The 54524-nt window shown below is 60.1% G+C and carries 61 protein-coding genes and 6 pseudogenes (2 of these 67 only partly in view); 15 read left to right on the top strand and 52 right to left on the bottom strand.

Annotated elements, in window-relative coordinates; all coding sequences use genetic code 11:
- On the top strand, positions 1 to 343 hold the 3' portion of the coding sequence (locus N7E02_RS24195) for a DUF1206 domain-containing protein (protein WP_286580134.1). It extends 479 nt beyond the left edge of the window; 343 of the gene's 822 nt are visible here — the last part of the coding sequence; its start codon lies beyond the left edge, outside the window; it ends in the stop codon at positions 341 to 343.
- A 75-nt stretch (positions 344 to 418) separates the two neighbouring features.
- On the opposite strand, the gene N7E02_RS24190 is transcribed toward N7E02_RS24195, so the two are convergent.
- Together N7E02_RS24190 and N7E02_RS24185 are read right to left on the bottom strand one after the other, a co-directional pair.
- Positions 419 to 625, bottom strand: coding sequence for a CsbD family protein (locus N7E02_RS24190; RefSeq protein ID WP_093000528.1), 207 nt, complete (start codon positions 623 to 625; stop codon positions 419 to 421).
- A 79-nt stretch (positions 626 to 704) separates the two neighbouring features.
- On the bottom strand, positions 705 to 1190 hold the full coding sequence (locus tag N7E02_RS24185; protein WP_286580131.1) for a hypothetical protein: 486 nt from the start codon (positions 1188 to 1190) through the stop codon (positions 705 to 707).
- Positions 1191 to 1412: 222 nt separating this feature from the next.
- Here N7E02_RS24185 and N7E02_RS24180 point away from each other — a divergent pair, with 222 nt between their 5' ends.
- Both N7E02_RS24180 and N7E02_RS24175 read left to right on the top strand, forming a co-directional pair.
- The gene (locus N7E02_RS24180; protein WP_286580129.1) at positions 1413 to 2594 is read left to right on the top strand and encodes a peptidoglycan L,D-endopeptidase MepK; all 1182 of its coding nucleotides are present in this window, start codon (positions 1413 to 1415) and stop codon (positions 2592 to 2594) included.
- Positions 2564 to 2848: a hypothetical protein gene (locus N7E02_RS24175; RefSeq protein ID WP_286580127.1), complete on the top strand. Its 285-nt coding sequence runs from the start codon at positions 2564 to 2566 to the stop codon at positions 2846 to 2848. The genes N7E02_RS24180 and N7E02_RS24175 overlap by 31 nt, the downstream gene beginning before the upstream one ends.
- A 1002-nt stretch (positions 2849 to 3850) precedes the next feature.
- Here N7E02_RS24175 and N7E02_RS24170 read toward each other — a convergent pair.
- Positions 3851 to 4489, bottom strand: coding sequence for an outer membrane protein (locus tag N7E02_RS24170; protein WP_286580125.1), 639 nt, complete (start codon positions 4487 to 4489; stop codon positions 3851 to 3853).
- A gap of 489 nt (positions 4490 to 4978) precedes the next feature.
- On the opposite strand from N7E02_RS24170, the gene N7E02_RS24165 reads away from it, so the two are divergent.
- The 4 genes and pseudogenes from N7E02_RS24165 to N7E02_RS24150 all read left to right on the top strand — a co-directional run bounded on the left by N7E02_RS24165 (position 4979) and on the right by N7E02_RS24150 (position 7983).
- Complete coding sequence (locus N7E02_RS24165) at positions 4979 to 6010, top strand: acyltransferase family protein (protein WP_286584009.1); 1032 nt, start codon at positions 4979 to 4981, stop codon at positions 6008 to 6010.
- An 86-nt stretch (positions 6011 to 6096) separates the two neighbouring features.
- On the top strand, positions 6097 to 6312 hold the full coding sequence (locus tag N7E02_RS24160; protein WP_286580123.1) for a hypothetical protein: 216 nt from the start codon (positions 6097 to 6099) through the stop codon (positions 6310 to 6312).
- Positions 6313 to 6405: 93 nt separating this feature from the next.
- A pseudogene (locus N7E02_RS24155) lies at positions 6406 to 7409 on the top strand (ketopantoate reductase family protein).
- 259 nt (positions 7410 to 7668) lie between these two features.
- The gene (locus tag N7E02_RS24150) at positions 7669 to 7983 is read left to right on the top strand and encodes a DUF1883 domain-containing protein (protein WP_286580120.1); all 315 of its coding nucleotides are present in this window, start codon (positions 7669 to 7671) and stop codon (positions 7981 to 7983) included.
- A gap of 3 nt (positions 7984 to 7986) precedes the next feature.
- On the opposite strand, the pseudogene N7E02_RS24145 reads toward N7E02_RS24150, so the two are convergent.
- Together N7E02_RS24145 and N7E02_RS24140 are read right to left on the bottom strand one after the other, a co-directional pair.
- Positions 7987 to 9299 (bottom strand): annotated as a pseudogene (locus N7E02_RS24145) (replication-associated recombination protein A).
- Positions 9296 to 10699, bottom strand: coding sequence for a DegQ family serine endoprotease (locus tag N7E02_RS24140; RefSeq protein WP_286580119.1), 1404 nt, complete (start codon positions 10697 to 10699; stop codon positions 9296 to 9298). The pseudogene N7E02_RS24145 and the gene N7E02_RS24140 overlap by 4 nt, the downstream one beginning before the upstream one ends.
- Positions 10700 to 10827: 128 nt before the next feature.
- Here N7E02_RS24140 and N7E02_RS24135 point away from each other — a divergent pair, with 128 nt between their 5' ends.
- Complete coding sequence (locus tag N7E02_RS24135; protein WP_286584007.1) at positions 10828 to 11202, top strand: YkvA family protein; 375 nt, start codon at positions 10828 to 10830, stop codon at positions 11200 to 11202.
- Positions 11203 to 11246: 44 nt separating this feature from the next.
- Complete coding sequence (locus tag N7E02_RS24130) at positions 11247 to 11612, top strand: lysozyme inhibitor LprI family protein (protein WP_286580117.1); 366 nt, start codon at positions 11247 to 11249, stop codon at positions 11610 to 11612.
- Positions 11613 to 11642: 30 nt separating this feature from the next.
- On the opposite strand, the gene N7E02_RS24125 is transcribed toward N7E02_RS24130, so the two are convergent.
- The 3 genes from N7E02_RS24125 to ilvD all read right to left on the bottom strand — a co-directional run bounded on the left by N7E02_RS24125 (position 11643) and on the right by ilvD (position 14125).
- On the bottom strand, positions 11643 to 11975 hold the full coding sequence (locus N7E02_RS24125; protein WP_286580116.1) for a DUF5615 family PIN-like protein: 333 nt from the start codon (positions 11973 to 11975) through the stop codon (positions 11643 to 11645).
- Positions 11972 to 12196 (bottom strand): DUF433 domain-containing protein, encoded by a 225-nt coding sequence (locus tag N7E02_RS24120; RefSeq protein WP_286580114.1) that lies wholly within the window; start codon positions 12194 to 12196, stop codon positions 11972 to 11974. Before N7E02_RS24120 ends, N7E02_RS24125 begins: the two co-directional genes overlap by 4 nt.
- A 93-nt stretch (positions 12197 to 12289) precedes the next feature.
- Positions 12290 to 14125, bottom strand: coding sequence for a dihydroxy-acid dehydratase (ilvD, locus tag N7E02_RS24115; RefSeq protein ID WP_286580112.1), 1836 nt, complete (start codon positions 14123 to 14125; stop codon positions 12290 to 12292).
- On the opposite strand from ilvD, the gene N7E02_RS24110 reads away from it, so the two are divergent.
- Both N7E02_RS24110 and N7E02_RS24105 read left to right on the top strand, forming a co-directional pair.
- Complete coding sequence (locus N7E02_RS24110; protein WP_286580111.1) at positions 14124 to 14597, top strand: DUF1902 domain-containing protein; 474 nt, start codon at positions 14124 to 14126, stop codon at positions 14595 to 14597. The two genes, ilvD and N7E02_RS24110, sit on opposite strands and share 2 nt — an antisense overlap.
- Before the next feature lie 2 nt (positions 14598 to 14599).
- Positions 14600 to 14794 carry a type II toxin-antitoxin system HicA family toxin gene (locus N7E02_RS24105; RefSeq protein ID WP_286580109.1) on the top strand — a complete coding sequence of 65 codons (195 nt, stop codon included), beginning with the start codon at positions 14600 to 14602 and terminating at the stop codon, positions 14792 to 14794.
- Positions 14795 to 14796: 2 nt separating this feature from the next.
- Here the strand turns inward: N7E02_RS24105 and N7E02_RS24100 are convergent, their stop codons facing one another.
- The gene (locus N7E02_RS24100; RefSeq protein WP_286580108.1) at positions 14797 to 15219 is read right to left on the bottom strand and encodes a DUF4112 domain-containing protein; all 423 of its coding nucleotides are present in this window, start codon (positions 15217 to 15219) and stop codon (positions 14797 to 14799) included.
- Positions 15220 to 15430: 211 nt separating this feature from the next.
- Here N7E02_RS24100 and msrP point away from each other — a divergent pair, with 211 nt between their 5' ends.
- The gene (msrP, locus tag N7E02_RS24095; protein ID WP_286580106.1) at positions 15431 to 16375 is read left to right on the top strand and encodes a protein-methionine-sulfoxide reductase catalytic subunit MsrP; all 945 of its coding nucleotides are present in this window, start codon (positions 15431 to 15433) and stop codon (positions 16373 to 16375) included.
- A 2-nt stretch (positions 16376 to 16377) separates the two neighbouring features.
- A complete protein-coding gene (gene msrQ, locus N7E02_RS24090) occupies positions 16378 to 17025 on the top strand; it encodes a protein-methionine-sulfoxide reductase heme-binding subunit MsrQ (protein ID WP_286580105.1) in 648 nt (215 codons plus the stop codon).
- A gap of 4 nt (positions 17026 to 17029) precedes the next feature.
- Here the strand turns inward: msrQ and N7E02_RS24085 are convergent, their stop codons facing one another.
- The 5 genes from N7E02_RS24085 to N7E02_RS24065 all read right to left on the bottom strand — a co-directional run bounded on the left by N7E02_RS24085 (position 17030) and on the right by N7E02_RS24065 (position 21395).
- Entirely contained in the window at positions 17030 to 17410 is a 381-nt protein-coding gene (locus N7E02_RS24085; protein WP_286580104.1) for a DUF779 domain-containing protein, read from the bottom strand.
- Between the two features lie 297 nt (positions 17411 to 17707).
- Positions 17708 to 19216, bottom strand: coding sequence for an aldehyde dehydrogenase (gene adh / locus N7E02_RS24080; protein ID WP_286580103.1), 1509 nt, complete (start codon positions 19214 to 19216; stop codon positions 17708 to 17710).
- A 129-nt stretch (positions 19217 to 19345) separates the two neighbouring features.
- Positions 19346 to 20290, bottom strand: coding sequence for a helix-turn-helix domain-containing protein (locus N7E02_RS24075; RefSeq protein WP_286580101.1), 945 nt, complete (start codon positions 20288 to 20290; stop codon positions 19346 to 19348).
- A gap of 246 nt (positions 20291 to 20536) precedes the next feature.
- Entirely contained in the window at positions 20537 to 21013 is a 477-nt protein-coding gene (locus N7E02_RS24070) for a DUF1801 domain-containing protein (RefSeq protein WP_353622846.1), read from the bottom strand.
- Entirely contained in the window at positions 20964 to 21395 is a 432-nt protein-coding gene (locus N7E02_RS24065; RefSeq protein WP_286580100.1) for a DUF1801 domain-containing protein, read from the bottom strand. Before N7E02_RS24065 ends, N7E02_RS24070 begins: the two co-directional genes overlap by 50 nt.
- Positions 21396 to 21542: 147 nt before the next feature.
- On the opposite strand from N7E02_RS24065, the gene N7E02_RS24060 reads away from it, so the two are divergent.
- Positions 21543 to 22415, top strand: a complete 873-nt coding sequence (locus N7E02_RS24060) for a DUF817 domain-containing protein (protein WP_286580099.1) — start codon at positions 21543 to 21545, stop codon at positions 22413 to 22415.
- On the opposite strand, the gene N7E02_RS24055 is transcribed toward N7E02_RS24060, so the two are convergent.
- From N7E02_RS24055 to rpsL, 32 genes and pseudogenes are all read right to left on the bottom strand, one after another.
- The gene (locus N7E02_RS24055; protein WP_286580098.1) at positions 22387 to 22806 is read right to left on the bottom strand and encodes a ribosomal maturation YjgA family protein; all 420 of its coding nucleotides are present in this window, start codon (positions 22804 to 22806) and stop codon (positions 22387 to 22389) included. The genes N7E02_RS24060 and N7E02_RS24055 overlap by 29 nt on opposite strands.
- Before the next feature lie 74 nt (positions 22807 to 22880).
- Complete coding sequence (gene rplQ / locus N7E02_RS24050; RefSeq protein ID WP_286580097.1) at positions 22881 to 23306, bottom strand: 50S ribosomal protein L17; 426 nt, start codon at positions 23304 to 23306, stop codon at positions 22881 to 22883.
- 46 nt (positions 23307 to 23352) lie between these two features.
- Positions 23353 to 24363, bottom strand: a complete 1011-nt coding sequence (locus N7E02_RS24045; RefSeq protein WP_286580096.1) for a DNA-directed RNA polymerase subunit alpha — start codon at positions 24361 to 24363, stop codon at positions 23353 to 23355.
- Between the two features lie 175 nt (positions 24364 to 24538).
- A complete protein-coding gene (gene rpsK / locus N7E02_RS24040; RefSeq protein WP_007766864.1) occupies positions 24539 to 24928 on the bottom strand; it encodes a 30S ribosomal protein S11 in 390 nt (129 codons plus the stop codon).
- A 112-nt stretch (positions 24929 to 25040) separates the two neighbouring features.
- Positions 25041 to 25409, bottom strand: a complete 369-nt coding sequence (gene rpsM, locus N7E02_RS24035) for a 30S ribosomal protein S13 (RefSeq protein ID WP_093000503.1) — start codon at positions 25407 to 25409, stop codon at positions 25041 to 25043.
- A 274-nt stretch (positions 25410 to 25683) separates the two neighbouring features.
- Positions 25684 to 26268, bottom strand: a complete 585-nt coding sequence (locus N7E02_RS24030) for an adenylate kinase (protein ID WP_286580093.1) — start codon at positions 26266 to 26268, stop codon at positions 25684 to 25686.
- Entirely contained in the window at positions 26265 to 27605 is a 1341-nt protein-coding gene (gene secY / locus N7E02_RS24025) for a preprotein translocase subunit SecY (protein ID WP_286580091.1), read from the bottom strand. Before secY ends, N7E02_RS24030 begins: the two co-directional genes overlap by 4 nt.
- 238 nt (positions 27606 to 27843) lie before the next feature.
- Positions 27844 to 28323 carry a 50S ribosomal protein L15 gene (gene rplO, locus N7E02_RS24020; RefSeq protein WP_286580089.1) on the bottom strand — a complete coding sequence of 160 codons (480 nt, stop codon included), beginning with the start codon at positions 28321 to 28323 and terminating at the stop codon, positions 27844 to 27846.
- Between the two features lie 16 nt (positions 28324 to 28339).
- Positions 28340 to 28549 carry a 50S ribosomal protein L30 gene (rpmD, locus tag N7E02_RS24015; protein WP_093000499.1) on the bottom strand — a complete coding sequence of 70 codons (210 nt, stop codon included), beginning with the start codon at positions 28547 to 28549 and terminating at the stop codon, positions 28340 to 28342.
- Positions 28550 to 28563: 14 nt separating this feature from the next.
- Positions 28564 to 29131: pseudogene (gene rpsE / locus N7E02_RS24010) on the bottom strand (30S ribosomal protein S5).
- Between the two features lie 128 nt (positions 29132 to 29259).
- Entirely contained in the window at positions 29260 to 29622 is a 363-nt protein-coding gene (rplR, locus tag N7E02_RS24005) for a 50S ribosomal protein L18 (protein ID WP_286580086.1), read from the bottom strand.
- A 12-nt stretch (positions 29623 to 29634) separates the two neighbouring features.
- Positions 29635 to 30168 carry a 50S ribosomal protein L6 gene (rplF, locus tag N7E02_RS24000; RefSeq protein WP_286580084.1) on the bottom strand — a complete coding sequence of 178 codons (534 nt, stop codon included), beginning with the start codon at positions 30166 to 30168 and terminating at the stop codon, positions 29635 to 29637.
- A 42-nt stretch (positions 30169 to 30210) separates the two neighbouring features.
- Complete coding sequence (rpsH, locus tag N7E02_RS23995; protein ID WP_286580082.1) at positions 30211 to 30609, bottom strand: 30S ribosomal protein S8; 399 nt, start codon at positions 30607 to 30609, stop codon at positions 30211 to 30213.
- 12 nt (positions 30610 to 30621) lie between these two features.
- The gene (rpsN, locus tag N7E02_RS23990) at positions 30622 to 30927 is read right to left on the bottom strand and encodes a 30S ribosomal protein S14 (protein WP_093000494.1); all 306 of its coding nucleotides are present in this window, start codon (positions 30925 to 30927) and stop codon (positions 30622 to 30624) included.
- A 33-nt stretch (positions 30928 to 30960) separates the two neighbouring features.
- On the bottom strand, positions 30961 to 31518 hold the full coding sequence (rplE, locus tag N7E02_RS23985) for a 50S ribosomal protein L5 (protein ID WP_286580081.1): 558 nt from the start codon (positions 31516 to 31518) through the stop codon (positions 30961 to 30963).
- Entirely contained in the window at positions 31511 to 31819 is a 309-nt protein-coding gene (rplX, locus tag N7E02_RS23980) for a 50S ribosomal protein L24 (RefSeq protein WP_286580079.1), read from the bottom strand. Before rplX ends, rplE begins: the two co-directional genes overlap by 8 nt.
- 12 nt (positions 31820 to 31831) lie before the next feature.
- A complete protein-coding gene (gene rplN / locus N7E02_RS23975) occupies positions 31832 to 32200 on the bottom strand; it encodes a 50S ribosomal protein L14 (protein WP_003495199.1) in 369 nt (122 codons plus the stop codon).
- Positions 32201 to 32444: 244 nt separating this feature from the next.
- Positions 32445 to 32681: a 30S ribosomal protein S17 gene (gene rpsQ, locus N7E02_RS23970; protein ID WP_093000491.1), complete on the bottom strand. Its 237-nt coding sequence runs from the start codon at positions 32679 to 32681 to the stop codon at positions 32445 to 32447.
- Between the two features lie 11 nt (positions 32682 to 32692).
- Positions 32693 to 32893, bottom strand: a complete 201-nt coding sequence (gene rpmC / locus N7E02_RS23965) for a 50S ribosomal protein L29 (protein WP_093000490.1) — start codon at positions 32891 to 32893, stop codon at positions 32693 to 32695.
- Between the two features lie 12 nt (positions 32894 to 32905).
- On the bottom strand, positions 32906 to 33319 hold the full coding sequence (rplP, locus tag N7E02_RS23960) for a 50S ribosomal protein L16 (RefSeq protein WP_093000489.1): 414 nt from the start codon (positions 33317 to 33319) through the stop codon (positions 32906 to 32908).
- 38 nt (positions 33320 to 33357) lie between these two features.
- Positions 33358 to 34092: a 30S ribosomal protein S3 gene (gene rpsC / locus N7E02_RS23955; RefSeq protein WP_286580076.1), complete on the bottom strand. Its 735-nt coding sequence runs from the start codon at positions 34090 to 34092 to the stop codon at positions 33358 to 33360.
- A pseudogene (rplV, locus tag N7E02_RS23950) lies at positions 34076 to 34481 on the bottom strand (50S ribosomal protein L22). Before rplV ends, rpsC begins: the two are co-directional and overlap by 17 nt.
- 2 nt (positions 34482 to 34483) lie before the next feature.
- Complete coding sequence (gene rpsS, locus N7E02_RS23945) at positions 34484 to 34762, bottom strand: 30S ribosomal protein S19 (protein WP_286580075.1); 279 nt, start codon at positions 34760 to 34762, stop codon at positions 34484 to 34486.
- Positions 34763 to 34778: 16 nt separating this feature from the next.
- Positions 34779 to 35612, bottom strand: a complete 834-nt coding sequence (gene rplB / locus N7E02_RS23940; protein WP_286580074.1) for a 50S ribosomal protein L2 — start codon at positions 35610 to 35612, stop codon at positions 34779 to 34781.
- A gap of 11 nt (positions 35613 to 35623) precedes the next feature.
- A complete protein-coding gene (locus N7E02_RS23935) occupies positions 35624 to 35917 on the bottom strand; it encodes a 50S ribosomal protein L23 (protein WP_046792692.1) in 294 nt (97 codons plus the stop codon).
- A complete protein-coding gene (rplD, locus tag N7E02_RS23930; protein WP_093000484.1) occupies positions 35914 to 36534 on the bottom strand; it encodes a 50S ribosomal protein L4 in 621 nt (206 codons plus the stop codon). The genes N7E02_RS23935 and rplD overlap by 4 nt, the downstream gene beginning before the upstream one ends.
- Positions 36535 to 36547: 13 nt before the next feature.
- Positions 36548 to 37189, bottom strand: a complete 642-nt coding sequence (gene rplC, locus N7E02_RS23925) for a 50S ribosomal protein L3 (protein ID WP_093000483.1) — start codon at positions 37187 to 37189, stop codon at positions 36548 to 36550.
- A 49-nt stretch (positions 37190 to 37238) separates the two neighbouring features.
- Complete coding sequence (rpsJ, locus tag N7E02_RS23920; RefSeq protein WP_003547547.1) at positions 37239 to 37547, bottom strand: 30S ribosomal protein S10; 309 nt, start codon at positions 37545 to 37547, stop codon at positions 37239 to 37241.
- Between the two features lie 418 nt (positions 37548 to 37965).
- Positions 37966 to 39142 (bottom strand): annotated as a pseudogene (tuf, locus tag N7E02_RS23915) (elongation factor Tu).
- Between the two features lie 92 nt (positions 39143 to 39234).
- Positions 39235 to 41334 carry an elongation factor G gene (fusA, locus tag N7E02_RS23910; RefSeq protein WP_286580072.1) on the bottom strand — a complete coding sequence of 700 codons (2100 nt, stop codon included), beginning with the start codon at positions 41332 to 41334 and terminating at the stop codon, positions 39235 to 39237.
- A gap of 33 nt (positions 41335 to 41367) precedes the next feature.
- Positions 41368 to 41838, bottom strand: a complete 471-nt coding sequence (gene rpsG / locus N7E02_RS23905) for a 30S ribosomal protein S7 (RefSeq protein ID WP_093004515.1) — start codon at positions 41836 to 41838, stop codon at positions 41368 to 41370.
- Positions 41839 to 41927: 89 nt separating this feature from the next.
- A complete protein-coding gene (rpsL, locus tag N7E02_RS23900) occupies positions 41928 to 42299 on the bottom strand; it encodes a 30S ribosomal protein S12 (RefSeq protein ID WP_003507760.1) in 372 nt (123 codons plus the stop codon).
- A 487-nt stretch (positions 42300 to 42786) separates the two neighbouring features.
- Between rpsL and N7E02_RS23895 the strand changes: the two genes are divergently transcribed.
- Positions 42787 to 43080 (top strand): transcriptional regulator, encoded by a 294-nt coding sequence (locus tag N7E02_RS23895; protein WP_093004517.1) that lies wholly within the window; start codon positions 42787 to 42789, stop codon positions 43078 to 43080.
- A gap of 52 nt (positions 43081 to 43132) precedes the next feature.
- Here the strand turns inward: N7E02_RS23895 and N7E02_RS23890 are convergent, their stop codons facing one another.
- The 6 genes and pseudogenes from N7E02_RS23890 to rplA form a co-directional block, all read right to left on the bottom strand.
- Positions 43133 to 44194: a cytochrome-c peroxidase gene (locus tag N7E02_RS23890; RefSeq protein WP_286580066.1), complete on the bottom strand. Its 1062-nt coding sequence runs from the start codon at positions 44192 to 44194 to the stop codon at positions 43133 to 43135.
- 163 nt (positions 44195 to 44357) lie between these two features.
- A complete protein-coding gene (rpoC, locus tag N7E02_RS23885; protein WP_286580065.1) occupies positions 44358 to 48566 on the bottom strand; it encodes a DNA-directed RNA polymerase subunit beta' in 4209 nt (1402 codons plus the stop codon).
- 188 nt (positions 48567 to 48754) lie between these two features.
- Positions 48755 to 52895: pseudogene (gene rpoB / locus N7E02_RS23880) on the bottom strand (DNA-directed RNA polymerase subunit beta).
- 248 nt (positions 52896 to 53143) lie between these two features.
- On the bottom strand, positions 53144 to 53521 hold the full coding sequence (gene rplL / locus N7E02_RS23875) for a 50S ribosomal protein L7/L12 (RefSeq protein WP_286580063.1): 378 nt from the start codon (positions 53519 to 53521) through the stop codon (positions 53144 to 53146).
- Positions 53522 to 53590: 69 nt separating this feature from the next.
- A complete protein-coding gene (gene rplJ / locus N7E02_RS23870; protein WP_286580060.1) occupies positions 53591 to 54109 on the bottom strand; it encodes a 50S ribosomal protein L10 in 519 nt (172 codons plus the stop codon).
- Between the two features lie 364 nt (positions 54110 to 54473).
- On the bottom strand, positions 54474 to 54524 hold the 3' portion of the coding sequence (gene rplA, locus N7E02_RS23865) for a 50S ribosomal protein L1 (protein ID WP_286580059.1). It continues 645 nt past the right edge of the window; only the last 51 of its 696 coding nucleotides appear in the window; the start codon falls outside the window, past its right edge; the stop codon is at positions 54474 to 54476.

Raw genomic sequence — 54524 nt, 5'->3', positions numbered from 1 at the left:
AGGCATTATGCGGACGTTCGAAAAATACATTCGCGTGCCGGATCGCAAAGGCATCCTGACCATGATCTGCATTTACGGTCTTGTGGCGCGAGGGGTGGTGTTTGCCGTGACGGGCATCCTGTTCGCCTATGCCGGCTTCAAGGTCGATCCGCAGCAGGCCGGCAGCATGTCCGACGCACTCGACTGGCTGCGGCAGCTTCCATTCGGTTCTATCCTCTATGTCATCATCGCGGTGGGACTGGCAGCATTCGGCGTCTATAATCTCATCGAAGCCAGGTATCGCGTCGTCCGCGGCCCGAGCATTCAAGACGTGAAACAGGCGATGCCTCTGCGCGGCAGATAATGACGCCTGATCGATCCGAATAGAATCAAAAAAGAACCCCGCCTAAAGCGGGGTTCCTAATGCTAAGCGATTGTCTCAATGGAAGCGCTGGCGGTCGTACCAGTCGTCAATATCCTTGCTGGTCTGGTCCTTGGCATAGCCGTAGCGTTCCTGGATCTTTCCTTCCAGCTGGTCGCGCTTGCCGTTGATGACATCAAGGTCGTCATCAGTGAGTTTGCCCCACTGCTCCTTGACCTTGCCCTTCATCTGCTTCCAGTTTCCTTCAACCCTGTTCCAGTCCATGGTCTGTTTCCTCCAACTTTGTTGTTGCAGTTACCAAACCATCGGCTCCGGACTTCGTTCCTGAATGCGTGCGCAGGTCCTACAGGATGCGGCGGTTTACTTCGGCGGCGATCAAGGGCACGGCCACGGCGGCAGCAGCGGGCACTCTCAGAGCCTGCATCAGCTTGCCGAGAACGAATGTCACGCCAACGGTGGCAGCGATCTTCAGCCAGGGGTGAGCCTCCTCCCCCGCGCCCCTATTGCCAATGGTCGCGCCAGCCCGATGATCAATCCTTGCCACCTGCGCCTTCAGCCTTTCGACCTCCCGCCGCAGGCTGTCGATTTCCTTGCGGTAGTCCGCAGCACCGGCTGTGCGATTTCGGGTGGCGGCCTTTGCGGTCGAGGCTGTCTTCGTTGGTGTCGCGGTCCTCTCGCTGACGGACGCCTTGGCCGCTCTGGCGGACTTGGTCGCTGCAGTCGCCTCGGCTGGTGTCGCTGATTTTTTCGTCTTGACCGTCGCAGGGCCTGTCCTGGTGGTTCTTGTCGCCTTGCCGGACGCGCCTGCCCTGGATTTCGGTTCTTTCATGTGCTGAGGGTCCTCGATTTCGTGAATTCCATCAATGAACGCGGAGGTCGCCGAAAGGATGCGCCGGATCGACGCTCCGGCAGAAACAGACACGGCGATAGGAGGTCAGAATCCGCAGCTTGGGTCACGAAACCGTGTCGTCCCGGCACATGCAACCTTTCGTCAACCTCTCATTAGCACTTCATTGACCATAATGGGCGCTTGAGCCGGGCAGAACTCACGTTGAGCGCCCGAATTTTGGTCTATGCGTTGAGCGGGTTTGTCGTGTCCGAGTATCAGTCGAGTGGGTCTCTGCCGGGTGCATCGAGCACCATTGCAGGCTTCGTCGCGGATGCGGCGCTTTCCGTCATCAGAACGATTGCAGCGAGATCGGCCAAAGCCACGCGGGCGCTCGCCTTTGCGCTCGCCGCACTGGTCGGCTCCACGGCTGCGGCCGAAGCCGAGAACCGGTCGCTGAAGCTTCTCTTCACCCATACGGGCGAGAGAGCGGAGATCACCTACAAGCGCAATGGCCGTTTCGACCCGAAGGGACTTGCCCAGGCAAACCGCATCCTGCGTGATTTCCGCCGCAAGGAATCGACGAAGATGGATCCGCGGCTTCTCGATCTCGTCTGGGAAGTCTACCAGCGCAGCGGCGCCACCGGCTATATCCATGTCGTCTCCGCCTATCGCTCACCGGCCACCAACAGCATGCTGCGCGGCCGCTCGCGCAAGTCGGGCGTTGCCAAGAAGAGCCAGCATACGCTCGGCAAGGCGATGGATTTCTTCATTCCCGGCGTCAAGATCTCGGAATTGCGCAAGCTCGCCATGCAGATGCAGATCGGCGGCGTCGGCTACTACCCGACCTCCGGCTCGCCCTTCGTGCATCTCGATGTCGGCAATGTCCGCGCCTGGCCACGCATGTCGCGCAAGGAACTGGCGCGCATCTTCCCGAACGGCAAGACCATGCATCTGCCTGCCGACGGTCGCCCCCTTCCCGGCTACGCGGAAGCCGTTGCCGACTACAAGCGCCGTGTCGGATCTCGCTCGATCGAGATCGCCAGCACAGCACCAGATGATGATGACGACGATACGCGGTCGGCAAAACGCGGCGGCAGCGGCCTGTTGACGGCCATGCTACCGACGCCGAAGAGCCGCGCGGCAGAAGCACTCGCCGAACAGACCAGCCCAAGGGCGGCAGCGGCCGCCCAGGCAGCCGAAAAGCCCGCGCCGGAATTTGTCGATCTCGCTTCCCTGTCGGTGCCATCGCCGAGCTTCCGCCCTGCCGTCACCGCCAAGCTCGATCCGATCCAGACGGCAGCGCTTTCGCCTGCGGCCGTCCTCGCACCGATCCCGACGCCCGCACCAGCCCCTCGCCCGCCGCCGCTCCGGCAATGGCATTGCCGGGCCCGGGCCGCACGCTGAAGACACCGACCGGCGCCATCGGCCTTTTGCCGATCACGCCGGAATTCGTCGACGAGGAAGACGAGTTCGATTCCGAGGATACGCTGCTCTCCTGGGCGCTCTCCGCCCCCGGTACCAATGGCGGCATGACCGCGCCGCTTCTCGTCCGCCGCGCGATCAGCAGCGTCGAAGCCGGCACCCCTGCCGCACCAGCGCCGCTTCCGGTCGCCGTCTCGCAGGAATTCGACAGCGATCGTTTCTGGTCGGGCGGCTGATTTCGAGTATTCCGAGAAATCCCTCACCAACAAAATCCAAGACTTAGCCTTTGGCTAAAATCTTGATTTTGTAACCTCTCCCTCGAGGGGAGAGGTAGGCCTCGCGGGTGCCGCGCCCGTATCTCTCCTCTTGCGGGAGAGAACGCGATTTCAAGATCTTAGCATTAGCTAAGTCTTAGAAATCGCAAGAGAGGGCTCAATGCCGGGGGACGATCTTGCCCCTCTCCTGAAAAATCTAGCACTTAGCTTGTCAGCTAAGATGCTGATTTTTCTTCCTCTCCCGCAGGGGAGAGGCAGGCCCGCACAAAATCTCACCCCACTTCATCCACGCTCCTTTTCCCCATGCCTACAATCTCCCTGTCCCGTCGCGGATACACCGGAAGGCGTTCCGGCGAGGCGGGGCCGGCATCGGTGATGAAGGGACGACGTGAACCTTCCTCATCGGGGTCCGTGAGAAAATGGTTGCCCTCCGACGACCGGGAGGCGCGGGATGAAAGTCGGACCGACATCCCGCATCACTTCCCTGATGGCGCGTCGGGCGTGCCTGTGAGGCATTAGAGGGTGGCGGGACGGCGCCATGGGGCGTTCGCGAACATTCTCGGATGTTCGGAAACCATCGCGCAGGTGGATGACGTGACCCAAGGTCGTCATGGCCCGGGTCGGGTTCCGTAAAAGGGCGTGCATGACACTCGCAAATGAGACACGCCCCCATGCCCACTGTCCCGCTCACCGCAGAGCAACCGGAGTTCACGGATAAAAACTGCCGAACGGGGCGCTGAGAGGTGTCACTTATAAACTAAACTTGCGAGGCAGCTTTCAGCGCCCCGGCCGACTTCGGGTTTAACCCGAGGATCGAAAATGCCTCGTCCTCTTCGGGAGAGCGAAGCGAAAACCGAGGATCGCCAAGGGGGTACTATGTCCAATTTCCGGCAACCAGCCGAAACGCAAAACGGCGCGGTGCCCAAGCACCGCGCCGCATTGATGAGGCGATCGAAAAGCGACTTAGAACTTGTAGTTCACGCCGGCCTTGATCGTGTGGTCGCTGAGATTGCTCTCGTTGGTCGAGGTCCCGTTGAAGCTGCGGACATCGCCGGTGCGGGTGTAGTTGTATTCCACGCGACCGGAGAGCTTGTCGTTGAACTTCTGCTCGACGCCGGCACCGACCAGCCAGCCCGGCTTCCAGCCGTCCGGACCTTCGGCGCTCGACGTGTCGCGCAGGCTCGTCATGGCAACGCCGGCGGTGCCGTAGATCAGCGTGCTGCCGAGCGGCGCACCGACCTTGCCCTTGGCGGCCAGGCGATAACGTTCCTTCAGGTCGCCGCCCGGAACGCTGACTTCCGCGTCGCCCAGGTGCGAGAATTCTGCTTCACCGCCAACGACGACGCCGTTGATCTCGGTGTTGTAGCCGCCATGGATACCGCCCATGAATTCGGAATCACCCGAGAAGGGCTTTAGGTCGTCGGATGCCGTCCCGGCATGCAGACCAACGTAAGGGCCGGTCCAATCCGACGACGGGCCAACCGGCTCGTTGTAGGACGGCGCCTCGTAGGAGCTGGTGAGGTCGGCAGCCGATGCTGCGGAAGACAGGGCGGATCCGGCGATAAGGGCGGCAAAAGCCACCGCGAAGGGCTTCATGGTCATGATACTGTTACTCCATACACAGCCTGCATGTGGCGGAAGGCAGGCGATACAACCGGCTTGACGAGCCGCGGAACCACAATGCGACCCGCCCTATTCCCTCGGCCGCATCGGTGATCCCGCACCGATACCGCATCTATTTTCATGAATTTATAAACACTCCATTAACTGCCGAGAGGCTCCCGCCGGAATCATGCGGCAAGGCGTTCACGACCTCGCGAGCCCGCGGGAAGAGCCTCAATGGACAACGCCTTGGCCTGCTGCAAATTCTCGTGAAACCCGGCAAAAGAGAGTGCCGGTCCCCAGTCCCGCTCTGGCCAGTGCGGCGATCAATGCTATCTTTCGGCGACACCGCCAGCGCCGTCCGTCAGGCATCCAGCCCCAAGGACCCCATGACCAGCGCCCCATGCCAGGGACCCATGACCGAGGACCTATGACTGACACCAGGAGCCAGCCCGGCGAACGCTTCGTCCTTCTCGACGGACTGAGGGGATTGCCGCGGTCTTCATCATCCAGCGTCATGCCGAAGATCTGCTCGGCGATGCGCTGCCCTCCAGCTATCTCGGCGTCGACCTGTTCTTCGCGCTCTCCGGCTTCGTGCTCGCCCATGCCTATGGCGCGGCGCTCTCCGAAGGCCGCATCTCGCCGATGCGCTTCATGAAGGCACGGTTCCTGCGTCTCTATCCGCTCTACGGCATCGCGCTGGCACTCGGCACCGCCTACTACATCCACATGTATTTCGTCGGCCGCCCCGTCATGGCAGACGAATATGTGGTGCCGGAAGAGCTTGTGCTTGCCTTCTTCACCGGCCTTCTCTTCCTGCCATCACCCGTGACGATCTCGTTCAACGCCGCGCTTTTCATCGTCCACCCTGCCTGGTCGCTGTTCAACGAACTGGTGGCGAATGTCGCCTATGCGTGGCGTGGCGCCCGGGCCACGGTGAGGCAGATCGGCGCGGTGCTTGCCATCAGCGCCGTCCTGCTCCTCGTCGCCGCATGGCAATTCGAACGCCTGCATGCCGGTTTCCGCTGGCACGAAATGTATGCCGGCATGGCCCGCGTCTTCTTCTCCTTCTTCGTCGGCGTGCTGATCTACCGCTACCGCCGCAAGGTGCCGCTGGTTCGCCCCTGGCAATCGCTCGCCTGCCTTGTGTTGCTCGGCATCATTCTCGCCTTCCCGACACCGCGCGACCTGCGCTGGCTCTTCGACCTCACGGTCGTCTTTCTCGTCTGGCCGGCCCTTCTCTATTGGGCCAGCGCCATCGTTCCCGGTCCGCGAACCTCTGCCGTCGCGAGCTTTCTCGGCACGGCATCCTATGCCGTCTACGTGCTGCACACGCCCCTGCTCGACTGGGCGCACGTTATATGGCCGGGCGTGACCAATCCGGCGATAGCCCCTTACGCCGGCATCGGTCTTGTCATTCTCGTCGTCCTGATTTCGTGGTACCTTACCATCCGCATTGATCAGCCCCTGCAGAAGCGGTTGAAACGGAGAGTGCTGAAGCGCGCTCCAATAACGCCCTAAACAATTTTTGATGAGCACCGGAACCTTTTGGTTCGCACGGAAATTAACAAGGATCTGACCACAGAAAAGAGAGGAGAACTGAATCCATGCCGAACGCTGTACGACAGGCCCTGACATCGCCAGAAGAACACGTTCTCACGGTACAGGAGGCTCTGGAACCACTCTTTCTTGCGCTTGAGGAAGAAGCAGAGGTCAAGATGATCGCTGCGGCCATGAAGGCAGGCTGGCCGCTGGAGGAAGCGGTCGCCGCAATCGACGAATTGCGTCGTAACGAATTGCTGCCACTGGGCCGCCCGCACTAGGGCGGACAATAATTTCCCTCAAAACCTACTCGCCTCATCGTCCCCGCTGCCTTAGCTTGCCGCATTCTGGCATTTGATGGAGCAGTACGGACGATGAGCATCAGGACGGTTTGTGTATATGGCGCGGGCGCGCTGGGCGGGGCATTTGCGACGAAGATCGCGCATGCGCTTTCCGACGAGGTTCAGGTATCGGTCATCGCCCGAGGCGCACAGCTTGCCGCAATCCGCGAAAACGGGCTGAGCGTCGTCTATGACGGCGACAGCCATCCCGGTCTTTCCGCCCAGATTACGGCAACCGACGACCCATCGACATTGCCGCCACAGGATCTCGTCATCACCGGCATGAAGGGACATCAGCTTTCCTCGGCCGCGGAAGGCATTGCGCGTCTCTGCAAGGACGACACGCGCGTCATGATGATCCTGAACGGCGTACCGTGGTGGTATTTTCACGCGGACACGGAAAGCAGCTTTGCCGAACAGCAGTTGCCCGAACTCGATCCCGACGGCAAGCTCTGGCGGCTCGTCGAGCCTCAGCGCGTGATCGGCTGCGTCGCCTATCAGGGCGCGGAAGTGATCGAGCCCGGCCGCACCAAGCTCAACGGCAAGGGGCGCGCTTTTTCCTCGGGGAGCCGAATGGAACGCTATCCGATGATCTCAACTCAATCGCCGAACTGCTTGGCCGGGCTGATCTCGACATCCGTCCGACGCAACGTATCCGCGACGAGATCTGGGCGAAGCTGCGCGGCAATGCCGCGTTCAATCCGATCAGCGCTCTCACCCGCACCCTGATGGTCGACATGATGGCCAATCCAGCCCTCGCACAGATGGTCCGCACGATCATGAACGAGGTGCAGGCCGTCGGTACGGAGCTCGGTTGCCGTTTCGAGAGTTCCGCCGACGAACAGTTCGCCAGCGCCCACGGCTTTGGCCCGGTGAAGACGTCGATGCTGCAGGACCTGCTCGCCGGCAAAGCGCTGGAAATCGTACCGCTCAACGGCATGGTGTCGGCGCTCGGCAAGCTCGCAGGGGTGCCCGCACCAATCTGCGACACCATTCTGGCGCTCACTCAACAACTCGACATCGAAAATCGTCGATAAACGCCGTAGTTCGAAAACCGGCAAAGAAAAACCTCGCCGAGGGGATGACGGCGAGGTTCAAGTCTGGAGGTCAAAAATTATCGTTATTTCGGCGGCACAGGGGACAGACACCGCCTCTTTATCTCTCGTGACTTCGGCAGTGTGGCTCCTGCCTTGTCATCTGCCAATACAACCCCTCGGGCGCCGATAGGTTCCACCAATCCTTAACGGACGATGCGCTATGGTTGCAGCACAAACGCCCAACACGAACGGGACAGACATGTCAGGTCCGAACTTCCGCTTCACGCATTATGATCTCAAGCCGCAGCGCGCAGGGACGACCATCGAGGTGACGCTGAGCGCGGTCAACAACGTGCGGCTGATGAATGCGGCCAACTACCAGCGGTTCACGGAACGGCTCGACTTCAAATATGTCGGCGGTGTCGCGCGCAAGTCTCCGATCCGACTGGTCATTCCCGAAAACGGCCACTGGCACGTCATCGTCGACACGGAAGGTCACCACGGCCTGGCGGAATCGTCCATCAAGATGGTCGCCGTTCCAACCGCTCGCCCGGCTCAGAAGCAAGCCTCCTGAAGACTAACTATTGCGCTCCTTGCGCAGCTTCGACCACCAGTCCAGCCGCTTCCTGATCTCCCGCTCGAAACCGCGTTCCGGCGGATCATAGAAGGTCTGGCGTCCCATCTTCTCGGGGAAATAGTCCTGGCCGGAAAACGCGTCGGGCTCGTCGTGGTCGTAGCGATAGCCGTCGCCATACCCCTCGCCCTTCATCAGCTTGGTCGGCGCATTGAGAATGCGCTTGGGCGGCAGAAGCGAGCCGTTTTCCTTGGCGGCGCGGGTCGCTGCCTTGAAGGCGGTATAAACGGCATTGGATTTCGGCGCGGTGGCGAGATAGACGCAGGCATTGGCCAGCGCCAATTCTCCCTCAGGTGAGCCGAGATAATCATAGGCATCCTTTGCGGCGTTGCAGACGACGAGCGCCTGCGGGTCGGCAAGGCCGATATCCTCGACCGCCATGCGCACCAGCCGCCGCCCGAGATAGAGCGGATCCTCGCCGGCATCGAACATACGAGCGAGATAATAGAGCGCCGCATCCGGGTCCGATCCCCGCACCGACTTATGCAGTGCCGAGATGAGATTGTAATGGCCGTCCTGCGCCTTGTCATAGACTGGAGCACGGCGCTGTACGATCTCGGTGAGACCCGTCGTATCGAAGACTTCACCTTCCCTCGCCGCACGCCAGACTTCTTCGGCGAGCGTCAGCACGGCACGACCGTCGCCATCCGCCATGCGAATTAAAGCGGCCCTTGCGTCCCCGTCGAGCGGCAGCGGCTTATCCTCGACCTGTTCGGCGCGTTTGAGGAGCTCTTCCAGGCTTTCCTCGTCATGCGACCGGAAGGTCAGGACACGGGCGCGGGAGAGGAGAGCCGCATTGAGTTCGAAACTGGGGTTTTCCGTCGTGGCACCGACGAGGATGATCGTGCCATCCTCCATGACCGGCAGGAAACTGTCCTGCTGGGCACGGTTGAAGCGATGGATCTCGTCGACGAAGAGCAGCGTCTGGCGCCCGCCCATGCGGCGCAGTTTCGCTGCCTCGAAAACCTTTTGAGATCCGCGACGCCGGAAAAGATCGCCGAAATCTGTTCGAAGGCGAGGCCCGTCTCACCGGACAAGAGCCGCGCCACTGTCGTCTTGCCGGTCCCGGGCGGGCCCCAAAAGATCATCGAGCCGAGCGTGCCCGATGCGATCATGCGGCGAAGCGCTCCATCCTCCCCGGTCAGATGCGGCTGGCCGGAGACTTCGCCAAGCGAGGTCGGCCGAAGCCGATCCGCCAGAGGTCTCCGGCTGGCGACATTGTCAGGGACGCGGGGAGAAAAGAGATCGCTGCTCATCGGAAGAATTGCCGGATACGTTGACCGTTGCGTTCGATTTCCACGCGCCAGAAGCCCGGGTCCTCGTCCATCATGCCTTCCATCGTCTTGGTCGTATTCACCGGGCTGCCATTGATGGCGACGATAATGTCATTGGGCTGGAAACCGAGACGGGCCGATGGCGAACCGCGCGAGACATCGGTGACAATGACGCCACTCTTTTCAGCCGGCACGCGCAGTTCGGTTGCAAGCTTCGGGGAGAGATTGGCGACACGAAGGCCGGCGAAGGGATTGCGGCCCTCGATCAGCCGCTCGTCGCGCGGCGTTGTTTCGGGCGCGGTGTTGAGCGCCAAGGTGAGCTCGCGGGCGCCATCGGCGGTCTGGACCGTCAGGTCCGCCTGCTTGCCGAGGCCGGCCGTGGTCAGGCGGTAACCGAGGGCGTCGGGATGTTCGACGGGAATGCCGTTGACTGCCGTGATGACCTCGCCGGGCTTGAGGCCCGCCTTGTCGGCCGGGCCGCCCTCGACGGTACGCACGACCAGCGCGCCACGGGCGGCCTTCAGGCCGAGCGCCTCGGCGACATCGGAGGTGACGGGCTCGAAGGTCGCTCCGACGAAGGGACGCTCGAACGTGGTCTTGCCTTCGGCAGCGGCGGCCAGGAAGACCTTGACGAGGTTCGCCGGGATGGCGAAGCCGACGCCATTCGATCCGCCGCCGCGGGAAAAGATCGCGGTGTTGATGCCGATCAGCTCGCCATTCATGTTCATCAGCGCGCCACCGGAATTGCCGGGATTGATCGACGCATCGGTCTGGATGAAGAAGCCGAAGTCGCCGCTATTGACCTGGTTGCGGGCGAGCGCCGAGACGATGCCGCTCGTCACCGTCTGGCCGACGCCGAAGGGGTTGCCGATGGCAAGCACGAGGTCGCCCACCTCGGTGCGGTCGGAATCGCCGATCGCCAGAACCGGAAAATCCTCCTTGCTCTTGATGCGCAGGACGGCGAGATCGACCGTCTCGTCCTTCAGCACCAGTTCGCAGGGGAATTCGCGGCCATCGGCCAGCGCGATCTTGATGTCGTCGGCGCCGTTGATGACATGGTTGTTGGTGACGACGAGGCCCTCATGAGAGAGGATCACGCCGGACCCGAGGGACGACTGCTTTTCCGAACGGTTCGGCATGCGCTGGCCGAAGAACTGGTCGAAGAAGGGGTCGCCGGTGAACATGCTCGGCCGCTGCACGACGCGTTCGGCATAGACGTTGACCACGGCACCGGCGGTCTGCTTGACCAGCGGCGAGAAGGAGAGCTGCATTTCCTGGCGGCTCTGTGGGACCGTCTTGGTATCCTGGGCATAGGTGGTAGCGGGACAAATCACCGCCAGAGCAAAAAGACCGACCGACACGTGTCTGAGCAGGCTGAACATTCGATTCCTCATGATAGAATTCCAAATGGCGTTTTAGCGCCGCAGGCTGGAAAATAAAGATGGCCGAAACCAGACGAATAGGCCTCCCGCTCGTCTATATGGGCATCAGACACGGGTTGGGAAAGAATATGCTCGAAAAGGCAAAGAGATGGGCGAAATCGCTGAAGCGGGATATCGTGGCGTTGTGGATCGCGGCCAGAGATCCGCGCGTGCCGCTCACCGCCAAGATCGCGGCGGGCGCCGTTGCCGCCTATGCCCTGTCGCCCGTCGATCTCATTCCCGACTTCATCCCGATCCTCGGCTATCTCGATGACCTCCTGCTCGTACCGCTCGGCATCATGTTGGCGATCAAGCTCGTGCCCGGTCCGCTGATGGCCGAGTTTCGGATCGCGGCCGAACAGCGTTCCGGTCGCCCCGTCAGCCGGGCCGGTCTCGCCGTGATCCTTGCCATCTGGCTCGTCTGCATCATCTTCGTCATCTGGAGCCTTGAGGACACGTCCTAACCACGTTCTCCCCGGCTCCTTGCAAGGCATCAGGAGTACAGGCCATGACATCGAAACGCGCCGCCATTCTGCTTCTCGCAGGCTTAACCCCCGCCCTTCTCTCGACCGCAATCGTGACGCCCGCGGCAGCGGCGAGCTTCGATTGCGAGCGCACCGACCTGGCGCCCGACGAGAAGGTGATCTGCGACACGCGGGTTCTCAACGATGCCGATGTGAAGATGGTCACCACGTTCGACATCCTGACCAGCCTGCTCGCCATGGGCAATCGCGACAAGCTGCGCGAGGAACAGAGCGCCTGGCTGAAGAAACGCCAGGCCTGCGGCGGCGATGCGGCGTGCCTGACGGGGGCGTATGAGGAGCGGATGAAGCAGCTCAACGAGGCATATGAGGGGCTGAGCCGGCCATTGTAAGATCGGCAGCCGTGCACATATGCCATCCCTTCAGATGACCTCGACGATCGTCTCGCCGCGTTCCAACGCGGCGACGATATCGTCGAGAGCTTTCTCGAACCACTGCAAGAGGTCGCTTCGGCGGGAATTCGGTAGGCGCACCCAAACGATCGTTGGGCCGTCTTTCGTCAAGGCTCTTCGCTGGGCGAAATCCTCATCCTTGGTGATGATAACCGCGTCCCTTTGGACCGCGAAGTCCCATATCTCGCGATCAGCCGCAGATTGAAGATTGAAATCGACGACATGGCCGGCTTCATGGCCCTGATCGACCAGCCAGCGGGCAAGAGCAGGTGGCAATTGTGCGTCCACCAGGAAGCGCATCATGCCACGCGCAGAACGGTATGGTCGCTCTGGCGTGCTGCATATTCAAGCGCCGCGCGGATATCAGCCGGTTCGAGTGTCGGATAATCCTCCAGGATTTCCTCATGGCTTGCACCAGCGGCCAAAAGCTCCAGAATGTCCTTCACGCGGATACGCATGCCGCGGATCGTCGGACGACCGGAAGAGACATGCGGATCGAATGTGATGCGATGAAGCTCGGACATGGTCATCCTCGGAGATGCTGCTGGCGTAGAATAACACAAAGCCCCGCCAGGGGAACCGGGCGAGGCTTTGATAGAGTTCGATGATGGCAAGCCTTACTCCGGCAAGATCCGAACCGCGCCCTTGTCGGCAGACGCCGCGAACGCGGCATAGGCCTTGAGTGCCGTCGTGACGTTGCGCTTGCGGGGCGCGGCCGGCTTCCAGCCGAGGGCCTCCTGCTCGTGGCGGCGGGCGGCGAGTTCCGAGTCGGTCACCTTGAGGTGGATCGTGCGGTTCGGGATATCGATCTCGATCAGGTCGCCTTCCTGGACGAGACCGATGGCGCCGCCCTGGGCTGCTTCCGGCGAGGCGTGGCCAATCGACAGGCCCGAAGTGCCGCCCGAGAAGCGGCCGTCGGTGATGAGCGCGCAGGCCTTTCCGAGGCCCTTGGACTTCAGGTAGCTGGTCGGATAGAGCATTTCCTGCATGCCCGGGCCGCCCTTCGGACCCTCATAACGGATGACGACGACGTCGCCGGCCTTCACCTCGTTGGAAAGGATCGCTTTGACCGAAGCGTCCTGGCTTTCGAAGACGCGGGCGGGACCCGTGAATTTGAGGATCGATTCATCGACGCCGGCGGTCTTCACGATGCAGCCGTCGAGCGCGATGTTGCCGTAGAGCACAGCCAGACCGCCATCCTTGGAGAAGGGCTTTTCGACCGAGCGGATGACGCCCTTTTCCGAATCCGTATCGAGCTCTTCCCAGCGCGAGGACTGCGAAAACGCAACCTGCGTTGGTACGCCACCGGGAGCGGCCTTGAAGAAGGTGCGGACGGTTTCGGAATTGGTGCGGGTGATATCCCAGCGGTCGATGGCATCGCCGAGCGTCGCTTCATGAACGGTATAGCAATCGCGGTTGATCAGGCCGCCGCGATCGAGTTCGCCAAGGATGCGCATGATGCCGCCGGCGCGGTGGACGTCTTCCATATGGACGTCCTGCTTGGCGGGCGCGACCTTGGACAGGCAGGGAACCTTGCGCGACAGTGCGTCGATGTCTTCCATCGAGAAATCGACGCCGCCTTCATAGGCAGCGGCCAGGATGTGCAAGACCGTGTTGGTGGAGCCGCCCATGGCGATATCGAGCGACATGGCGTTTTCGAAGGCCTGCTTGGTCGCGATGTTGCGCGGGAGAACTGTCATGTCTTCCTGCTCGTAATGACGACGAGCCAGATCGACGATCAGGTGGCCGGCCTCGACGAACAGGCGCTTGCGATCCGAATGGGTGGCAAGCGTCGAGCCGTTGCCCGGCAGCGACAGGCCGAGCGCCTCGGTCAGGCAGTTCATCGAATTGGCGGTGAACATGCCGGAGCAGGAGCCGCAGGTGGGACAGGCTGAACGCTCGATCGTCTCGACTTCCTCGTCCGTGTAGCTTTCGTCGGCAGCGGCAACCATGGCGTCGACCAGGTCGAGCGCGACCTTCTTGCCGTGGACGGTTGCCTTGCCGGCTTCCATCGGGCCGCCGGACACGAAGACGGCCGGAATGTTGAGGCGCATCGCTGCGTTAAGCATCCCAGGGGTGATCTTGTCACAGTTGGAGATGCAGACCATGGCATCGGCGCAGTGCGCGTTGACCATGTATTCGACCGAGTCGGCGATGATCTCACGCGACGGCAGCGAATAGAGCATGCCGTCATGGCCCATGGCGATGCCATCATCGACCGCGATCGTGTTGAATTCCTTGGCGACGCCGCCGGCCGCCTCGATCTCGCGGGCGACGAGCTGGCCGAGATCCTTCAGGTGGACGTGGCCGGGCACGAACTGGGTGAAGGAGTTGACCACCGCGATGATCGGCTTGCCGAAATCGCCGTCCTTCATGCCGGTGGCGCGCCAAAGGCCGCGCGCGCCGGCCATGTTACGGCCGTGGGTCGTGGTTCTCGAACGATAGACGGGCATGGGTATTTCCTCGCACACATATCAGGCCGGCATTCTATCTCTTTCAAGACAGAGGCGCAAAAAGCCTATTTTTGGAACTGTCCTAAACCAAGTGCCGAATGCTGTCACTGCCGGTTCCCGCAAAAACAGTACGGTACGGTACGGTTCGCATCAAGCCAATACCGACAAATTGTCTGATCACGTTGATCTGGATATAGTCAGGCAGGCTCACAAGGAGAACCGCATGGCACCGGTACTGTCGATAGTCGTCCATGCCACATGGGATGACGAAGCTTCCGTATGGGTGGCGATCAGCAACGATATTGATGGCCTAACCGTAGAAGCAGAAACGATGGAATCGCTGGAGCCCAAGGTAAAAGCTGCATTGGGTGACCTGATCGAGTTGAATGGCATTACCTCGCCTCTTCCGGAAATCCCCTTTTACATCGTATCCGAACAACTTTCCCGCGTTCCAAATCCCCATGCTGCCTGACGATGGCGAGCTATCTGCGGCAGCTAAAGGAAATTCCGGAAGACGCCGGCTGCTCGTTTCATCGCCCGGGCAAGGGTGACCATGAGATCTGGTACAGCCCGATCACCCAGCGACATTTCACCGTCGAACACGGCATCAAATCGCGGCATACCGCGAATGCGACCCTGAAGCAGGCCGGCCTTCCGAAAGCCTTCTGAAGTCAGCGTGCCTGCCTCAACTCCTCAGCCCTCACATCGAAATGCTGGAGGATGATGTCGAGGTTGCGGCGGTGGGACTTGAAGAACAGGTCGAAGAGGTCGCCGGCCACCGGAATGCTGCCGACCACACCATCGGCTGCGATATTGCCGAGCATCTGGACGAGCTTGTTTGCCGGCACGCCCATGCGGCGGGCTTCGTTGACGATGTAGAGGCCGACCAGCGCGCCGCCGGCATCGCCGACGACCGGGATCAGGCCGAAGATCGAGTCCGCGCCGAAGCGGAGGCCGGTGCCGGGAATGCGGATGGCGGTATCCATCAGGCGAGCGATGCCGTGCAGACGGCGCAGGCGCCTAAGCTTCTCGATATGATCGAGGTCATCCTTGATGAAACGTTCGCTGGCGGCATCCCATGTTTTCGTCGCCATTTCGATCTCCCATGCGGCCAGTTCGTCAATGAAGGCCGTGCATGCGATAAATGAGAATTGAAGCCGCGCGTTCCAAGAGGCGGATGCAAAAACCGTTCGGCACGTTTCACGCAAACGTGGCTTTCGACAATATTTGCATGGCTGTGAAACCGCAGGCTTTGGGATTACGTATAAGCATATGCAAAGGCACGTCGCCTGAGGAGAGCTCGTCATGCCCGCTTACCGTCCGCCGCATATCGCGACCTCGGAAATCACGCCCAGGAACATCTATCTGTCGCGCCGCAACTTCATCGGCGCCGCGGCCGCCGCTGGCCTCGGCCTCACCTTCGGCAGCGATGCGCTGGCGGCTCCTTTGGCCGCGGTGCCGGGCCCCTACAAGCTGAACGAGAAGCTGACGCCGAAAGAAGCGATCACGACCTACAACAATTTCTACGAATTCGGTGTCGGCAAGGAAGATCCGTCGCAGAATTCCGGCGCCTTCAAGCCGACGCCATGGTCGGTGAAGGTTGAAGGGCTGGTCGGCAAGCCGAAGGAATTCGGTCTCGACGAGATCATGAAGATGAAGCTCGAGGAGCGCACCTACCGGATGCGCTGCGTCGAGGGCTGGTCGATGGTGATCCCGTGGATCGGCTTCCCGTTGTCGGCCATTCTCGATCAGGTCGATCCGCTGGGCAGCGCCAAATATGTGGCCTTCGAGACGGTCGTGCGGCCGGAGGAAATGCCGGGTCAAGGCGGCCTCTTCCAGGCCCTGCCCTGGCCCTATGTCGAAGGCCTTCGTATGGACGAGGCGCGGCATCCGCTGACCATCCTCGTCGTCGGGCTCTACGGCGAAACGCTGCCGAACCAGAACGGCGCGCCGATCCGCCTCGTCGTTCCCTGGAAATACGGGTTCAAGGGCATCAAGTCGATCGTCAAGATCAAGCTGGTAGAAGAACAGCCGCAGACGACCTGGAAGAATTCCAACGCGCGGGAATACGGCTTCTATTCCAACGTCAACCCGGCGGTCGACCACCCGCGCTGGAGCCAGGCAACCGAGCAGCGGATCGGCGAAGGCGGGTTCTTCGGCACCAAGCGCGTCGATACGCTGCCGTTCAACGGCTATGCGGACGAGGTGGCGAGCCTTTATGCCGGCATGGATCTGAAGAAGAACTATTGAGCATGGCGCTTCTCCCCACCCTGCCCCGCAAATATCACGCGGCCAGCATCTGGGCTCTCTATGTCGTCGGCCTCTGTCCGGCGGCCTGGTATTTCTATCAGGCCGCAACCGGCGGGCTCGGCTTCAATCCGGTCAAGACATTCGAGCATCTTCTGGGAATCTGGGCGCTGCGGCTGATCATCGCGACGCTGGCGATCACGCCGCTGCGCGATCTCTTCGGCATCAACTGGGTGCGATACCGGCGGGCGCTCGGTCTGCTCGCATTCTATTATGTGGCGATGCATTTTTCGGTCTATCTACTGCTAGACCTGCAACTCAACTTCGGCGCGGTCGGCGGCGACATCGCTCGCAGGCCGTATATCACCATCGGCTTTGCGGCCCTTCTCTGCCTTATTCCCCTTGCGGTGACATCCAACAACTGGTCGATCCGCAAGCTAGGTCAGGGATGGGTGAAGCTGCACAAGCTCATCTACCTGATCGCGGTCGCCGGCGCGTTCCATTACGTGCTCGCCGTCAAGTCGGTAACGGCAGGACCGTTTATCCATGTCGCTCTGATCGCGGTTCTCGTCGCCTATCGCTTCGTGCGCCGGCCGATCCTGAACTGGAAGCGGTCGCGCAACGGGCAGCCGATTCGGGCTGCCGGCCGATAGGCTGTCAGGCGGCGCCCGGTATGGCGCAGGCCTCGCCGCCGCCGAAGAGGCGCGAACGCGTGAGGAAGCGTTTTTCCCGCCCGTTGTCGAGCGAGAACATGCCGCCCCTGCCCGGCACGACATCGATGATGAGCTGGGTGTGTTTCCAGGCCTCGAACTGGCTGCCGCTGATATAGACCGGCACGCCGCCGATTTCGCCGAGCCTGACATCCTGGTCGCCGACGATGAAGTCATCCGCCGGATAGCACATCGGCGACGAGCCGTCGCAACAGCCGCCGGACTGGTGGAACAGGATTTCGGGATAGTCCTGCCTGATTTCGGCGATGAGTTCGAGCGCGGCATCGGTAGCGGTGACGCGCGGTTCGCCGTTGATGGTGAGGTCCATGGTGTTCCTTTCTGGATGACGAGAGCAAGGAGGTTGCCCCTCATCCGGCTGCCGCCACCTTCTCCCCGTTCTGACGGGGAGAAGGAACCGTGTCGTGAGGTTGCCGTCCCTCACCAGCGTCAAAGCGAGATAGTCCTCTCGTTTCGCGCGCGGTTGCCGGCGATCGAGCCCGGAATTCGTCCTGCCGTGGCGAAAATGGTGACTTCGAGAACCGGAGCGGAGTGGACTTGACGTCCATGAGCACCGGAAGCGCAGAAGGCGCCATTGCAGCCCGGCAGGGCGAATTCAGGCCGATCGTCAGAAGAAGCCGAGCTTCTTCGGGCTGTAGCTGACCAGCATGTTCTTGGTCTGCTGGTAGTGGTCGAGCATCATCTTGTGCGTCTCGCGGCCGATGCCGGACTGCTTGTAGCCGCCGAAGGCCGCATGGGCCGGATAGGCATGGTAGCAATTGGTCCAGACGCGGCCGGCCTGGATTTCGCGGCCGAAGCGATAGGCACGGTTGCCGTCGCGGGTCCAGACACCGGCGCCGAGGCCGTAGAGCGTGTCGTTGGCGATCGACAGCGCTTCGTCCTCGTCCTTGAAGGTCGTGACCGAGACGACAGGCCCGAAGATCTCTTCCTGGAACACACGCATCTTGTTGTGGCCCTTGAAGATCGTCGGCTGGATGTAATAGCCCTCGGAAAGCTCGCCGCCGAGATCGTTGCGGGCGCCACCGGTCAGCACTTCCGCGCCTTCCTGCTTGCCGATATCGAGGTAGGCGAGGATCTTTTCCATCTGCTCGGTGGAGGCCTGGGCGCCGATCATCGTTTCGGCATCGAGCGGATTGCCCTGCTTGATGGCCTTCACGCGCTTGACGGCGCGCTCCATGAAGCGGTCATAGATCGATTCATGCACCAGCGCGCGGCTCGGGCATGTGCAGACCTCGCCCTGGTTCAGCGCGAACATGGCGAAGCCTTCGAGTGCCTTGTCGAAGAAGTCGTCGTCTTCATTGGCGACGTCGGCGAAGAAGATGTTGGGCGACTTGCCGCCGAGTTCCAGTGTAACCGGAATGAGGTTCTGGCTGGCATATTGCATAATCAGCCGGCCGGTCGTCGTCTCACCGGTAAAGGCGATCTTGGCGATGCGGTTCGAAGAGGCGAGCGGCTTGCCGGCTTCGAGGCCGAAACCGTTGACGATGTTCAGGACGCCCGGCGGCAGAAGGTCGCCGATGATCTCGGCCCAGACGAGCAGCGATGCAGGTGTCTGTTCGGCCGGCTTGATGACGACGCAATTGCCGGCGGCGAGTGCCGGGGCAAGCTTCCAGGCGGCCATCAGGATCGGGAAGTTCCAGGGAATGATCTGACCGACGACACCGAGCGGTTCATGGAAGTGATAGGCGACCGTATCGTTGTCGATCTCGCCGATCGACCCTTCCTGGGCGCGGATGCAGGAGGCGAAGTAGCGGAAATGGTCGATGGCCAAGGGAATGTCGGCAGCCATCGTCTCGCGGATCGGCTTGCCGTTGTCCCAGGTTTCGGCCTGGGCGAGCACTTCCAGCTTGTCCTCCATGCGCTGGGCGATCTTCATCAGGATGTTGGAGCGCTCGGCGGGTGCGGTGCGGCCCCATTTGTCCTTGGCGGCATGTGCGGCATCGAGCGCGGCGTTGATATCTTTTTCATCCGAGCGCGGAATTTCGCAGATCTTGCCGCCGGTGACCGGGGTGATGTTGTCGAAATATTTTCCGCCGATCGGCTCCCGCCATTCGCCGCCGATATAGTTGCCGTATTTCAGCTTGAACGGCGACTCGACGATTTTCTGGTGCAGCATGTCATCCTCCTTGATGAGCAGGTTCGAGCGAACCCGATGGGAGAAATCTGATCATATCGTAGGCCGAAAACAGGGTCGCTCAGCCATACCGCGGCGCACTGTGTCGCAAGTCTGCGACACATCCCGTCTTCAATGGAGGCCGAAGCGCTTCATCTTGCGGTGGAGCGTGGAACGACTGACGCCGAGCGCCACGGCCGCCTGAGAAACGTTGCCGCTGGTGCGCGACAGGACGCGCAAGAGCATCGCCCTTTCGGCTTCATCGAGCGACGCCTCGCTCTTTTCATTCAGCAGATCGGAGGCCGGAATGCCGGCCTCGATCCGCTGATCGTCGAGCTTCAGCGCCATCCGGGCCGCCCGCGTAGCACCAAGCACCATATCGTTGCGATCGACCGCCAGGAGACCGATCGTGGAGACCGCGTCATTCGGCACCATGACGAAACGGGCGCCGGCAAAGGCACTGCGGAAGAGATTGAATTCGATGCGGCCCGCTGCCTCACGCACCGTCTGGGCGAGGATGGCGACGATGCCGTCCGTCGCGTCATCCCGGCAGGTCGACACGTCGAGGGCGCCGACAAGCCGGCCGCGATGGTCGCGGATCGGGGCGGTGGTGCAGCTCAGGTTGATATTGGAGGAGAAGAAATGCTGGTCGCGGATGATCGAGATAGCCCGGTCTTCGGCGAGCGCGGTACCGACTCCGTTTGTGCCGATGCTCGCCTCGGTCCAGACTGCGCCGGTCCACAGGCCGAGATCGTGAAAATCCTTGTCGTCGCCGGCGGTGCCGCGACGGTCGAGCGCAATGCCTTCGCGATCGGTCATCAGGATGCAGCATCCTGCGCGGCCGGCGATGAGAAAGAGGCGATCGAGTTCCTCCGCCGCATGGGCGACCAGCGCCCCGGATCGCTCGCGGGCGCGACGAAGCTCGTCTTCCGTCAGCCGCACCGGCAGGCGCCGCTCCTCCGGCGCCAGATGGTGCATCGTCATGCAGCGTCGCCAGGAAGCGACGACCGCGGAACTCGCCACGGCAGACTGCGCCGAAGCATAGACCTGGTCGGCGTGGGATACATGCTCGTGCATCGGGCTCCTCCAACCAAATGCCATTGGTGAAGTGTCGCTAAAAAGTGGAGGATGGCAATGAGGAAGTGGGGGTCGACGTCCAATCTCCCCCATTGTGGGGGAGATGTCACGAAGTGACAGAGGGGGTGGTGCGGCGAACTCAACTGACGAGGAGTATGTGGATCTACCCCCTCTGCCCTGCCGGGCATCTCCCCCACAAGGGGGAGATCGGCTAGAGGCGCCGGTCCGCCACCCTAAAGCCCCGTCCTACTGCCTCCGCTTCTTCGGCATGCTCTTCGCGAGATTAAGCTCAGCAGCCCTCCGCACCAATGTCACAAAGGCCTCCTCGTCGATCCGATCGCCCTGTTTCAAATCAATCGCCCGGCGGACATTGCCGTCGAGGCTGGCGTTGAAGAGGCCGGCCGGATCCTCGATCGAGGCTCCCTTCGCGAATGTGAGCTTGACCACGGCCTTGTAGGTCTCGCCGGTGCAGAGGATGCCGTTCTTCTCCCAGACGGGCACGCCGCGCCATTTCCATTCCTCGATGATATCCGGGATCGCCTGTTTGATCAGGGCGCGGACATGGGCGAGCATGGCGCCACGCCAGTCGCCTAGATCGGCAATGCGCTGGTCGATCAGCTCGGAGGGTTCTTGTCTGGGGTGGAAGTGTGTTCCGCCATCGCGCCGCCCGCCGTCAAAGCTTTTCGCCGGGCAGCAGGCTCGCCTGCCGGATCCAGCTCTCAAGTTGCGCTTCGTTCCAGGCATCGTTCTCGTGGATGTGGAAATAGCGGGCTTCGGCGCTCTTCGAGGTCTCCGGCGGGACCGGATCAAGCGAGGTGCCGCGGAAGAAGGCGAGTTTCACGTATTTGGTGAAGCAATGGAAACTGAGGAACCAGCCCTGCCCCTCAATGCCATAGAAGGGCGAGTTCCACTTCACCGCCTTTGCCACATCCGGCACGGTGCGGGTGACGAGCTCATCGATCTTCTGCCCGACCTCGCGCTTCCAACCGGGCATCGCAGCGATATAGGCCTGGACCGGCTCGTCGCCATGGCCCTTGGCGATCTGCGGATTACCGCCCGAAAGCAGGTTTGGTTCGGCTTTTTCGGCGATCGTTTTTCGGGACATGGTGCACGCTCCTCCTGCTGACCAGTGCCCCCATCATAGCGCGAGCGGTCAGGGCGTCCATTCCTTGCCGAAACAAGGAAGGCTCGTCGTTCGCCTTGACTTCTCCCGATTCGAAGGTTCCATTCCGGGCGTCAACGGGATGAAGAGATGAGCACGGACACGACAGTACAGAGCGGCCGCCTTTCGTTTCTCGACTTCTATCTCTGCGATCTGTGCCCCTGGGGCGAGCTGCGGGGCTTCGCGCGCTTCATTGTCGAGTTTCTATATTTCGGCTTCAAGGAAGCGCGCGCCTGCCTATTTGCCGGCCTCTTCTTCGTCTCGATCTTCCTCGTGCCGAAGGCCGGGCTGTTCGGCCTGCCCCGCTACGATGTCCTGCTGGTCATCGCGCTCGCGATCCAATTCTTCATGATCTGGAGCAGGCTGGAGACCTGGGACGAGGCCAAGTCAATCGGGCTGTTCCATATCGTCGGTTTTGCACTGGAAGTGTTCAAAACGTCCGGAGCCATTGGTTCATGGTCCTATCCGGATTTCGCCTATACGAAGCTTTTCGGCGTGCCGCTATTTTCCGGCTTCATGTATGCCGCCGTCGGCAGTTACATCATCCAGGCCTGGCGGCTGTTCGACCTGCGCATACACCACCATCCGAGCTACTGGATGGCGACGCTGATCGCGATCGCAATCTACGCCAACTTCTTCACCCATCACTTCATCGGCGACTATCGCTGGTATATCGCAGCCTGCGCGATCGGCCTCTATGCCCGCACGACCGTGACGTTTCGGCCCTATGACCACGACCGCAAGATGCCGCTGCTTCTCGCCTTCGTGCTGATCGGCTTCTTTATCTGGCTCGCAGAGAACATCTCGACCTTCTTCGGCATCTGGTCCTATCCGAACCAGCTCGGGGCCTGGTCAACCGTGCATATTGGCAAATGGAGTTCGTGGTCGCTGCTGGTGATCATGACCTTCACCATCGTCGCCCATCTCAAGCATATCAAGCGGCAGATCCACGTGCCCGAATGAACAGGCGCGCCTCGACGACCGCAGCGCCGGCAATGCCCGTGGCGTAGGCCAGTATATTCCAGAGCGAGAAGACGCGGCCGAGCAAGAGCTTGCCTGCGGTCGTCAGCCGAAAGGCATCCAGTTCAGGCGTATGATAGAGGCGCGAGAACTCGACCGCCGTGGCAATAGCCAAAGCGCTCAAGGCCACAAGGCCGATCCTGGCAGAGCCGGTGAGCATGCCGACGAGCAGAAAAACCATGCTGCCCCAGAGGATGGAGCCACCGTATTTGACCACGGCGAAAGGCAGGCCGATTTCGTAGCCGAAACGGCGAAGCAGGAGACCGACGGCAATCACGGCCAAGGCCGCCAGACCGCGACCGATGCGCTTTGAAAATGTTCCGCTCGCGATCATATGCTCTCCCGGCTCGACGCAAAAAGGCCGGGCGTTTCCACCCGGCCTTTTAAATTTTTCGATCAGAGATCGAATTAAGCGGCTTCGGCAGCTTCTGCTTCAGCAGCAACGCGAGCCTTGTCGGCCTTGCCCTTGGCGTCGACGTCGCGTTCAACGAACTCGATGACAGCCATCGGCGCGTTGTCGCCCTGGCGGAAGCCAGCCTTCATGATACGCAGGTAGCCGCCGTTGCGGGTTGCGTAGCGCGAAGCGATGACGTCGAACAGCTTGCGAACAGCGTCCTGGTCCTGAACCTGCGAGATCGCCTGACGACGAGCGTGCAGATCGCCGCGCTTGCCCAGCGTGACGAGCTTTTCGACGATCGGGCGAATTTCCTTCGCCTTCGGCAGGGTGGTTACGATCTGCTCATGGGTGATGAGCGATGCAGCCATGTTGGTGAACATAGCCTTACGGTGGCTTGCGGTGCGGTTAAGCTTGCGGCCTGCTTTTGCGTGGCGCATGTCTGGTCTCCTTCACTTGCAGGCATTCGCCTGCAGTCTGATCCTGTTAGTATTGGTCTTCGTAACGCTTAGCGAGATCTTCGATGTTTTCCGGCGGCCATGCAGGAACTTCCATGCCAAGATGGAGGCCCATGGATGCCAGAACTTCCTTGATCTCGTTCAGCGACTTGCGACCGAAATTCGGAGTGCGCAGCATTTCCGCCTCGGTCTTCTGGATGAGGTCGCCGATGTAAACGATGTTGTCGTTCTTCAGGCAGTTGGCCGAACGGACGGACAGTTCCAGTTCGTCGACCTTCTTGAGGAGTGCCGGGTTGAACGCGAGTTCGGTGACGGACTCTTCTTCCTGCTCCTTCTGCGGCTCGTCGAAGTTGACGAAGACCGACAGCTGGTCCTGAAGAATGCGGGCGGCGAAGGCTACGGCGTCTTCACCCGTGACCGAACCATCGGTTTCGATGGTCATGGTCAGCTTGTCGTAGTCGAGAACCTGGCCTTCGCGGGTGTTTTCCACCTTGTAGGACACTTTCTTGACCGGCGAGTAGAGGCTGTCGACCGGGATGAGACCGATCGGGGCATCCTCTGCACGGTTACGCTCGGCAGGAACGTAGCCCTTGCCGTTGTTGACCGTGAATTCCATGCGGATCTCGGCGCCATCGTCCAGCGTGCAGATCACGTGGTCGGGGTTCAGGATCTCGATGTCGCCAACCGTCTGGATGTCTCCGGCGGTGACAGAGCCCAGGCCCTGCTTGCGCACGACCATGCGCTTCGGATCATCGCCGTCCATCTTGATGGCGATTTCCTTGATGTTCAGCACGATGTCCGTCACATCTTCCCGGACGCCCGGGATGGAGGAGAACTCGTGCAGAACGCCGTCGATCTGGACTGCCGTGACGGCAGCGCCGCGAAGCGACGACAAGAGAACGCGACGCAGCGCGTTGCCGAGCGTCAGGCCGAAGCCGCGCTCAAGAGGTTCGGCAACAAGCGTTGCCTTGGTGCGACCGGACGAGGTGAACTCTACCTTGTTCGGCTTAATCAGTTCCTGCCAGTTCTTCTGGATCATGACCTACTACCTTCCGTTCGTTACCACCATCCAATCGTGGTAACCGAGCACGAGGAACACCGGAAATACCCTTCCGGCGATACGGTGAAAGCCGCCTCGACTCTTTCAGGAGGCGAAGCGGCTATTCCCCGAGTTCAGATAAGGATCGCCGTATAAGCGAGCCTCAATACGTCCATTAGACGCGGCGCTTCTTGCGCGGGCGGCAGCCGTTGTGCGGGATCGGCGTGACGTCGCGGATCGAGGTGATCATGAAGCCGGCAGCCTGGAGAGCGCGAAGTGCAGATTCACGACCCGAACCCGGACCGCAAACTTCGACTTCAAGCGACTTCATGCCGTGCTCCTGAGCCTTCTTGGCGCAGTCTTCAGCAGCGATCTGGGCGGCGAACGGGGTCGACTTACGCGAACCCTTGAAGCCCTTTGCACCGGCAGACGACCAGGCAATAGCATTGCCCTGCGCGTCGGTGATGGTGATCATGGTGTTGTTGAAGGTAGAATTGACGTGGGCAACGCCCGACGTGATATTCTTGCGTTCGCGACGACGAACGCGGGTGGCTTCCTTGGCCATAGTATCCCTTTCGTTGATCTCTGCACCGCCGTAATTCCAGCGGCTCCACCTTGGAACGAAACGTCACGGTCAAGCGGACAGAAGCCTGTCCGCTCGCGACGCCCATCCAAAATTACTTCTTCTTACCGGCGATCGCCTTAGCCGGACCCTTGCGGGTGCGGGCGTTGGTGTGCGTGCGCTGACCGCGGACCGGAAGGCCACGACGGTGACGCAGACCGCGGTAGCAACCGAGGTCCATGAGACGCTTGATGTTCATCGCGGTCTCGCGACGAAGATCGCCTTCGACAGCGTAGTCGCGGTCGATGGTTTCGCGGATCTGAAGGATTTCAGAGTCCGTGAGCTGATGGACGCGCTTTTCAGCCGGAAGACCGACCTTGTCCATGATTTCCTGCGCAAACTTCGGGCCGATCCCGTGAATGTAGGTCAGCGCGATAACAACGCGCTTCGCAGTCGGGATGTTGACGCCAGCGATACGTGCCACGTCTATTCTCCTTGCGTTCCGGTTGCCATCCGGCAAGCGGTACTTCTTCCATGATAGCGGCCCGATCAAGGCCACCAGTTCAACAACACCAAACGAGACAAATCAAAACGATCGGCCCCGGATACCCTTGCGGATGTCCGCGCCAATCGCTCAAGTCTGTCGCGAGTTGGCGCGGTGTTTAACGGAATCAGCTGTCAAATGCAACTGCCGAGCCCGAGATTCTTTAACAGGCCTGTGACAGGCCCGATCCAATCCCCTCTTGAGGAGATCGATTTCAAAGGCCGCCGAGAATCTTTTCGATCTCGGCCGTCACCTTGTCCATCTCGGCCATGCCGTCGATGCTCTTCAGCTTGCCCTTGGCATGGTAGTAACCGATCAGCGGCGCGGTGCTCTTGTAGTAGGCACGCAGGCGATCGGCATAGACTTCCGCATTGTCGTCCTTGCGAACCGGCTGGCCGGCAGCGCGGGCTTCTTCGGCACGACGCAGAATGCGCCCAACCATAGCCGCGTCGTCGACTGCCAACTCGATGGCCACATCAAGCGCCAGCCCTTTTTCGCGCAGCATGGCTTCAACTGCATCGGCCTGGACGAGCGTCCGCGGATAACCGTCGAGGATGAAGCCGTGGGCGCAATCGGGCTGGTCGATACGCTCGGATACGATGGCATTGACGATCTCGTCGGAAACGAGATTGCCGGCATCCATGACGGCCTTGGCACGCTTGCCAACTTCCGTCTCGGCAGCAACCGCCGCACGCAGCATGTCGCCTGTGGAGAGCTGCGGAATGCCATGCTTCTCCACGATCCGCTGGGCCTGAGTTCCCTTACCCGCGCCCGGCGGTCCCAAAAGTATAAGTCTCATCGTCCCCTCTTTCCTCCGCGCAGCTTCGACTTCTTGATCAGACCCTCATACTGCTGCGCAATGAGATGTCCCTGAATCTGCGCAACCGTATCGAGGGTTACACTGACAACAATCAAAAGCGAAGTACCACCAAGGGCTAATGGAACGCCGGTACGGGCGATCAGGAACTCTGGCAGGACACAGACGAAGACGAGGTAGATCGCGCCGATAACCGTGATGCGGGTCAGCACATAGTCAATATACTCGGCGGTACGCTCACCCGGACGGATGCCCGGAATGAAGCCGCCGTGTTTCTTCAGGTTGTCGGCCGTGTCCTTCGGGTTGAAGACGATGGCCGTGTAGAAGAAGGCAAAGAAGGCGATCAGCAGCGCATACAGGAACATGAACAGCGGCTGGCCATGACCGAGGGAGGCGATGACCGCAGTCCCCCATTCCGGCATGCGCGAGGTGTCCATGAAGCCCGCAGCCGTCGCCGGCAGAAGCAGGAGCGACGAGGCGAAGATCGCCGGGATGACGCCAGACGTGTTCAGCTTCAGCGGCAGGTGCGAGGTATCGCCCTGGAACATGCGGTTGCCGACCTGGCGCTTCGGATACTGGATCAGCAGGCGTCGCTGGGCACGCTCGACGAAGACGATCAGGGCGATGACGCCGATGGCAACGACGATGACGGTGAGAATCAGTGCCGTCGGCAGAGCGCCGGTGCGGCCGAGTTCCATCGTGTTGGCGAGAGCGGACGGAAGGCCGGCCGCGATGCCTGCGAAGATGATCAGCGAGATGCCGTTGCCGATGCCGCGCGAGGTGATCTGCTCACCGAGCCACATCAGGAACATGGTGCCGCCGAGCAGCGTCACGACGGTCGAAAGACGGAAGAACCAGCCCGGATCGGTGACGATCCCCTGCCCGCTCTCAAGACCGGCAGCAATGCCGTAGGCCTGGAGGGTTCCGAGAATCACCGTGCCGTAGCGGGTGTACTGGTTGATGATCTTGCGGCCCGCCTCGCCTTCCTTCTTGAGATTCTCAAGCGAAGGAACAACGGAGGTCATCAGCTGCACGATGATCGACGCGGAGATATACGGCATGATGCCGAGCGCGAAGATCGCCATGCGCTCGACGGCGCCGCCGGCAAACATGTTGAAGAGACCGAGAATACCGCCGGCCTGGCCGCGGAAGGCCTGCGCGTAGGCTTCAGGGTTCAGACCCGGAAGCGGGATATGGGTGCCCAGGCGATACACGAGGAGAGCAGCGAGGGTGAACCACAGCCGCTTCTTGAGATCCTCAGCCTTGGCGAAGGTCGAAAAATTGAGATTGGAGGCCAGTTGTTCCGCTGCAGACGCCATGCGTTTCTCCGCCCGATCGCTCCTCCGCCGGCTTAAAATTGCCTTGGCCGGAAAGCGTTCGCAAATTCTGGTTCAAAAAACCGGGCGCGGGAGATTGCGGAACGCAATCAGGTGCCTCACCCCGTTTTCATGTGATCAGCGCCCCTTAGGGTTGCCAGTGGGGCCGCCGGATCGTGAGGCTCACATATGGACATAAAATCGCCCGGTGTGAAGCTCACGCCGGGCGATTTTAAACGTTTTACTCTGCGGCAGTTTCGACAGCTGCGAGCAGCTTGATCGATGCGCCGGCCTTTTCGATCTTCTCGACGGCAGCCTTGGAGGCACCAGCGACTTCGATCGAAACCTTGGCCTTCAGTTCGCCGTCGGACAGAACGCGTACGCCATCCTTCTCGCGACGGATGACGCCGGCAGCCTTGAGGGCAGCAGCATCAACAGTGGCCTTCGGGTCGAGCTTCTTGGCATCGATCGCAGCCTGGATACGGCCGAGCGAAACGGTGACGTATTCAGACGCGAAGATGTTGTTGAAGCCGCGCTTCGGCAGGCGACGGTAGATTGGCATCTGACCGCCTTCGAAGCCGTTGACGGCAACGCCGGAACGGGCCTTCTGACCCTTGACGCCGCGACCACCGGTCTTGCCCTTGCCCGAACCGATACCGCGACCTACGCGGATACGGTCCTTGGAGGCGCCTTCGTTGTCCTTGATCTCATTCAGTTTCATGATCAATCTCTCCGTCTTACTTCTCGTCGACGATGCGAACGAGATGCTGGACAGACCGGATCATGCCACGAACGGAAGGCGTGTCTTCCAGCGTGCGAACCCGGTGCATCTTGTTGAGGCCCAGACCGACCAGCGTTGCGCGCTGGATAGCCGGACGGCGAATAGGCGAGCCGATCTGTTCGACCGTGATCGTCTTTGCTTCAGTCTTCTTCGTAGCCTTAGCCATGGGTCAGACTCCTCTTATTCTTCCGACGCATTGCCGGAAGCGGCGCGGCGAGCCTGGAGCGTTGCATACTTGATGCCGCGCTGAGCTGCTACGTCCTTCGGATGCACCTGGTGCTTGAGAGCGTCGAACGTCGCACGAGATCATGTTGTACGGGTTCGAGGAACCGGTCGACTTGGCGACAACGTCGTGCATGCCGAGCGTTTCGAAGACGGCGCGCATCGGGCCACCTGCGATGATACCGGTACCAGCCTTGGCGGAGCGCAGCAGAACCTTGCCGGCGCCGTGACGGCCGTGAACGTCATGATGCAGCGTACGGCCGTCGCGCAGCGGTACGAAGATCAGGTCGCGCTTGGCAGATTCGGTAGCCTTACGGATTGCTTCCGGAACTTCACGAGCCTTGCCGTGGCCGAAACCAACGCGGCCCTTCTGGTCGCCGACGACGACGAGAGCAGCAAAACCGAAACGACGGCCGCCCTTGACGACCTTGGCGACGCGGTTGATCGCGACCAGCTTGTCGACGAATTCGCTATCGCGCTCTTCACGGGCCTGACGATCGTCGCGGCCCTTTCTTTCCTGTGCCATTGTCCTTGTCCTTTTTCTTTTGCGGGTAGAACGGCAGGTTGCAAATAATCCGGCAATAAGCCGGATGGTGCGGAGAAACCGCATTTCGCCCGGCCTCCCCTTTCAAGAGGAAACCGGGCGAAAATTTCTTAGAAGCTCAGACCGCCTTCGCGGGCAGCTTCAGCAAGTGCCTTGATGCGGCCGTGATAGATGAAGGCGCCGCGATCGAACACGACTTCCTTCACGCCAGCTTTGGAGGCGCGCTCTGCAACCAGCTTGCCGACGGCAGCAGCAGCTGCAACGTCCGCGCCGGTCTTCAGCGACTTGCGCAGGTCGGCTTCGAGCGTGGAGGCGGCAGCAAGCGTGCGGCCGGCCACGTCGTCGATGACCTGTACGTAGATGTTCTTGGACGAGCGGTGAACCGACAGACGCGGACGGCCGTTTGCGACCTTCTTGATCTGGCGGCGAACACGGCTCGCACGCTTTGTGAGTGCTTCTTTTCTGGTAGCCATGATCGCTCGACCTTACTTCTTCTTGCCTTCCTTGCGGACGATCCGTTCCTCGGCGTACTTGACGCCTTTGCCCTTGTAGGGCTCGGGACCACGGTATTCGCGGATTTCCGCGGCAACCTGACCGACCTGCTGCTTATTGATGCCGGAGACGATGATTTCCGTCGGCTTCGGCACGGCAATGGTGATGCCCTCAGGGGCTTCGTAGACTACGTCGTGCGAGAAACCGAGAGCCAGCTGCAGGTTCTTGCCCTGCATGGCAGCGCGGTAACCGACGCCGTTGATTTCGAGCTTGCGCTCGTAGCCATCCTTAACACCCTTGAAGATGTTCTCGATCATCGTGCGGGACATGCCCCACTTCGAGCGAGCATCCTTGGTCTGGTTGACCGGGGTGACCGAAACAGCGTTGTCCTGGAGTTCGAGCTTGACTTCGTCGTTTGCGACGAAGAACAGCTCGCCCTTCGGGCCCTTTGCAGAAACCTTCTGGCCGTCGACCGAAGCCGTTACACCTGCCGGAACCTGAACGGGCTTTTTACCGATACGAGACATTTTATTATCCTGTCTGTCCGTTATGGAGATCCTTGCCCAGTCTTAGAAGACCGAGCAAAGAACCTCGCCGCCTACGTTCTGTTCGCGAGCCTGGTGATCGGCCATCACGCCCTTCGGAGTCGAAAGGATGGTGATGCCGAGGCCGTTCGCGACCTGAGGAATGGACTTAACCGAGACATAAACTCGGCGGCCCGGCTTGGAGACGCGGCCGATCTCACGGATCACGGAAGCGCCTTCGTAGTACTTCAGTTCGATTTCGATCTCGGACTTGCCGTTGCCGTAATCGATCTGGGAGTAACCGCGGATGTAGCCTTCAGCCTGCAGAACGTCGAGGACGCGAGCGCGCAGCCGGGAGGCAGGCGTCGAGACGGTCGACTTGCGGCGGGAAGCGCCGTTGCGGATACGGGTGAGCATATCGCCCAAGGGATCAGTCATGGTCATCTAACGATCTCCTTACCAGCTCGACTTGACGACGCCCGGCACCTTGCCGAGGTTGCCGAGTTCGCGAAGTGCAATACGCGACATCTTAAGCTTACGATAGAAAGCGCGCGGGCGACCGGTGACTTCGCAACGGTTGCGGATACGCGTCTTCGAGCCATCGCGAGACAGAGAAGCGAGCTTGATAGTTGCCTTGAACCGGTCTTCGATCGGAAGTTCCTGGTTCATGATGATCGCCTTCAGTTCGGCGCGCTTGGCGGCCTGCTGGGCGACTGTCTTGCGGCGGCGCTTGTTCTTTTCAACTGCGCTGGTTTTCGCCATATCGGAGTTCCTTTTTAACGCTCGTCGTTACGGTTACGCACGGAACGGGAAGTTGAACTCTGTGAGCAGAGCGCGAGCTTCGTCGTCATTGGTAGCCGTCGTGCAAACGATGATGTCCATGCCCCACATCTGATCAACCTTGTCGTAGTTGATCTCCGGGAACACAATGTGCTCCTTGAGGCCCATGGCGAAGTTGCCACGGCCGTCGAAGGACTTCGGGTTCAGGCCGCGGAAGTCGCGAACGCGCGGGAGCGCGATGTTGACCAGGCGATCCATGAACTCGTACATGCGTGCGCCGCGCAGGGTAACCTTTGCGCCGATCGGCATGTTTTCGCGGACCTTGAAGCCAGCGATAGAGTTGCGGGCCTTGGTGATGACCGGCTTCTGACCGGCAATAGCGGCCAGGTCAGCTGCAGCAACCGTGGGCTTCTTGGAGTCGGCAGTCGCCTCACCCACACCCATGTTGATGACGATCTTGTCGACCTTCGGGATCATCATTTCGTTCGCGTAGGAGAACTTCTCCTGCAGGGCGCCGCGAATGCGGGAAACGTATTCCGCCTTGAGGCGCGGCTCGTACTTAGACTCAGCCATCGATTACATCTCCCGTACGCTTGGCTACTCGCACCTTCTTTCCGTCGACGACGGAGAAGCCAACGCGGGTCGGCTTGCCGTCTTTCGCGACGATCGCGACGTTCGACAGGTGGATGGATGCTTCCTTGTTGATGATGCCAGCTTCCTGCGTCTGCGTCTGACGCTGGTGGCGCTTCACCATGTTGACGCCGCGGACGACCGCACGGTCTTCCTTCGGCAGAACCTGGAGAACTTCACCGGTACGGCCCTTGTCCTTGCCGGCGAGGATGACGACGTTGTCGCCCTTCTTGATCTTCTGCATGGATCCCGCTCCTTACAGTACTTCTGGAGCCAGCGAGATGATCTTCATGTGGTTCTTGGCGCGAAGTTCGCGCGGAACCGGTCCGAAGATACGGGTGCCGATCGGCTCTTTCTTGTTGTCGATGAGGACCGCTGCGTTGTTGTCGAAGCGGATGACGCTGCCGTCGGCGCGACGGATGTCTTTAGCGGTACGCACAACAACCGCCTTCATCACGTCACCCTTCTTCACGCGGCCGCGCGGAATAGCTTCCTTGATCGAAACGACGATAATGTCGCCGACCGAAGCGTACTTGCGCTTGGAGCCGCCCAGCACCTTGATGCACATGACACGACGTGCGCCGGAATTATCCGCCACGTCGAGGTTTGTTTGCATCTGAATCATGTCAGGTCGCCTTTTTCTAATGACCGGAACACCGGACGCGTGAGCGCCTGGAGCCGGCTATGAACAGATTTTCAGTGTGCGCGGGATGGGTCTTGCCAAGGTGGTTTCCCTGAAAGGGACCTTCCGTGCGCTCAAAGCAAAAGAACGCCCGTTTCCGAGCGTTCGACGCCAGTGGCGTGCTTCATACAGGATTCTCTGCCAGACGCAAGGGCAAGCCCCAATCTGGCAGAAATTCCTGATCAGTTTAAGCCTGGGCGGAGATAACCGTCCAGCGCTTGTCCTTGGAGATCGGTGCGCATTCCTCGATGGAAACGACATCACCTACCTTGTACTGATTGGTCTCGTCATGCGCCTTGTACTTCTTGGACCGGCGAACGGTCTTCTGAAGCAGCGGGTGCGCGAAGCGGCGCTCGACGCGGACAACAACGGTCTTCTCGTTCTTGTCGGAAACGACAACGCCCTGCAGAATGCGTTTTGGCATATTATTCTTCCTTAGGCCTTGGCTTCTGCCGCCTTCTGGCGGGCAATGGTTTTCACGCGAGCGATGTCCTTGCGGACTTCGGTGATGCGCGAGGACTTCTCGAGCTGGCCGGTAGCCTTCTGGAAGCGCAGGTTGAACTGCTCCTTCTTCAGGTCCGCAAGCTTGTCCTTGAGCTGGTCGGCGCTGAGGCCGCGTACGTCTTCGGCTTTCATCGTGCCTTCTCCTTACTCTGCGATGCGCTGAACGAAGCGCGTCGTGACCGAGAGCTTGGCAGAACCGAGGCGCAGAGCCTCGCGCGCGATTTCTTCCGAAACGCCGTCGATCTCGAACATGATACGACCAGGCTTGACCTTGCAAGCCCAGTATTCAACCGAACCCTTACCCTTACCCATACGAACTTCGGTGGGCTTGGCAGTAACCGGGACGTCAGGGAAGACGCGGATCCATACACGACCCGCGCGCTTCATGTAACGGGTGATCGCGCGGCGAGCCGCTTCGATCTCGCGAGCGTTCACGCGGTTCGGTTCCTGAGCCTTCAGGCCGAACTCGCCGAATGCCAGGTCAAAGCCGCCCTTTGCGACGCCCTTGATGCGGCCCTTGAACTGCTTGCGATACTTGGTACGCTTTGGCTGCAACATTTTCTTACTTCTCCGAGCTTATCTTTCGCCAGCGATAATCAAGCGTTTTCGCGTTCGCGGCGACGATCGCCACGATCACGGTCGCGGCTTGCCGGACCCTGCGCATCGCCTTCCAGCGCGCGACGTTCGGAAGCCATCGGATCGTGCTCAAGGATTTCGCCCTTGAAGATCCAGACCTTGATGCCGCAGATGCCGAATGCGGTTTCGGCTTCAGCCGTACCGTAATCGATGTCTGCACGCAGCGTGTGAAGCGGCACGCGGCCTTCGCGGTACCATTCGGTACGAGCGATTTCCGCACCGCCGAGACGGCCGGCGCAAGTGATCTTGATGCCTTCGGCGCCAAGACGCATTGCAGACTGAACAGCACGCTTCATCGCACGGCGGAAAGCCACGCGGCGCTCGAGCTGCTGAGCGATCGACTGGGCAACCAGCGTCGCGTCAACTTCCGGCTTGCGCACTTCAACGATGTTGAGGTGCGTTTCCGAGTTCGTCATCGACGAGATCTTCTTGCGAAGCTTCTCGATGTCTGCACCCTTCTTGCCGATGATCAGACCCGGGCGAGCCGAGTGGATCGTGACGCGGCACTTCTTGTGCGGACGCTCGATGACAACCTTGGCGATACCAGCCTGCTTCAGCTCCTGCATGAGGTAAGCGCGGATCTTCAGGTCTTCGTGGAGCAGCTGGCCGTATTCGGCGTTGTCGGCGAACCAACGGCTGTCCCAGGTGCGGTTAATGCCGAGGCGGAAGCCGATCGGATTAATTTTCTGGCCCATTATGCGGCCTCCCCTTTTCCTCGACTTCGCGAACAACGATCGTCAGGTGAGCGAACGGCTTTTCGATGCGCGATGCGCGGCCACGGCCACGAGCGTGGAAACGCTTCATCACGATCGACTTACCGACGTATGCTTCCGAAACGATCAGAGAGTCGACGTCGAGGTCATGGTTGTTTTCAGCGTTGGCGATAGCGGACTCGGAGAGTCTTCTTCACCGTGCCTGCGATACGCTTGCGCGAGAACTCGAGTTCTGCGAGCGCACGTTCGACCTTCTTGCCGCGGATCATGGCGGCAACCAGGTTCAGCTTCTGCGGGCTGACGCGGAGGGTACGGGCGACTGCCTGTGCCTCGTTGTCCTTCAGCCGGCGTTCGGTCTTTGCCTTCGCCATGATTACTTCCTCTTCGCCTTCTTGTCCGCGCCGTGACCATAGTAGGTACGGGTGGGAGCGAATTCACCGAACTTGTGACCGACCATGTCTTCGTTGACATTGACCGGGATGTGCTTCGAGCCATTGTAGACGCCGAAGGTGAGACCGACGAACTGCGGCAGGATGGTGGAGCGACGGCTCCACATCTTGATCACTTCGTTACGACCGCCTTCACGTACCTTCTCAGCCTTCTTGAGAAGATAGCCGTCAACAAACGGACCTTTCCATACTGAACGAGCCATTGAACGACTTCCTCTCTTACTTCTTCACGTGGCGCGAGCGCATGATGAACTTGTCCGTGGACTTGTTCGAACGCGTGCGCTTGCCCTTGGTGGGCTTGCCCCAAGGTGAGACCGGATGACGGCCACCCGAGGTACGGCCTTCACCACCACCGTGCGGGTGGTCGACCGGGTTCATGACGACGCCGCGGTTATGCGGACGCTTGCCGCGCCATACGGTGCGGCCGGCCTTACCGTCGTTGATGTTGCCGTGATCCGGGTTGGAAACGGCGCCAACGGTGGCGAGGCAAGAACCCGGAACGAGGCGCTGCTCGCCAGAGTTCAGACGAAGGATAGCCATGCCGGCATCACGGCCGACGAGCTGAACGTAGGTGCCTGCAGAGCGGGCGATCTGGCCGCCCTTGCCCGGCTTCATCTCGACGTTATGAACGATCGAGCCAACCGGGATGTACTGCAGCGGCATGGTGTTGCCGGGCTTGATGTCGACGGCCTTGTCGGAAGCGATGACCTTGTCGCCGGCAGCGAGACGCTGCGGAGCGATGATGTAGGCCTGTTCGCCATCGGCATAGGTGACCAGCGCGATGAACGCCGAACGGTTCGGGTCGTATTCCAGACGCTCGACCGTGCCTTCGACGTCGAACTTGCGACGCTTGAAGTCGACCAGGCGATAGGTACGCTTGTGACCGCCGCCGATGAAGCGGGCAGTGATGCGACCGTTGTTGTTACGACCGCCGCTCTTGGAAAGACCCTCGGTGAGCGCCTTGACCGGCTTGCCCTTCCACAGGCCCGAACGGTCGACGATGACCAGCTGACGCTGGCTCGGGGTCGTCGGATTATAGCTTTTCAGTGCCATTTTTCTTTACCTCAGAGACCGGTGGAGACGTCGATCGTCTGACCTTCGGCCAGGGTGACGACAGCCTTCTTGACGTCCTTCTGCTTGCCGATGAAGCCACGGAAGCGCTTCACCTTGCCCTTGCGGACCAGCGTATTGACGGCAGTGACCTTCACACCGAAGAGCGCTTCTACGGCAGCCTTGATTTCAGGCTTGGAAGCAGTCTTGGCAACGTTGAAGACAACCTGGTTCTGTTCGGATACCAGCGTCGACTTTTCGGTGATCGAGGGAGATACGATCACATCATAGTGGCGAAGATCGGTCACTTGAAACGCTCCTCTAGAGCTTCAACTGCGGCCTTCGACAGCACGAGCTTGCCGCGACGCAGAATGTCGTAAACATTGATGCCCTGAACCGGCAGAACATCGATGTTCGGGATGTTCTGGGCTGCGAGCTTGAAGTTGTTGTCGAGCTCAGCGCCGCCGATGACGAGGGCGTTGGTGAGACCGAGCGAGGCGAACGTACCGATCAAAGCCTTGGTCTTTGCTTCAGAAGCAACCAGGTTGTCGATGACGATCAGGTCTTCAGACTTCAGCTTTGCGGACAGAGCGTGACGCAGGGCCAGAGCGCGAACCTTCTTGGGAAGATCGAACGCGTGGCTGCGCGATACCGGGCCGTGAGCCTTGGCACCACCACGGAACTGCGGAGCGCGAGCCGAATGGTGACGAGCGCGGCCCGTACCCTTCTGCTTGTACATCTTGGCGCCGGTGCGGGAAACTTCACCGCGGGTCAGCGACTGATGCGTGCCCTGCTGCTTCTTGGCGAGCTGGTAACGAACCATACGAGCGAGGATGTCCTCGCGGGGGTCGAGGCCGAAGATCGCGTCCGACAGGGAAACCTTGCCAGCGTCTTTGCCTTCGAGGGTCTTGACGTTGAATTCCATCTTAATGGCTCCCTTACTTCGCAGCCGACTTGACGGCGTCGCGAACAACGATCCAGGCGCCCTTGGAGCCGGGGACGGCACCCTTGACGAGGATCAGGCCGCGGCCTTCATCGGTGGACACGACTTCGAGGTTCTGGGTGGTAACGCGGGTCTGGCCCATGTGACCAGCCATGCGCTTGCCCTTCCAGACCTTGCCCGGATCCTGGTTGTTACCAGTCGAACCGTGCGAACGGTGCGACACGGAAACACCGTGGGTCGCGCGCAGACCACCGAAGTTGTGGCGCTTCATGGCACCAGCAAAGCCCTTACCGATCGAGGTGCCGGTCACGTCGACCAGCTGACCGGCTGCGAAATGATCAGCCTTCAGCTCAGTGCCGACTTCGATCATGTTGTCTTCAGAAACGCGAAACTCTACGAGCTTCGACTTCGGCTCGACGTTTGCAGCAGCGAAGTTGCCACGCATAGCCTTGGAGGTGTTCTTCACCTTGGCAACGCCTGCACCGAGCTGAACAGCAGCATAGCCGTTCTTCTCAACAGTGCGGTGTGCAACAACCTGGCAGTTGTCGAGACGCAATACGGTTACCGGGATATGCTCGCCGGCGTCGTTGTAGACGCGGGTCATCCCTACCTTTTGTGCAATTACACCCGAACGCATCGGTTCAATCCTTCTCACTCAGTCCAAAACCCTGGCCGAAACCCAGGTCTTAGAGCTTGATCTCAACATCAACACCTGCGGCGAGGTCGAGCTTCATCAGCGCGTCCACCGTCTGGGGCGTCGGGTCAACGATATCGAGAAGGCGCTTATGCGTGCGCATCTCGAACTGCTCGCGGCTCTTCTTGTCGATGTGGGGGGACCGGTTAACCGTAAACTTCTCGATGCGGGTCGGAAGCGGAACGGGGCCCCGGACACTTGCTCCGGTGCGCTTCGCCGTCGACACGATCTCGCGCGTAGAAGCGTCGAGAATACGGTGATCGAATGCCTTAAGGCGAATGCGGATATTTTGGCCGTTCATTCGACGTTATCCTTGTTTTCTGTTCTCCCGATACCAAACGTGATGGCACGGGTTGTTCGTTTACCTAAGGCGGATCACCGGTTTCAAAGATCGAAGAGAGCACCGCTTCCAGCAGGCACCCTATTCCAGTCTTCAGGCCCGAAGGCCCACCTTAAATTCTTGTGCAACTCGCTGCTTCACCATAGCGAAGCAGGCGCAAATCGCGCTTGCGCGCCATTTGCTATGTTTTTGTGTCATAAGCAAGTCGCAATACGCCACTTGCTTAAAAAATATAGCGGGCGGTATCCGGAGATACCGCCCTGCCCTTATCGATTACTCGATGATCGAGGCAACGATGCCGGCGCCGCCGCAGATCGCGCTGGCGCGATCCGTGATTCTTAGTGTCGTCGGCAGCTTTCGCCACCGCGCCTCGCCATCATTACTCGATGATCGAAGCAACGATGCCGGCGCCGACGGTACGGCCGCCTTCGCGGATCGCGAAGCGCAGCTTTTCTTCCATCGCGATCGGAACGATCAGCTCAACCTGAACCGTGACGTTGTCGCCAGGCATAACCATTTCCGTGCCTTCCGGCAGCGAGACGATGCCGGTCACGTCCGTCGTGCGGAAGTAGAACTGCGGACGGTAGTTGGTGAAGAACGGCGTATGACGGCCGCCTTCTTCCTTCGTCAGGATGTAGGCTTCAGCCATGAACTTCTTGTGCGGCTTGACAGAGCCCGGCTTGCACAGGATCTGGCCACGCTCGACGCCGTTACGGTCAACGCCGCGGACGAGTGCACCGATGTTGTCGCCGGCCTGGCCCTGGTCGAGCAGCTTGCGGAACATTTCAACGCCGGTAACCGTCGTCTTCGAGGTTGCCTTGATGCCGACGATCTCGACTTCTTCGCCAACCTTGACGATGCCACGCTCGACGCGGCCGGTCACAACCGTACCACGGCCGGAGATCGAGAACACGTCTTCGATCGGCATCAGGAACGGCTGGTCGATCGGACGCTCAGGCGTCGGGATGTAAGAGTCGACAGCTTCCATCAGCTCGCGGATCGCGTCTTCGCCGATCTTCTTGTCCGAGATCTTCCAGAGCAGCAAGAGCCGAGCCCTTGATGACCGGAATGTCGTCGCCCGGGAAGTCGTAGGACGACAGAAGTTCGCGAACTTCCAGCTCGACGAGCTCGAGAAGCTCGGCGTCGTCGACCTGGTCGACCTTGTTGAGGAACACGACGATCGCCGGAACGCCAACCTGACGGGCAAGCAGGATGTGCTCGCGGGTCTGCGGCATCGGGCCGTCGGCAGCCGAGCAAACCAGGATCGCGCCGTCCATCTGGGCAGCGCCGGTGATCATGTTCTTGACGTAGTCGGCGTGGCCGGGGCAGTCAACGTGCGCATAGTGGCGGTTCGGCGTCTCGTATTCGACGTGCGCCGTCGAAATGGTGATGCCGCGTGCCTTTTCTTCCGGTGCAGCGTCGATCTGGTCATACGCCTTGAATTCACCGAAGTACTTCGTGATCGCTGCCGTCAACGACGTCTTGCCGTGGTCAACGTGACCAATCGTGCCGATGTTGACGTGAGGCTTGTTGCGCTCAAACTTGCTCTTTGCCATTGCAGGCTCTCCATCTTGTGTGAGCCCCAAAGGGCCCAAATTCTTGTTGTCGCCCCGGCCTGAAACCGGGGCGTATCAGTTCGGTATTCCGATTACTTCTGACCGGAATACTTCGCCTGGATTTCAGTCGCGACGTTCGACGGAACCGGTGCGTAGTGATCGAAGGTCATCGAGTACTGCGCGCGGCCCTGCGACATGGAGCGCAGGTTGTCGACGTACTTGAACATGTTCGCCAGCGGGACGTGAGCGTTGATAACGATCGCGATGCCGCGCTGTTCCTGGCCCTGGATCTGACCACGACGCGAGTTCAGGTCGCCGATAACGTCGCCGACATAGTCTTCCGGCGTTACGACTTCAACCTTCATCATCGGCTCAAGAAGCTGTGCGCCAGCCTTCTTGGCTGCTTCACGGAAGCAGGCACGCGATGCGATTTCGAAGGCGAGAACCGAGGAGTCGACGTCGTGGAAGGCACCGTCGATGAGGGTAGCCTTGACGCCGAGCATCGGGAAGCCAGCCAGCGGACCGGAAGACAGAACGCTTTCGATACCCTTCTGAACGCCCGGGATGTATTCCTTCGGAACAGCACCGCCGACGATCTTGGATTCGAACAGGAAGTCTTCGCCATCCGGGTTCGGTTCGAAGATGATCTTGACGCGCGCGAACTGACCGGTACCACCGGACTGCTTCTTGTGCGTGTAGTCTTCTTCGTGAAGCTTCGTGATGGTTTCGCGGTAGGCAACCTGCGGAGCACCGACGTTGGCTTCAACCTTGAACTCGCGACGCATACGGTCAACGAGAATGTCGAGGTGAAGTTCGCCCATGCCGGCGATGATCGTCTGGCCGGATTCCTGGTCGGTCTTGACGCGGAACGACGGGTCTTCAGCAGCGAGGCGATTGAGCGCGAGGCCCATCTTTTCCTGGTCGCCCTTGGACTTCGGCTCGATCGCGATCTGGATGACCGGCTCCGGGAATTCCATGCGCTCGAGGATAACCGGCTTCAGCGGATCGCAGAGCGTATCGCCAGTGGTGGTTTCCTTGAGGCCGGCGAGAGCAACGATGTCGCCTGCGAAGGCTTCTTCGATGTCTTCACGGGAGTTCGAGTGCATCTGCAGCATACGGCCGACGCGCTCGCGCTTGTCCTTGACCGTGTTCATGACCGACGAACCCTTTTCGAGCTTGCCGGAATAGATGCGTGCGAAGGTCAGCGAACCGACGAAGGGGTCGTTCATGATCTTGAACGCCAGCATCGAGAGCGGCTCGGCGTCGTCAGCGTGACGCTCGATTTCGGCTTCGGTCTTGAAGTCGATGCCCTTGATGGCCGGAATGTCGACAGGCGACGGCAGGTAATCGACGACAGCGTCGAGAAGCGGCTGCACGCCCTTGTTCTTGAACGCGGTACCGCAGAACATCGGGTGGAACTTCACGTCGATGGTGCCGCGGCGAACGAGTTCGCGGATCTTGTCGTTGTCCGGCAGGTCGCCGTTCAGGTAGGCTTCCATCGCTTCTTCGTCGATCTCGACAACGGTCTCGATCAGCTTTTCGCGATATTCTTCAGCCTTGTCCTTCAGGTCGGCCGGGATCTCGACAACGTCCCAGGCAGCGCCGAGGGACTCGTCACGCCATACGAGAGCATTCATCTCGATCAGGTCGACAACGCCCTTGAACTCGGACTCAGCACCGATCGGGAGCTGCATGACGACTGCGGTGGCACCGAGACGGGTCTTGATCATCTCAACCGAGCGGTAGAAGTCCGCGCCGGTCTTGTCCATCTTGTTGCAGAAGATCATGCGCGGAACGTTGTACTTCTCAGCCTGACGCCAGACGGTTTCCGTCTGCGGCTCTACGCCGGCGTTGGCGTCGAGAAGGGCAACTGCACCGTCGAGAACGCGCAGCGAACGCTCGACTTCAATGGTGAAGTCAACGTGGCCGGGGGTGTCGATGATGTTGAAGCGGCGCATCTTGCCGTCACGGCCCTTCCAGAAGGTCGTGGTGGCAGCAGACGTGATCGTGATGCCACGCTCCTGCTCCTGCTCCATCCAGTCCATGGTGGCAGCGCCGTCATGAACTTCGCCGATCTTGTGCGACTTGCCGGTGTAATAAAGGATACGCTCGGTGGTCGTGGTCTTGCCGGCGTCGATATGCGCCATGATACCGAAATTTCGGTAGTCTTCGATTTTATACTCGCGAGCCATAGGACTGCCTTTCGAAATTCGATCGGATAAGAATTACCAACGGTAGTGCGAGAATGCGCGGTTCGCGTCAGCCATCTTGTGCGTGTCTTCACGCTTCTTGACAGCCGAGCCACGGTTGTTTGCGGCATCCATGAGTTCGCCGGAAAGACGATCGATCATGGTGGTTTCGTTGCGCTTGCGGGCAGCAGCGATCAGCCAACGGATCGCGAGGGCCTGGCGACGTTCCGGACGCACGTCAACCGGAACCTGATAGGTCGCACCACCGACGCGACGCGAGCGGACTTCAACATGCGGCGCGACATTGTCGAGCGCCGAATGGAAGATTGCCAGCGGCTCGGACTTGGCCTTGCCCTGCACGACGTCGAACGCGCCGTAAACAATGCTTTCAGCCACGGACTTCTTGCCGTGGAGCATGATGGCATTCATGAACTTCGTAACAACAAGATCGCCGAACTTCGGGTCCGGATTGATCTCGCGCTTTTCTGCACTATGGCGTCTGGACATACTTCTCGTCTCTCAAACGGTTTAGGCGCTTTATCACGCGGAGAACCTCGCGCAGCGCCGGATTTCTGAAACTAAAAAGCACCCGAAGATTACTTCGGACGCTTTGCACCATACTTCGAACGGCGCTGCTTACGGTTCTTGACACCCTGGGTATCGAGAACGCCGCGGATGATGTGGTAGCGAACACCCGGCAAGTCCTTCACGCGGCCGCCACGGATCATGACGACAGAGTGTTCCTGCAGGTTGTGGCCTTCACCCGGAATGTAGCCGATGACTTCAAAGCCATTGGTGAGACGGATCTTGGCGACCTTACGCAGAGCCGAGTTCGGCTTCTTCGGGGTCGTCGTGTAAACGCGGGTGCAGACGCCGCGCTTCTGAGGGTTTTCCTGCAGTGCAGGAACCTTATTGCGCTTTACCTGGGCCTGACGGGGCTTGCGGATCAGCTGGTTTACGGTAGGCATGTACCCATCCCTTGCAAAATCTTCTTCCAAAGCCCCCTTTCGGGAGCTATCTGATGCCGTTTCCGGCGGCGACACGCACATTTCCTCATGCGCCAAGTGTGGCCCGATCCCTTTCCGGATGGACCACCCAAAGCAGAGGACGCATTCCTCATGCGTCGTGCGTGCAGCATTCGTGTCTTCAGCGTGCGTTGGAACCTTGTTTGAGGCCAAAGTCCGGAACGAGTCATTCCAAACGGGCAAGCCTCACATCGCTTCCGATGCGGGGCGTTTACTGTTTTCACCCCTGCGCGTCAAGGGCTGGCCCGAAAATAATGGCTGCAAGGCCTGCGCTGCAAGCCCGGCGGCGTAAACCCTCCCCTCCCCGAACAGTTTTAGGGCGGCTGAGCATTAATGTTTGGGAATCACGGTCATTCGCACTAAGGGAAAGGTGGAACTTTACTCAGGCCCGTGGCTTGGGAAGGTATGTGAACCGCATCCGGAGATATAAATGGTAAATCCTGCCGACAATGACAATAGCCTCGACGGCCCGATGATCTTCATCATCATCGGCAAGGGATACGAGGTAAAGGGCGGCGAAGGCGTGGAACTGCACATCATGCTGCAGGCGCCGGATGACGATTCGGCTGTTCGCGAGGCCCTGAACGCGCTTACCGAGGAAGGGTTCATCGAAGCCGATCTCGACCAGATCGGCGTGCTGCAGGAAGAACCGCCGGAGGAGCCTCACGCTTCCGCCTATCAGGGCGCGCTCGAAGGCGAAGTCGCCATCATCCGCTTCGACTGATCTTCTTGTGACCGCGCGGGCAGAACTCGCGCGGTCTCTCTTTACCACGACCTCATTTGCCCGGAACGATAGAACTCGAGGGCTTCGGGGTCGTGGCGGTTTCGGCCGGCAGGATCGGATAGGTCACGTCCGGTGCCTTGCCCGTCAGGGAATCCAAAAAGGCTACGATCAGGTCGACGTCCCTGCCCTCCAGAGCCTCACCTAGCTGCGATGTTCCCATGATCGCCACCGCCTGTCTCAGGTCCCAAACCTTGCCGGAATGGAAGTAAGGCGCGGTCAGCGCGATATTCCGTAGCGGCCCTGCCCTGAAGACATAAGAGTCATCGGCCGTATTTGTGACGGCGAAGCGCCCTTTATCTTTTTCCGGAAGAACGTCCGCACCGGGCTTCTCGATCAGCCCGAAGGGATAGTAGCCCTCCCCGCCGACATTGATGCCGTTGTGACAGGATGCGCAGCCCTTATCGATGAAGATTTGCAGCCCCTGTTTTGCATCTGCGGTCATCGCCTCGTCGTCACCATTGAGGAATGCGTCGAAGGGTGCCGGCGTGATCAATGTCGCCTCGAAGGCCTCGATCGCCTTGGCGAAATTGTCGAAGCTCACGGGATCAGCTTCGTCCGGAAAGGCAGCTTTGAACCACTCGACATATTGCGGCATCGATTTCAGCGTCGCGACGACCTGGCCGGGCGTGTTGGCCATTTCGACACCGGCCTGGACCGGGCCTTTCGCCTGCGCCTTCAGATCTTCCGCCCGACCATCCCAGAACTGGGCGATGTTGAACACAGCGTTGAACACTGTCGGGGAATTTCGCGGGCCCTTCTGCCATCCGTGACCGATCGAGGTTTCCAGGTTGTCGTCCCCGCCTGTCCCCACGTTGTGACAGGAATTGCAGGAAAAGACCCCGGACGCAGACATGCGAGGGTCGAAGAACAGCGCCTTGCCGAGAGCAATCTTTTCGGGGGTGATCTTGTTGCCCTTAACCGCGGGAACCGTTGAGGGCAGCGGCTTGAACAATTCCTGCGCCTGCTCCCTCAACTGAGCAGGATCGGGATCTGCCGCATAGGCGCCCGTTATCAGCAGTGCGCAGGCAGCGACGGAAGTGAGTAACCGTTTCATTCCAGCCTCCATTCATCTTGAACGGAAACAAGCTTAGAACTCCTCCAATAGTGCGCCTTGTCACAGGTCAATACTTGAGGTTGTGCTCAGGCACAAAAAAACGCCCGGATAAATCCGGGCGTTTCTGATGTCAGCGGATGCGGGGCTATACCCCTCGCCTGCCTTATTCGGCAGGCGTGTTCTCCAGGTTCATGTCCTGCAGCATCGGGGTCGCGGACGATGCGCCGGTGCCCTTCTTGCGTTCCTCGAGGATGAGGTCGTCGCGCGAAGTGGCGATGCGGCGGATCTGCGTCATGGTGCCGCCGGTGCCGGCCGGGATAAGGCGGCCGACGATGACGTTCTCCTTGAGACCCTGCAGCGTGTCCATCTTGCCGGCGATCGCAGCTTCCGTGAGAACCTTGGTGGTTTCCTGGAAGGATGCGGCCGAGATGAAGGACGGCGTCTGCAGCGATGCCTTGGTGATACCGAGCAGAACCGGCTCGCCATAGGCAGGCTTCTTGCCTTCCTCGATGAGCTGGTCGTTGGTGTCTTCCAGCTCGATCCGGTCGACATTGTCACCGACGATATACTGGCTGTCGCCGGCATCGGTGATCTCGACCTTCTGCAGCATCTGACGAACAATCACTTCGATGTGCTTGTCGTTGATGACAACGCCCTGCAGACGATAGACTTCCTGAATTTCGTTCACGAGGTAGGAAGCGAGTGCTTCCACGCCCTTGATCGCCAGGATGTCGTGCGGCGCAGGATTGCCGTCGAGAATGTAGTCGCCCTTTTCGATGTAGTCGCCTTCCTGAAGGTGGAAGGGCTTGCCCTTCGGGATCAGGTATTCGGTCGGCTCCACACCGTCTTCGGCCGGCTCGATCATGACGCGACGCTTGTTCTTGTAGTCGCGGCCGAGGCGGATCGTACCATCAATCTCAGCGATGATGGCGTGGTCCTTCGGACGACGAGCTTCGAACAGTTCGGCAACGCGCGGCAGACCACCGGTGATGTCCTTGGTCTTGGCGCTTTCCATCGGGATACGTGCAAGCACGTCGCCCTGGGAAACCTTCTGACCCGGTTCGACCGAGAGGATGGCCTCGACGTTGAGGTTGAAGCGGGCTTCACCACCACGCGACAGCTTCATCACGGCGCCGGAAGCGTCCTTGATGACGATTGCCGGCTTCAGATCCGTACCGCGCGGGGTCGAACGCCAGTCAATAACCTGACGCTTGGTAATGCCGGTGGATTCGTCGGTCGATTCCGAAACGGAGATGCCGTCGACGACATCTTCGAACTGAACCGTACCGGCGACTTCCGTCATCATCGGGCGGGTATAGGGGTCCCACTCCGCCAGGCGCTGACCGCGACGAACCTTGTCGCCGTCATCGACATGCAGCTTCGAACCGTAGGCGACGCGCTGCGAGGAGCGCTCGACGCCACGCTCGTCGAGAATGGTGACCGCCATGTTGCGGCCCATCGCGACGAGGACGTTTTCCGAGTTGCGGAGAACGTTGCGGTTCTTGATCTGGATCGTGCCTTCGTACGATGCTTCCAGGAACGACTGGTCGACCACGTTTGCCGTACCGCCCAAGTGGAAGGTACGCATGGTGAGCTGCGTGCCCGGCTCGCCGATCGACTGAGCGGCGATGACGCCAACGGCTTCACCCATGTTGACCGGCGTACCGCGAGCAAGGTCGCGACCGTAGCAGACCGAGCAGACACCCGTCTGAACTTCGCAGGTCAGAGCGGAGCGGATGCGGATCGACTGGATACCAGCCTTCTCGATCTCGATGACATCCGGCTCGAGGATCATCTTGCCGGCGTCGACGATACGCTCACCCGAAACCGGATGATCGATGTTGTCGAGAGCCGTACGACCCAGGATACGAGCGCCGAGCGAGGCAACGACCTGACCGGCATCGACGATGGCGGTCATGGTGAGGCCGTTTTCGGTGCCGCAATCCACGAGGTTGACGATGCAGTCCTGCGCCACGTCGACGAGACGACGGGTCAGGTAACCGGAGTTAGCCGTCTTCAAGGCGGTGTCTGCCAGACCCTTACGGGCACCGTGGGTCGAGTTGAAGTACTCGTTAACGGTCAGGCCTTCCTTGAAGTTCGAGATGATCGGGGTCTCGATGATTTCACCCGACGGCTTCGCCATCAGGCCGCGCATGCCGCCCAGCTGGCGCATCTGGTTCGGAGAACCACGGGCACCCGAGTGGGACATCATGTAGATCGCGTTCATCTGCTTCTGACGACCGGTTTCCGGGTCGAACTCGACGGCCTTAATGCGGGCCATCATGTCTTCCGCAACCTTTTCGGTAGCCTTACCCCAGGCGTCGACGACCTTGTTGTACTTCTCGCCCTGAGTGATCAGGCCGTCGTTGTACTGCTGCTCGTATTCCTTGACCAGCGCTTCGGTGTCACCAACGATCTTCTCCTTGGTGTCCGGGATGATCATGTCGTCCTTGCCGAACGAAATGCCGGCGCGGCAGGCGTGGGTGAAGCCGAGCTGCATGATGCGGTCGCAGAAGATCACCGTGTCCTTCTGACCGCAATGACGGTAGACCGTGTCGATCATCTTGGAGATGTTCTTCTTGGTCATTTCCTGGTTGCAGGTCTCGAACGGCACGTTGACGTTCTTCGGCAGAAGCTCGCCGATGATCATGCGGCCAGGCGTCGTTTCATAGATCTTGGAGACCAACTTGCCGTCGGCATCCATGGTCTTGAAGCGACCCTTGATCTTGGCGTGCAGGGTGACGACCTTGTTTTCCAGCGCATGGTGCAGTTCGCCCATGTCCGAAAAAGCCATGCCCTGGCCCGGCTCGTTCTCGTTCATGATCGACAGGTAGTACAGGCCGAGAACCATGTCCTGCGACGGAACGATGATCGGTGCACCGTTTGCCGGATGCAGGATGTTGTTCGTCGACATCATCAGGACGCGGGCTTCGAGCTGTGCTTCGAGCGACAGCGGCACGTGAACGGCCATCTGGTCACCGTCGAAGTCGGCGTTGAAGGCCGTGCAGACGAGCGGGTGCAGCTGGATGGCCTTGCCTTCAACCAGGATCGGTTCGAAGGCCTGGATGCCCAGGCGGTGCAGCGTCGGTGCGCGGTTCAGGAGAACCGGATGCTCGCGGATGACCTCGTCGAGGATATCCCAGACTTCCGGCTTTTCCTTTTCAACCAGCTTCTTGGCCTGCTTGACGGTGGACGAAAAGCCCTTGGCGTCAAGACGGGCGTAGATGAACGGCTTGAACAGCTCGAGCGCCATCTTCTTCGGCAGGCCGCACTGGTGAAGCTTCAGTTCCGGACCGGTCACGATGACCGAACGGCCGGAATAGTCGACGCGCTTGCCCAGAAGGTTCTGGCGGAAGCGGCCCTGCTTGCCCTTGAGCATGTCGGACAGCGACTTCAGCGGACGCTTGTTGGCGCCGGTGATGACGCGGCCACGACGGCCGTTGTCGAACAGCGCGTCAACAGATTCCTGCAGCATGCGCTTTTCGTTGCGGATGATGATGCCCGGAGCGCGCAGTTCGATCAGGCGCTTCAGACGGTTGTTACGGTTGATGACGCGGCGGTAAAGATCGTTGAGGTCGGACGTCGCGAAACGGCCGCCGTCAAGCGGAACCAGCGGGCGCAGGTCCGGCGGAATGACCGGAACGACCTTCATGATCATCCATTCCGGGCGGTTGCCGGATTCGATGAAGTTCTCAACGATCTTCAGGCGCTTCATCAGCTTCTTCTGCTTGAGATCCGAAGTGGTCTCAGCAAGGTCGGTACGAAGGTCGCCGGCGATCTTTTCGAGGTTCATCGACGCGAGCATCTCATAGATGGCTTCGGCGCCGATCATGGCCGTGAACTGATCTTCACCGAACTCGTCGATGGCGATCATGTATTCTTCTTCGGAGAGGAGCTGGTTCTCCTTCAGCGAAGTCAGGCCCGGTTCGGTGACGATGTAGTTCTCGAAATAGAGAACGCGCTCGACATCCTTCAGCGTCATGTCGAGCAGCGTCGAGATACGCGAAGGAAGCGACTTCAGGAACCAGATGTGGGCAACGGGAGCGGCGAGCTCGATATGGCCCATGCGCTCACGGCGAACGCGCGACAGCGTGACTTCGACGCCGCACTTTTCGCAGATGATGCCCTTGTACTTCATGCGCTTGTACTTGCCGCACAGGCACTCGTAGTCCTTGATCGGTCCGAAGATGCGCGCGCAGAAGAGACCGTCGCGTTCCGGCTTGAACGTACGGTAGTTGATGGTTTCCGGCTTCTTGATCTCGCCGTAGGACCACGACAGGATCTTTTCCGGGCTCGCGATCGAGATCCGGATCGAATCGAAGTGCTGTGCCGGCACTGTCGGGTTGAAAAGGTTCATGACCTCTTGGTTCATGCCTGTCTCCTTGATGGGGCGCAGAGGCCCTCACTTGGGTCGTGGTCTCGACAAATTCCCGGGCTGTCGAGCCAAACCCTTAAAATGACAATAGACGCCAAATGCGGCGAAACTCCCCTTCCCGACCGATTGCCCGTTCGGGGAGGGAATGGCGTGCGCGATATCTCACGCACGCCGTTGTCAAAATATTACTCGGCTGCGTCCGGCAGCTGACCTTCGGCAGGCGTCTCGAGCTTGGAGTTCTCGAGTTCGACCGACAGACCGAGCGAGCGCATTTCCTTGACGAGAACGTTGAAGCTCTCCGGAATGCCCGCCTCGAACGTGTCGTCGCCACGGACGATCGCTTCGTAGACCTTGGTACGGCCGGCCACGTCGTCCGACTTCACGGTCAGCATTTCCTGCAGGGTGTAGGCGGCGCCGTAGGCTTCCAGAGCCCAGACTTCCATTTCCCCGAAGCGCTGGCCACCGAACTGCGCCTTACCACCGAGCGGCTGCTGGGTGACGAGCGAGTACGGACCGATCGAACGCGCGTGGATCTTGTCGTCCACGAGGTGGTTCAGCTTGATCATGTACATGTAGCCGACGGTCACCTTACGGTCGAAGGTTTCACCGGTACGGCCATCGTACAGGACCGACTGACCCGACGAATGCAGGCCGGCCTTGGTCAGCATCGCAGCGACGTCAGGCTCATGTGCACCGTCGAAGACCGGGGTCGCGATCGACACGCCACGCTTGGACTGTTCGGCAAGCTTGACGAGGGATCTCGTCGTCGAAGCTTGCGACTTCGTCATTGGCCAAGCTGGCGTAGGTTTCCCGCAGCTCGCGCTTCAGGTCCGTGATGTCGTTCGAGGCCTTGTACTCTTCGAGCATCTGACCGATGCGCTTGCCCATACCGGCGCAAGCCCATGCCAGGTGCGTCTCGAGGATCTGACCGACGTTCATGCGCGAAGGCACGCCCAGCGGGTTCAGAACGATGTCGACATGCGTACCGTCTTCGAGGAACGGCATGTCTTCGGCCGGAACGATACGAGAGACGACGCCCTTGTTACCATGACGGCCGGCCATCTTGTCGCCTGGCTGGATCTTGCGCTTCACAGCAACGAAGACCTTGACCATCTTCATGACGCCCGGAGGCATTTCGTCGCCGCGCTGGACCTTTTCGACCTTGTCCATGAAGCGGTGCTCGAGCAGCGACTTCGACTCGTCGTACTGAGCGCGAAGTGCTTCGATCTCGCCCTGGACCTTCTCGTCCTCGACGGCGAACATCCACCACTGCGAGCGGGGATATTCGGAGACGACGGCGTTGGAAAGCTCGACGCCCTTCTTGAAGCCCTTCGGACCGGCAACCGACATCTGACCGCGCAGCATGTCGACCAAGCGACCGTAGACGTTACGGTCGAGGATCGCCTGCTCGTCGTCGCGGTCCTTGGCGAGGCGTTCGATTTCCTCGCGCTCGATCGCCATCGCACGCTCGTCCTTTTCGACGCCGTGACGGTTGAAGACGCGGACTTCGACGACCGTGCCGAACGTGCCCGGAGGCATGCGCATGGACGTGTCGCGAACGTCGGAAGCCTTTTCGCCGAAGATGGCGCGCAGAAGCTTTTCTTCCGGCGTCATCGGGCTTTCGCCCTTCGGCGTGATCTTGCCGACGAGGATGTCGCCCGGCTGGACTTCGGCGCCGATGTAGACGATGCCGGCTTCGTCGAGGTTCTTCAGCGCTTCTTCCGAAACGTTCGGAATGTCGCGCGTGATTTCTTCCGGACCAAGCTTCGTATCACGGGCAGCCACTTCGAATTCCTCGATGTGGATGGACGTGAAGACGTCGTCCGACACGATGCGCTCGGAGAGCAGGATCGAGTCTTCGTAGTTGTAGCCGTTCCACGGCATGAACGCGACGAGCGCGTTGCGGCCGAGTGCCAGGTCACCGAGGTCGGTCGACGGACCGTCAGCGATGATGTCGCCCCTGTTCAGAACGTCGCCGACGGCGACCAGCGGACGCTGGTTGACGCAGGTGTTCTGGTTGGAACGCTGGAACTTCTGCAGACGGTAGATATCGACGCCAGAACGGCCGGCTTCGAGATTTTCCGTCGCGCGGATAACGATACGGGTCGCGTCGACCTGGTCGACCACGCCGCCACGACGGGCGGCGATGGCAGCACCGGAGTCACGGGCGACGACCGGTTCCATGCCGGTGCCGACGAACGGAGCTTCGGCACGAACCAGAGGAACGGCCTGACGCTGCATGTTCGAGCCCATCAGAGCGCGGTTGGCGTCGTCGTTTTCCAGGAACGGGATCAGAGCCGCTGCGACGGAGACGAGCTGCTTCGGCGAAACGTCCATCAGGTTGATGGTGTCGCGCGGGGACAGCATGACTTCGCCGGAGTGACGGCAAACCACGAACTCTTCAACGAAAGCGCCTTCCGGCGTCAACTCGGAGTTGGCCTGGGCCACGTAATACTTGGCCTCTTCCATGGCGGAGAGGTAGATCACGTCCTTGGTGACGACGCCGTCGACGATCTTGCGGTACGGGCTCTCAATGAAGCCGTACTTGTTGACGCGTGCGAAGGTCGCAAGCGAGTTGATCAGACCGATGTTCGGGCCTTCCGGCGTTTCGATCGGGCAAATACGGCCGTAGTGGGTCGGATGAACGTCGCGGACTTCGAAGCCTGCGCGCTCGCGGGTCAGACCACCCGGGCCAAGAGCCGAAAGACGGCGCTTGTGGGTGATTTCCGAAAGCGGGTTCACCTGGTCCATGAACTGCGACAGCTGCGAGGAGCCGAAGAATTCGCGAACGGCAGCAGCAGCCGGCTTGGCGTTGATCAGATCCTGCGGCATGACGGTGTCGATCTCGATCGACGACATGCGTTCCTTGATCGCACGCTCCATGCGGAGCAGGCCGAGACGGTACTGGTTTTCCATCAGCTCGCCGACAGAACGAACGCGGCGGTTGCCGAGGTTGTCGATGTCGTCGATCTCACCCTTGCCGTCACGCAGTTCGACAAGCATCTTGACCACGGCCAGGATGTCGTCCTTGCGCAGAACGCGAACGGTGTCCTCGACCTGAAGGTCGAGACGCATGTTCATCTTGACGCGACCGACGGCCGAAAGGTCGTAGCGCTCGGCGTCAAAGAACAGCGAGTTGAACATGGCTTCCGCAGAATCCATGGTCGGCGGCTCACCCGGACGCATGACGCGGTAGATGTCGAACAGGGCGTCCTGACGGTTCTCGTTCTTGTCAGCCGCAAGCGTGTTGCGGATGTAGGCGCCGACATTGATGTGGTCGATGCCGAGAACCGGGATCTCGTCGAAGCCAGCTTCGAGGATGATCGGCAGGGTCTTCTCGTCGATCTCGTCACCGGCTTCGAGATAGATCTCACCGGTCGAGTAGTTGACGATGTCTTCGGCCAGATAGTTGCCGTAGAGGTCATCATCGGTGGCCTTGAGAGCCTTGAGGCCCTTTTCGGTCAGCTGGCGGAGCAGACGCGGGGTCAGCTTCTTGCCGGCCTCGACGACGACTTCACCGGAATCCGCGTCGACCATATCGGACAGCGCCTTGGCACCCTTCAGCGTTTCCGCATTGAAAGGAATGCGCCAGCCGTCGCCGTCACGCTCGTAATTCGACTTCGAATAGAAGGTCGACAGGATGTCTTCGCCGTCCATGCCGAGGGCCATCAGCAGCGAAGATACCGGAATCTTGCGGCGGCGGTCGATACGGGCAAAGACGATGTCCTTGGCGTCGAATTCGATATCGAGCCAGGAGCCACGATACGGGATGACGCGGGCAGCAAAGAGCAGCTTGCCGGAGGAATGGCTCTTGCCCTTGTCGTGATCGAAGAACACGCCCGGCGAACGGTGCATCTGCGAAACGATGACGCGCTCGGTGCCGTTGACGATGAACGTGCCGTTGTCGGTCATGAGCGGCATGTCGCCCATGTAAACGGACTGTTCCTTGATGTCCTTGATGGACTTCGCGCCCGTATCCTCGTCGATATCGAACACGATGAGGCGCAGCGTCACCTTGAGCGGCGCTGCGTAGGTCAGGTCGCGCTGGCGGCATTCCTCGACGTCGAACTTCGGCGGGTCGAATTCGTAGGAAACGAATTCCAGCATCGAAGCGCCGGAGAAGTCCGTGATCGGGAAGACAGACTTGAAGACCGCATTGAGGCCTTCGTCCGGACGGCCGCCCTTGGGCTCTTCAACCATCAGGAACTGGTCATAGGAAGCCTTCTGAACCTCGATAAGGTTCGGCATTTCCGTGACTTCAGGGATTTTACCAAAAAACTTGCGTACGCGCCTGCGACCATTAAAGGAAAGGGTCTGCTGAGCCATCGTCGCTCCTTCAAAATTGCATCCGGGCCTGCAACGGACGGCTATCGGAGGCCAACCGATATGCCGTCGAACATGGTTTCTCAATCTCGTCCCGCTTGCCGAAGAACTAAGCCGGATTGCCTAGCAGTTCGGTGGGGACCATCCTCTTGAGAACCCATTACCCAGGAGCCGTTTTGCACGGATCCTGGGTAAAAGTTCCAAAGAAATGGACGGGAGAGAGATAGTCTCTCCCCCGCCGCATTCCAGTATTACTTGACGTCGACCTTAGCGCCGGCATCCTCAAGCTTCTTCTTGAGGTCAGCGGCTTCAGCCTTGGAAACGCCTTCCTTGACAGCCTTCGGAGCGCCTTCGACGAGGTCCTTGGCTTCCTTGAGGCCGAGGCCGGTGATGCCGCGGACTTCCTTGATGACGTTGATCTTGTTGGCGCCGGCATCCGTGAGGATGACGTCGAACTCGGTCTTTTCTTCTTCGGCAGCAGCCGGAGCACCAGCACCGCCAGCAGCAGCAACTGCTACCGGAGCAGCGGCAGAAACGCCCCACTTTTCTTCGAGCATCTTGGAAAGCTCAGCAGCTTCCAGAACGGTCAGAGCAGAGAGGTCTTCAACGATCTTTGCGAGATCAGCCATTTTCATAGTTCCTTATCAATGTTCGGTTCGAAACGAACGAGGTTTTGGTTTGAACAGCGAAAAACCGCCTTAAGCGGCTTCGTCCTTCTTTGCATAGGCCGCAAATACGCGAGCAAGCTGACCTGCCGGTGCCTGAACAACGCCAGCGATGCGGGTTGCCGGGGTCTGAATCATACCCAGCAGCTTTGCACGCAGCTCGTCCAGCGAAGGCAGGGTCGCAAGCGACTTGACGCCTTCCGCGTTAAGCGTGGTCGTGCCCATGGCGCCACCGAGAACAACGATCTTGTCGTTGGTCTTGGCGAAATCCATGACGACCTTGGGAGCCGTGATCGGGTCATTGCTGTAAGCAATGAGCGTCTGACCCTTGAAGAGATCTACGATCCCTTCCGACTCCGTGCCCTGAAGAGCGATCTTGGCCAGACGGTTCTTCGCGACTTTGACGGTGCCGCCAGCAGCGCGCATCTTCGAACGAAAATCGTTCATCTGCGCAACTGTGACACCAGCATAGTGGGCCACGACAACCGAACCAGAAGCCTTGAAGACTTCGTTCAGCTCCGTGACAAATTCGCGCTTTTCCGCTCTTTCCACTGTCTGTCTCCAGTTGGTAGGACCGCAATCCTGCAAGTCCCACCGGGTTGCCTTTGCCTCAAACGATCTCACGAGAGACCGTAAGTGGCGGTTGAGGATCCTGTCCCCCCGCACTGAACCCCGAAGGCTCCAGGCACAAGGCACACTAGGCTCGAACCGAACTTGAAAGCGCCGAAACGCTTTGAAATCCTACGTTCTTACCCGTCTCATGCAGGTCATTCGATTAAGGCCGTCGATCAACGATCTCTGGCCACCCACAATCTCGGACAGGAGTTCCGGATTGCTCCGGAAATTCCCGACCCCGAAGGATCAGGAATGCATGCAGTCGAAGCCCGACATCAATCGAGCTTCGACAATTCTAAAATCAGGCTGTAACCGACGACGGGTCGATCTTGACGCCCGGGCCCATGGTCGA

The organism is Terrirhizobium terrae, assembly GCF_030323265.1.
Taxonomy (GTDB): Bacteria; Pseudomonadota; Alphaproteobacteria; order Rhizobiales; family Rhizobiaceae; genus Neorhizobium.
Note: the sequence above shows the minus strand (reverse complement) of the source record. Positions and strands in the feature narration are given on the sequence as shown.

Excerpts from the sequence above, each read along its gene's own strand:
- N7E02_RS24030 (WP_286580093.1), bottom strand. The coding sequence starts at position 26,268 with ATGAGACTTATACTTTTGGGACCGCCGGGCGCGGGTAAGGGAACTCAG.
- rpsL (WP_003507760.1), bottom strand. The coding sequence starts at position 42,299 with ATGCCTACCGTAAACCAGCTGATCCGCAAGCCCCGTCAGGCCCAGGTA.
- N7E02_RS24045 (WP_286580096.1), bottom strand. The coding sequence starts at position 24,363 with ATGATCCAGAAGAACTGGCAGGAACTGATTAAGCCGAACAAGGTAGAG.
- fusA (WP_286580072.1), bottom strand. The coding sequence starts at position 41,334 with ATGGCTCGCGAGTATAAAATCGAAGACTACCGAAATTTCGGTATCATG.
- N7E02_RS24110 (WP_286580111.1), top strand. The coding sequence starts at position 14,124 with ATGGGTATTTCCTCGCACACATATCAGGCCGGCATTCTATCTCTTTCA.
- N7E02_RS24190 (WP_093000528.1), bottom strand. The coding sequence starts at position 625 with ATGGACTGGAACAGGGTTGAAGGAAACTGGAAGCAGATGAAGGGCAAG.
- rplR (WP_286580086.1), bottom strand. The coding sequence starts at position 29,622 with ATGGCTACCAGAAAAGAAGCACTCACAAAGCGTGCGAGCCGTGTTCGC.
- N7E02_RS24100 (WP_286580108.1), bottom strand. The coding sequence starts at position 15,219 with ATGGCGACGAAAACATGGGATGCCGCCAGCGAACGTTTCATCAAGGAT.
- rpsH (WP_286580082.1), bottom strand. The coding sequence starts at position 30,609 with ATGACCATGACTGATCCCTTGGGCGATATGCTCACCCGTATCCGCAAC.
- N7E02_RS24185 (WP_286580131.1), bottom strand. The coding sequence starts at position 1,190 with ATGAAAGAACCGAAATCCAGGGCAGGCGCGTCCGGCAAGGCGACAAGA.
- N7E02_RS24130 (WP_286580117.1), top strand. The coding sequence starts at position 11,247 with ATGACATCGAAACGCGCCGCCATTCTGCTTCTCGCAGGCTTAACCCCC.
- rpsN (WP_093000494.1), bottom strand. The coding sequence starts at position 30,927 with ATGGCGAAAACCAGCGCAGTTGAAAAGAACAAGCGCCGCCGCAAGACA.
- adh (WP_286580103.1), bottom strand. The coding sequence starts at position 19,216 with ATGCTGCACCAGAAAATCGTCGAGTCGCCGTTCAAGCTGAAATACGGC.
- rplX (WP_286580079.1), bottom strand. The coding sequence starts at position 31,819 with ATGCAGAAGATCAAGAAGGGCGACAACGTCGTCATCCTCGCCGGCAAG.
- N7E02_RS24135 (WP_286584007.1), top strand. The coding sequence starts at position 10,828 with ATGCTCGAAAAGGCAAAGAGATGGGCGAAATCGCTGAAGCGGGATATC.
- msrQ (WP_286580105.1), top strand. The coding sequence starts at position 16,378 with ATGGCGCTTCTCCCCACCCTGCCCCGCAAATATCACGCGGCCAGCATC.
- rplO (WP_286580089.1), bottom strand. The coding sequence starts at position 28,323 with ATGAAACTGAATGAGATCAAGGACAACGAAGGCGCCTCCAAGGACCGT.
- N7E02_RS23890 (WP_286580066.1), bottom strand. The coding sequence starts at position 44,194 with ATGAAACGGTTACTCACTTCCGTCGCTGCCTGCGCACTGCTGATAACG.
- ilvD (WP_286580112.1), bottom strand. The coding sequence starts at position 14,125 with ATGCCCGTCTATCGTTCGAGAACCACGACCCACGGCCGTAACATGGCC.
- rpsC (WP_286580076.1), bottom strand. The coding sequence starts at position 34,092 with ATGGGCCAGAAAATTAATCCGATCGGCTTCCGCCTCGGCATTAACCGC.
- rplF (WP_286580084.1), bottom strand. The coding sequence starts at position 30,168 with ATGTCTCGTATCGGTAAAAAGCCCGTTCAGGTTCCGGCAGGTGTAACG.
- rplE (WP_286580081.1), bottom strand. The coding sequence starts at position 31,518 with ATGGCTGAGTCTAAGTACGAGCCGCGCCTCAAGGCGGAATACGTTTCC.
- N7E02_RS24170 (WP_286580125.1), bottom strand. The coding sequence starts at position 4,489 with ATGACCATGAAGCCCTTCGCGGTGGCTTTTGCCGCCCTTATCGCCGGA.
- rpmC (WP_093000490.1), bottom strand. The coding sequence starts at position 32,893 with ATGAAAGCCGAAGACGTACGCGGCCTCAGCGCCGACCAGCTCAAGGAC.
- msrP (WP_286580106.1), top strand. The coding sequence starts at position 15,431 with ATGCCCGCTTACCGTCCGCCGCATATCGCGACCTCGGAAATCACGCCC.
- rplN (WP_003495199.1), bottom strand. The coding sequence starts at position 32,200 with ATGATTCAGATGCAAACAAACCTCGACGTGGCGGATAATTCCGGCGCA.
- rplQ (WP_286580097.1), bottom strand. The coding sequence starts at position 23,306 with ATGCGCCACGCAAAAGCAGGCCGCAAGCTTAACCGCACCGCAAGCCAC.
- rplL (WP_286580063.1), bottom strand. The coding sequence starts at position 53,521 with ATGGCTGATCTCGCAAAGATCGTTGAAGACCTCTCTGCTCTGACCGTT.
- rpsG (WP_093004515.1), bottom strand. The coding sequence starts at position 41,838 with ATGTCCAGACGCCATAGTGCAGAAAAGCGCGAGATCAATCCGGACCCG.
- rplD (WP_093000484.1), bottom strand. The coding sequence starts at position 36,534 with ATGGAATTCAACGTCAAGACCCTCGAAGGCAAAGACGCTGGCAAGGTT.
- rpsK (WP_007766864.1), bottom strand. The coding sequence starts at position 24,928 with ATGGCCAAGGAAGCCACCCGCGTTCGTCGTCGCGAACGCAAGAATATC.
- N7E02_RS24150 (WP_286580120.1), top strand. The coding sequence starts at position 7,669 with ATGTCAGGTCCGAACTTCCGCTTCACGCATTATGATCTCAAGCCGCAG.
- secY (WP_286580091.1), bottom strand. The coding sequence starts at position 27,605 with ATGGCGTCTGCAGCGGAACAACTGGCCTCCAATCTCAATTTTTCGACC.
- N7E02_RS24055 (WP_286580098.1), bottom strand. The coding sequence starts at position 22,806 with ATGATCGCGAGCGGAACATTTTCAAAGCGCATCGGTCGCGGTCTGGCG.
- rpsS (WP_286580075.1), bottom strand. The coding sequence starts at position 34,762 with ATGGCTCGTTCAGTATGGAAAGGTCCGTTTGTTGACGGCTATCTTCTC.
- N7E02_RS24175 (WP_286580127.1), top strand. The coding sequence starts at position 2,564 with ATGGCATTGCCGGGCCCGGGCCGCACGCTGAAGACACCGACCGGCGCC.
- rpsJ (WP_003547547.1), bottom strand. The coding sequence starts at position 37,547 with ATGAACGGCCAAAATATCCGCATTCGCCTTAAGGCATTCGATCACCGT.
- N7E02_RS24060 (WP_286580099.1), top strand. The coding sequence starts at position 21,543 with ATGAGCACGGACACGACAGTACAGAGCGGCCGCCTTTCGTTTCTCGAC.
- N7E02_RS24160 (WP_286580123.1), top strand. The coding sequence starts at position 6,097 with ATGCCGAACGCTGTACGACAGGCCCTGACATCGCCAGAAGAACACGTT.
- rpsQ (WP_093000491.1), bottom strand. The coding sequence starts at position 32,681 with ATGCCAAAACGCATTCTGCAGGGCGTTGTCGTTTCCGACAAGAACGAG.
- N7E02_RS24085 (WP_286580104.1), bottom strand. The coding sequence starts at position 17,410 with ATGGACCTCACCATCAACGGCGAACCGCGCGTCACCGCTACCGATGCC.
- rpoC (WP_286580065.1), bottom strand. The coding sequence starts at position 48,566 with ATGAACCAAGAGGTCATGAACCTTTTCAACCCGACAGTGCCGGCACAG.
- N7E02_RS23895 (WP_093004517.1), top strand. The coding sequence starts at position 42,787 with ATGGTAAATCCTGCCGACAATGACAATAGCCTCGACGGCCCGATGATC.
- N7E02_RS24075 (WP_286580101.1), bottom strand. The coding sequence starts at position 20,290 with ATGCACGAGCATGTATCCCACGCCGACCAGGTCTATGCTTCGGCGCAG.
- rpmD (WP_093000499.1), bottom strand. The coding sequence starts at position 28,549 with ATGGCTAAGGCTACGAAGAAGACTGAAGCAAAGACGATCACGGTCGAA.
- rplB (WP_286580074.1), bottom strand. The coding sequence starts at position 35,612 with ATGGCACTGAAAAGCTATAATCCGACGACCCCGAGCCAGCGTCAGCTG.
- N7E02_RS24125 (WP_286580116.1), bottom strand. The coding sequence starts at position 11,975 with ATGATGCGCTTCCTGGTGGACGCACAATTGCCACCTGCTCTTGCCCGC.
- N7E02_RS24140 (WP_286580119.1), bottom strand. The coding sequence starts at position 10,699 with ATGTTCAGCCTGCTCAGACACGTGTCGGTCGGTCTTTTTGCTCTGGCG.
- N7E02_RS24105 (WP_286580109.1), top strand. The coding sequence starts at position 14,600 with ATGGCGAGCTATCTGCGGCAGCTAAAGGAAATTCCGGAAGACGCCGGC.
- rplP (WP_093000489.1), bottom strand. The coding sequence starts at position 33,319 with ATGTTGCAGCCAAAGCGTACCAAGTATCGCAAGCAGTTCAAGGGCCGC.
- N7E02_RS24120 (WP_286580114.1), bottom strand. The coding sequence starts at position 12,196 with ATGTCCGAGCTTCATCGCATCACATTCGATCCGCATGTCTCTTCCGGT.
- N7E02_RS24065 (WP_286580100.1), bottom strand. The coding sequence starts at position 21,395 with ATGTCCCGAAAAACGATCGCCGAAAAAGCCGAACCAAACCTGCTTTCG.
- rplC (WP_093000483.1), bottom strand. The coding sequence starts at position 37,189 with ATGCGTTCGGGTGTAATTGCACAAAAGGTAGGGATGACCCGCGTCTAC.